The organism is Peribacillus sp. YIM B13472 (assembly GCF_042788005.1).
Lineage (GTDB): Bacteria > Bacillota > Bacilli > Bacillales > DSM-1321 > Peribacillus > Peribacillus simplex_E.
Genome location: NZ_JBHZPG010000015.1, coordinates 57,180 through 109,722, shown reverse-complemented (window position 1 = coordinate 109,722; position 52,543 = coordinate 57,180). Strand labels below are relative to the sequence as shown.

Annotated in this window: 43 protein-coding genes (1 of these 43 running past the window's edge); 29 read left to right on the top strand and 14 right to left on the bottom strand. The window is 42.8% G+C overall.

What is annotated here, in order from left to right:
* Positions 1-152: 152 nt before the first annotated feature.
* Positions 153-584: a helical membrane plugin domain-containing protein gene (locus ACFX4I_RS13765; protein WP_377421272.1), complete on the bottom strand. Its 432-nt coding sequence runs from the start codon at positions 582-584 to the stop codon at positions 153-155.
* A gap of 317 nt (positions 585-901) precedes the next feature.
* Here ACFX4I_RS13765 and ACFX4I_RS13760 point away from each other — a divergent pair, with 317 nt between their 5' ends.
* A complete protein-coding gene (locus tag ACFX4I_RS13760; protein WP_230301071.1) occupies positions 902-1,072 on the top strand; it encodes a hypothetical protein in 171 nt (56 codons plus the stop codon).
* Between the two features lie 343 nt (positions 1,073-1,415).
* Positions 1,416-1,931 carry a hypothetical protein gene (locus tag ACFX4I_RS13755; protein WP_377421270.1) on the top strand — a complete coding sequence of 172 codons (516 nt, stop codon included), beginning with the start codon at positions 1,416-1,418 and terminating at the stop codon, positions 1,929-1,931.
* A 259-nt stretch (positions 1,932-2,190) separates the two neighbouring features.
* On the opposite strand, the gene ACFX4I_RS13750 is transcribed toward ACFX4I_RS13755, so the two are convergent.
* Positions 2,191-2,775 carry a DJ-1/PfpI family protein gene (locus tag ACFX4I_RS13750; RefSeq protein ID WP_230301069.1) on the bottom strand — a complete coding sequence of 195 codons (585 nt, stop codon included), beginning with the start codon at positions 2,773-2,775 and terminating at the stop codon, positions 2,191-2,193.
* A 149-nt stretch (positions 2,776-2,924) separates the two neighbouring features.
* Between ACFX4I_RS13750 and ACFX4I_RS13745 the strand changes: the two genes are divergently transcribed.
* From ACFX4I_RS13745 to ACFX4I_RS13715, 7 genes are all read left to right on the top strand, one after another.
* Positions 2,925-3,356 carry an Lrp/AsnC family transcriptional regulator gene (locus ACFX4I_RS13745; protein WP_230301068.1) on the top strand — a complete coding sequence of 144 codons (432 nt, stop codon included), beginning with the start codon at positions 2,925-2,927 and terminating at the stop codon, positions 3,354-3,356.
* Positions 3,357-3,485: 129 nt separating this feature from the next.
* Positions 3,486-4,313 (top strand): STAS domain-containing protein, encoded by an 828-nt coding sequence (locus ACFX4I_RS13740; protein WP_377421268.1) that lies wholly within the window; start codon positions 3,486-3,488, stop codon positions 4,311-4,313.
* A gap of 902 nt (positions 4,314-5,215) precedes the next feature.
* Positions 5,216-5,905, top strand: coding sequence for a WxL domain-containing protein (locus tag ACFX4I_RS13735; protein ID WP_377421266.1), 690 nt, complete (start codon positions 5,216-5,218; stop codon positions 5,903-5,905).
* Between the two features lie 25 nt (positions 5,906-5,930).
* Positions 5,931-6,626 carry a WxL domain-containing protein gene (locus tag ACFX4I_RS13730; protein WP_377421264.1) on the top strand — a complete coding sequence of 232 codons (696 nt, stop codon included), beginning with the start codon at positions 5,931-5,933 and terminating at the stop codon, positions 6,624-6,626.
* A 92-nt stretch (positions 6,627-6,718) separates the two neighbouring features.
* The gene (locus ACFX4I_RS13725) at positions 6,719-7,744 is read left to right on the top strand and encodes a WxLIP family cell surface protein (protein WP_377421262.1); all 1,026 of its coding nucleotides are present in this window, start codon (positions 6,719-6,721) and stop codon (positions 7,742-7,744) included.
* Entirely contained in the window at positions 7,731-10,070 is a 2,340-nt protein-coding gene (locus ACFX4I_RS13720) for an L-type lectin-domain containing protein (RefSeq protein ID WP_377421260.1), read from the top strand. Before ACFX4I_RS13725 ends, ACFX4I_RS13720 begins: the two co-directional genes overlap by 14 nt.
* Before the next feature lie 917 nt (positions 10,071-10,987).
* Positions 10,988-12,490 (top strand): BglG family transcription antiterminator, encoded by a 1,503-nt coding sequence (locus ACFX4I_RS13715; protein WP_377421258.1) that lies wholly within the window; start codon positions 10,988-10,990, stop codon positions 12,488-12,490.
* Positions 12,491-12,620: 130 nt separating this feature from the next.
* Here the strand turns inward: ACFX4I_RS13715 and ACFX4I_RS13710 are convergent, their stop codons facing one another.
* Complete coding sequence (locus ACFX4I_RS13710) at positions 12,621-13,145, bottom strand: GNAT family N-acetyltransferase (protein WP_377421256.1); 525 nt, start codon at positions 13,143-13,145, stop codon at positions 12,621-12,623.
* A 157-nt stretch (positions 13,146-13,302) separates the two neighbouring features.
* Between ACFX4I_RS13710 and ACFX4I_RS13705 the strand changes: the two genes are divergently transcribed.
* Together ACFX4I_RS13705 and ACFX4I_RS13700 are read left to right on the top strand one after the other, a co-directional pair.
* The gene (locus ACFX4I_RS13705) at positions 13,303-13,449 is read left to right on the top strand and encodes a hypothetical protein (protein ID WP_141236089.1); all 147 of its coding nucleotides are present in this window, start codon (positions 13,303-13,305) and stop codon (positions 13,447-13,449) included.
* A 121-nt stretch (positions 13,450-13,570) separates the two neighbouring features.
* Positions 13,571-14,536 (top strand): quinone oxidoreductase family protein, encoded by a 966-nt coding sequence (locus ACFX4I_RS13700; RefSeq protein ID WP_309518426.1) that lies wholly within the window; start codon positions 13,571-13,573, stop codon positions 14,534-14,536.
* Between the two features lie 619 nt (positions 14,537-15,155).
* On the opposite strand, the gene ACFX4I_RS13695 is transcribed toward ACFX4I_RS13700, so the two are convergent.
* On the bottom strand, positions 15,156-16,547 hold the full coding sequence (locus ACFX4I_RS13695) for a hypothetical protein (protein WP_230301060.1): 1,392 nt from the start codon (positions 16,545-16,547) through the stop codon (positions 15,156-15,158).
* A 232-nt stretch (positions 16,548-16,779) separates the two neighbouring features.
* Here ACFX4I_RS13695 and ACFX4I_RS13690 point away from each other — a divergent pair, with 232 nt between their 5' ends.
* Positions 16,780-18,540: a hypothetical protein gene (locus tag ACFX4I_RS13690; RefSeq protein WP_377421254.1), complete on the top strand. Its 1,761-nt coding sequence runs from the start codon at positions 16,780-16,782 to the stop codon at positions 18,538-18,540.
* A gap of 95 nt (positions 18,541-18,635) precedes the next feature.
* Here ACFX4I_RS13690 and ACFX4I_RS13685 read toward each other — a convergent pair whose 3' ends face one another.
* Entirely contained in the window at positions 18,636-19,331 is a 696-nt protein-coding gene (locus tag ACFX4I_RS13685) for an FHA domain-containing protein (RefSeq protein ID WP_377421252.1), read from the bottom strand.
* Positions 19,332-20,481: 1,150 nt separating this feature from the next.
* Entirely contained in the window at positions 20,482-20,922 is a 441-nt protein-coding gene (locus ACFX4I_RS13680) for an SRPBCC family protein (protein ID WP_053347531.1), read from the bottom strand.
* A 552-nt stretch (positions 20,923-21,474) separates the two neighbouring features.
* Here ACFX4I_RS13680 and ACFX4I_RS13675 point away from each other — a divergent pair.
* Positions 21,475-22,932 carry a protein adenylyltransferase SelO gene (locus ACFX4I_RS13675; RefSeq protein WP_377421250.1) on the top strand — a complete coding sequence of 486 codons (1,458 nt, stop codon included), beginning with the start codon at positions 21,475-21,477 and terminating at the stop codon, positions 22,930-22,932.
* Positions 22,933-23,023: 91 nt separating this feature from the next.
* Here the strand turns inward: ACFX4I_RS13675 and ACFX4I_RS13670 are convergent, their stop codons facing one another.
* Positions 23,024-23,452, bottom strand: coding sequence for a MarR family winged helix-turn-helix transcriptional regulator (locus ACFX4I_RS13670; protein ID WP_377421248.1), 429 nt, complete (start codon positions 23,450-23,452; stop codon positions 23,024-23,026).
* Positions 23,453-23,572: 120 nt separating this feature from the next.
* Here ACFX4I_RS13670 and ACFX4I_RS13665 point away from each other — a divergent pair, with 120 nt between their 5' ends.
* The gene (locus ACFX4I_RS13665; protein ID WP_377421246.1) at positions 23,573-24,160 is read left to right on the top strand and encodes an NAD(P)H-dependent oxidoreductase; all 588 of its coding nucleotides are present in this window, start codon (positions 23,573-23,575) and stop codon (positions 24,158-24,160) included.
* A gap of 59 nt (positions 24,161-24,219) precedes the next feature.
* Here the strand turns inward: ACFX4I_RS13665 and ACFX4I_RS13660 are convergent, their stop codons facing one another.
* The 7 genes from ACFX4I_RS13660 to nikC form a co-directional block, all read right to left on the bottom strand.
* On the bottom strand, positions 24,220-25,545 hold the full coding sequence (locus ACFX4I_RS13660; RefSeq protein WP_377421244.1) for a transporter: 1,326 nt from the start codon (positions 25,543-25,545) through the stop codon (positions 24,220-24,222).
* 3 nt (positions 25,546-25,548) lie between these two features.
* A complete protein-coding gene (locus ACFX4I_RS13655; protein ID WP_230301053.1) occupies positions 25,549-26,247 on the bottom strand; it encodes a response regulator transcription factor in 699 nt (232 codons plus the stop codon).
* The gene (locus ACFX4I_RS13650; protein WP_377421242.1) at positions 26,244-27,011 is read right to left on the bottom strand and encodes a sensor histidine kinase; all 768 of its coding nucleotides are present in this window, start codon (positions 27,009-27,011) and stop codon (positions 26,244-26,246) included. Before ACFX4I_RS13650 ends, ACFX4I_RS13655 begins: the two co-directional genes overlap by 4 nt.
* 88 nt (positions 27,012-27,099) lie before the next feature.
* On the bottom strand, positions 27,100-28,089 hold the full coding sequence (locus tag ACFX4I_RS13645; protein WP_283932160.1) for an ABC transporter ATP-binding protein: 990 nt from the start codon (positions 28,087-28,089) through the stop codon (positions 27,100-27,102).
* Positions 28,089-29,108: an ABC transporter ATP-binding protein gene (locus ACFX4I_RS13640; protein WP_377421240.1), complete on the bottom strand. Its 1,020-nt coding sequence runs from the start codon at positions 29,106-29,108 to the stop codon at positions 28,089-28,091. The genes ACFX4I_RS13645 and ACFX4I_RS13640 overlap by 1 nt, the downstream gene beginning before the upstream one ends.
* 12 nt (positions 29,109-29,120) lie before the next feature.
* Positions 29,121-30,041 carry a nickel ABC transporter permease gene (nikB, locus tag ACFX4I_RS13635; protein ID WP_101224404.1) on the bottom strand — a complete coding sequence of 307 codons (921 nt, stop codon included), beginning with the start codon at positions 30,039-30,041 and terminating at the stop codon, positions 29,121-29,123.
* A gap of 12 nt (positions 30,042-30,053) precedes the next feature.
* A complete protein-coding gene (gene nikC, locus ACFX4I_RS13630) occupies positions 30,054-30,938 on the bottom strand; it encodes a nickel transporter permease (protein ID WP_309519089.1) in 885 nt (294 codons plus the stop codon).
* A 228-nt stretch (positions 30,939-31,166) separates the two neighbouring features.
* On the opposite strand from nikC, the gene ACFX4I_RS13625 reads away from it, so the two are divergent.
* The 15 genes from ACFX4I_RS13625 to ACFX4I_RS13555 all read left to right on the top strand — a co-directional run.
* The gene (locus ACFX4I_RS13625; protein ID WP_377421238.1) at positions 31,167-32,723 is read left to right on the top strand and encodes a glutathione ABC transporter substrate-binding protein; all 1,557 of its coding nucleotides are present in this window, start codon (positions 31,167-31,169) and stop codon (positions 32,721-32,723) included.
* Positions 32,724-32,788: 65 nt separating this feature from the next.
* Complete coding sequence (locus ACFX4I_RS13620; RefSeq protein WP_230301050.1) at positions 32,789-34,303, top strand: amidohydrolase family protein; 1,515 nt, start codon at positions 32,789-32,791, stop codon at positions 34,301-34,303.
* Positions 34,300-35,799, top strand: coding sequence for an amidohydrolase family protein (locus ACFX4I_RS13615; protein WP_377421236.1), 1,500 nt, complete (start codon positions 34,300-34,302; stop codon positions 35,797-35,799). The genes ACFX4I_RS13620 and ACFX4I_RS13615 overlap by 4 nt, the downstream gene beginning before the upstream one ends.
* A 100-nt stretch (positions 35,800-35,899) precedes the next feature.
* Positions 35,900-37,465 (top strand): glutathione ABC transporter substrate-binding protein, encoded by a 1,566-nt coding sequence (locus tag ACFX4I_RS13610; protein WP_377421234.1) that lies wholly within the window; start codon positions 35,900-35,902, stop codon positions 37,463-37,465.
* Between the two features lie 294 nt (positions 37,466-37,759).
* Entirely contained in the window at positions 37,760-39,007 is a 1,248-nt protein-coding gene (locus ACFX4I_RS13605; protein ID WP_377421232.1) for an amidohydrolase family protein, read from the top strand.
* Between the two features lie 24 nt (positions 39,008-39,031).
* The gene (locus tag ACFX4I_RS13600; RefSeq protein WP_377421230.1) at positions 39,032-40,282 is read left to right on the top strand and encodes an amidohydrolase family protein; all 1,251 of its coding nucleotides are present in this window, start codon (positions 39,032-39,034) and stop codon (positions 40,280-40,282) included.
* Between the two features lie 28 nt (positions 40,283-40,310).
* Positions 40,311-41,558 carry an amidohydrolase gene (locus ACFX4I_RS13595; protein WP_377421228.1) on the top strand — a complete coding sequence of 416 codons (1,248 nt, stop codon included), beginning with the start codon at positions 40,311-40,313 and terminating at the stop codon, positions 41,556-41,558.
* A gap of 449 nt (positions 41,559-42,007) precedes the next feature.
* On the top strand, positions 42,008-43,303 hold the full coding sequence (locus tag ACFX4I_RS13590; RefSeq protein WP_377421226.1) for a uracil/xanthine transporter: 1,296 nt from the start codon (positions 42,008-42,010) through the stop codon (positions 43,301-43,303).
* 319 nt (positions 43,304-43,622) lie between these two features.
* Positions 43,623-43,880: a heterocycloanthracin/sonorensin family bacteriocin gene (locus ACFX4I_RS13585; RefSeq protein ID WP_377421224.1), complete on the top strand. Its 258-nt coding sequence runs from the start codon at positions 43,623-43,625 to the stop codon at positions 43,878-43,880.
* Between the two features lie 149 nt (positions 43,881-44,029).
* Positions 44,030-45,979, top strand: a complete 1,950-nt coding sequence (locus tag ACFX4I_RS13580; protein WP_377421222.1) for a putative thiazole-containing bacteriocin maturation protein — start codon at positions 44,030-44,032, stop codon at positions 45,977-45,979.
* Complete coding sequence (locus tag ACFX4I_RS13575; protein ID WP_377421220.1) at positions 45,976-47,919, top strand: TOMM precursor leader peptide-binding protein; 1,944 nt, start codon at positions 45,976-45,978, stop codon at positions 47,917-47,919. Before ACFX4I_RS13580 ends, ACFX4I_RS13575 begins: the two co-directional genes overlap by 4 nt.
* A gap of 23 nt (positions 47,920-47,942) precedes the next feature.
* A complete protein-coding gene (locus ACFX4I_RS13570; protein ID WP_377421218.1) occupies positions 47,943-49,511 on the top strand; it encodes a SagB family peptide dehydrogenase in 1,569 nt (522 codons plus the stop codon).
* A gap of 203 nt (positions 49,512-49,714) precedes the next feature.
* Positions 49,715-51,145 carry a MocR-like pyridoxine biosynthesis transcription factor PdxR gene (pdxR, locus tag ACFX4I_RS13565; RefSeq protein WP_377421216.1) on the top strand — a complete coding sequence of 477 codons (1,431 nt, stop codon included), beginning with the start codon at positions 49,715-49,717 and terminating at the stop codon, positions 51,143-51,145.
* Between the two features lie 688 nt (positions 51,146-51,833).
* Positions 51,834-52,028 (top strand): M48 family metalloprotease, encoded by a 195-nt coding sequence (locus ACFX4I_RS13560; RefSeq protein WP_098373426.1) that lies wholly within the window; start codon positions 51,834-51,836, stop codon positions 52,026-52,028.
* Between the two features lie 298 nt (positions 52,029-52,326).
* On the top strand, positions 52,327-52,543 hold the 5' end (the start) of the coding sequence (locus tag ACFX4I_RS13555) for a YfmQ family protein (RefSeq protein ID WP_377421214.1). The gene runs 239 nt beyond the window's last position; 217 of the gene's 456 nt are visible here — the first part of the coding sequence; the start codon lies at positions 52,327-52,329; its stop codon lies off the right edge, out of view.

Below are 52,543 nucleotides of genomic sequence, written 5' to 3'. Positions count from 1 at the left end.
AATTGGTTCACCACTGTAACCTGTACTTCATCTTTATTGTAATATTCACGTACGGATAAGGCAGATAGCAATCCTGCGTAACCTGCACCTAAGATGACGATTTGTTTTGACATAGTTAATCCCCCGTCCTTACTGATTGAAAGTTTATCAAATTATTTTTGGTTTTTACGTTCTGAAGAGACTTCAAGAAAAGCTTGGGCGAAACGGAAAAGTTTTTGTGCTTGAGGGTCTTTCATCATTCTTAACAGACCAAAAAGACCGATCACGTCATGATTCACTTCAGCACGATCCTTAGCTTCGATGGCATTAGCCGCAAGCCCTTTTACAGAATCGACTACAGGTGTCGCGATCTCCGAAATGGCGCTGACCGTATCATTTTTCAAAACATCATCCGTCGCAACCGATTGAGCGAAATCATAAGACTTTGTTAAAATATTCACTAATTCAGTTAGTTTTGGTAACTGCTCAACTAAAGTGTTCAATGATTCCTGAACCTCAGGCTTTAATAATTGGTCCAGTACATCTAATTGTTTTTGGCGGGCATCAAGTTGTTCAGTTTGTGATTGGGTAATCGTTTCTGACATATCCAATTCTCCTTTGCAATAAGCATTTTGTTGATGTAAATAGAAAAAATTGTAAAGTATTACACAATGTGCGGCAAGAAAAAATACTAACAAAAATGTAATAAAAGCTAAACTATAGTATATCCCTTTAGTTCCATGAAAACAGCTGATTTTTAAAAAAAGATTCATAAAATAATCTTTTCCTGCTTATTTAAGTACAGATTCGAATGTAAGATTCCATACTTTACCTAAAATGGACTTTGAGGGTGTCTATCATCATCGCCTGTCATACATATTTCCATCTTGATTTGCCATCCTAAATGATGGGGGTGAAAAATGTGACTGATTCAGAATCTAAACTTACAGAAGAGAATGATGATAAGAAGCTTCATAAACTGGTTGGCGGTATGGAATATACTAAAGCACAACTATCGGAAGGCATGAATGGAATATCTGAAGTTTACCTCAAAAACAGTGAGGAAGGGACATCGGAAACACCTGATAAATAATCATGTTGTGTAAGCGTGGCGAAACAGTTATGGTTACTTAATTTTACTTATTTTTGTAAACTTCTTAACCTTATAATTTTTTGACTATTCTAAAAACACCCTTGGCTTTATGGTGGATTGACGTAAGATAAAGGATATAGCCATAGTGAACAGGTAGTTTTATCTAGCAAATACTACTCTGCCATCGCCTTAAATGGACTTGGTGCTTTAAAAGATGAATTCTATAAATAACTGTCGAATCTAATAGACTTCGCCGGCCAGCGAAGCTAAACCTAGATCAAAAACCAGTTATATCAATGATTTTTTATTGATATGACTGGTTTTTTTTATTTCATCATTCATCTTGTTCCTTTTTTGGCCTAAGAATATCCAGCGGCTCCCTTCTTCCCCGCATGGAGCATGGCTGAATCCAGGCAAGGCAGACGAACGCTATTTAGGTGCGATTTTCTCAAATGTGAAGGTGCAGCAAGGAGATTCCTTTGTACGCCCATCCGCTGGGGGCGGGGGACTGGGAGATCCGCTTGAAAGAAGTCCCGAAGATGTTTTGGAAGATGTTATCGATGAATATGTTTCAATTGAGCGAGCCAAAAAAGATTATGGAGTCGTGATCAAGGAAATCGATAAAGATCTCGATTTATTCGAAATAGATTTTGAAGCAACGGAACAAGCTAGGTCGTATATCAGGAACAACCGTAAACAATGGCTTGAGGAAAACATACAAACCGTGGAAGATAAATTCGCCAATGGCGAGCTGGATAGTCTCGATGTCATTCGCCAGTATGGTGCCATCATCGATTATGCAACGAATAAAGTCCTGCCAGAATCAACAAAACAAATTGGCCTATTGGAAGTAACGTGAAAAAGGTTCCGATTTCATTCGGAACCCATGACTGTAGATGAACTCGAAGAAAAACGAGTTTGCCTGCAGTTTTTTAAGTTGAAAAAAGTTTCAGTTGATTGGAGCGGGTGTTCGAGACTCCTGCTTAGAAAAGCGTGTCCAAGGGAGACCCCGCAGGCGCAAGCCGAGGAGGCTCCACGACCGCCCGAGGAAAGCGAGTTTCTTGAGCGGAAATCAACATCCCAATAACATCCAAATCGTGTAGGTTTCGAAGACATTCTTAATGGAAGCCCATCAATTCCTTCACATGTTTACAATTATCTTTGGAAGTGAGCATTTCCAAGAGCGTAAAGGCAACATCGAATGCTGTGGAAGGATTGTAGGATGTAATGATATTGTCCGTGACGACAATCGGTTCATTAACGACAACCGCACCAAAATCTTTTAGCTGCCCCTGTCTCTTACTGGTTGGATGGTTGTATGTAGTGGCCTTTCTTCCATTCAATATCCCGCTTTTACCTAATGGGAGAGAACCGACACAAATGGTTGCTATGATTTTGTTCTTATCATGAAAATGCTTGATCACATCAAGAAACCTCTGATCATAGGCATCCTCATAGAAACCGGCTTCTTCAAAACCTCCTGGAATGGCCAAAGCATCGTAGTCATCAAGATTCACTTGATCGATGGTCAATTCGGGCTGCACGATGAAATTCCAGGTGCATTTTAATTGTTCATGAAGTCCCGCCGTAACCAGATCAGTCGTACCATCACCCTCTAATTTATTCCAGCCCAATACATCTGTAAACACACTTGCTTCAACCGCTTCGAATCCATTGGATAGCAGCATCAATACTTTTTTCATCGTGAATCCCCCTTATTTATATTTGTATTTATTATATAAAAAGCGAATTCCCTAATACATACGATAAATTACGTAATCATTTCTTTTCTGTTTATTTTATAATGTATTTAGGGTGATTTTATTAATAATAAAAAGTGGGAGTGATTGAATTGGATCGAACGGATAGAAAGATACTTTCCTTGCTGGAGAATAATGGGCGCATGTCCATGAAAGAACTGGCACATGAAGTTTCCTTAACGGCTCCGGCAACGAAAGAACGTGTGAATAAATTAGAGGAAAGCGGAGTGATAAAAGGATATAAAACTGAAATATCACTTGAAAAACTTGATAGGAGCATAACGGCATTCATATTATTCGAAACGGATAGATGCAAAGACTTTTATCAATTTAGCTTGAACCATCCGGAAGTACTGGAATGCCACCGGTTAGCCGGTCAATACAGTTATTTGATTAAAATAAGTACATTTTCCATGGAAACGCTGGAAGACTTCGTCGATGAAGCCATTAAATATGGGAAATCGTCCACCCATCTGATATTTTCTTCCGCATCGAAAAATGTTTTTTCAGGCGAGGAGATGTAACCGGTTTATACACATTTACTATCCATCTTTTTAATATAGGAGCAATTAGCAGGAAAGAAATCCATCCGTATAGAAAGTAAATAGTAACAAAAATCACAGTTGGATATTTCAAAAAGGGAGTGGGGAAGAGTGAGTTTTGTTTATGAGGAAGAAAAGATAATGGAATTCCTTTTGAAGAATAAAAGTGAGTTTGAAGAATATCTTTTATCAGAAGCGGTCAATGTCAGGGATAAAATCGAAGAAATTCTGCTGATAGGAAATGTCGACCTTTTGAATAATGCACATAAACTCATCCGTTATATAGTGGAACAGAATGAAACGGATCTGATTGCCTTTGCTGAAAAAGAGGGAGTTACGTGGGCAACCCACTCCTTGACGCTTTCATTCAAGCTGGAATGGATTCAGGCCCTCCGCAGAACGCTTTGGACATTTCTTTATAAGTTCGAAAGTGCAAAAGTAGTGTTTAATGAATCCAAAACCTTTTTTGAATTAGAGAAAAAAGTGAATGAAAAGGTTGATGTATTTCTTAAATCCTTTTTCGTCAGTTACTCCGATTACAAAGACAAATTGATTCTGGCTCAGCAAAACTTGGTGGAAAATCTATCCGTCCCGATCATTCCAATCACTTCCACTACCTGCGTCCTTCCGTTAATTGGGACAATCGATAATTCACGTATACAGATAATCGAGGAAAAAGTATTGCAGGAGATAGGTAAACTGCGGATACAGACCTTGATCTTGGATTTATCCGGTATCATCGATATGGAAGTTGAAATCATTAATGATTTTTTGAAAATCCTCGATGGAACGGCAATGATGGGGTGTAAAGCTGTAGTGACTGGATTACGCCCAGAGGTTGTTACAAAAATGATTCGTTCAGGGATCCAGCTCGATAATAAAGCAGAGACAAAGGGTACGCTGCAGCAGGCCTTGAAGGACTATCTTGTAGTCAACTAATCGTGAAGTGAAGTCGCCATGTTGTGGTGACTTTTTTTTGTAGGTAATTTGGAATATTAAGGAAATTGTTTTGCTATTTTTTTCGACTCGAATAAGTAGATGTGTATAGAAATTGACGTACAACGATACATTTATTCATTATAAGTACAAACTTTTACTGATTCTCGAAATGTAGGTATGTAGGAAAATAGGGAGATCACAGTAGATCAAGATCAAAGGATCGTTTGTAGGTGTGAAAAATTCCTAATGAAGGTTAGCCTGAAGCAGGTTAACCTTTTTATTAATCGTTAAGTAGCGGCCGCCTATCCGCAAACACCCTCATTCGTATATGGTTTAAGATCCATTTCTGAATCTCCATCTTCTAAAAAAAAACTTTGTGCCGACTTCTTCCCCTTTCATTCCAACCAATAACACCTTTCTATAATTATAGCGAACTTTCTTTCTCACTTGATGCATAAAAAAACAACTTGTAAGTCACTAAAGAAAAGCAAAATCATGAGTTTCTTAAATGGAGTTTCTTAAATGGAAAAGCAAAATTCATTATTGAAACAATGTTTTAATTTTTAACTTATATAATGGTTTTCATGAAGTTGAACCAAATACATGCAACCTTTCGTGTTCCTTTCCCTATCTCGATAACTTGATAACTTAGGAAACTCATTTTTAGTGAAAGTCGCAAATATTCTAGTGATTGGCATTTTGTATGTATTAAAGGTATTGGGTAGTCTCAGATATTGATGCGGCAGCCTATCAACCTACAACAGGAGGAATGGAGATGGTGAAAATATAAGAGGTATGTTCATCGTTTTAAGGGGTTTCTAGAGGGATTCAAGAAAGGTATTGTTGCAACTTCATTTAGTAGGCATTTAAATCTTCATAAAAATTAAGGAGGAATTGAAAAAATGAATGTAAAAAAGGTTCTATTTAAAGGACTGGCAGCGACAGCCTTGCTGGTATTCGTGACACCTACATTTGCAAGCGCGGTTGATCCAACTGAAGTATTAGGAAGTGAAGACGGTAAAGGAGCCACTTCACATGGCCATATCACAATAATGCCAGCAGATGAAACAACAGGTCCAACTGACCCGATCGTTCCTAGTGAACCGGATGGGGGAACAGGAAATACAGGGGCGCTGACAATTGATAATGTCTCGCCTTTAGAATTTAATACCCACCAATTATCCGGTGGAGCTGTGGAATATTCAACAACTACAATAAAACCAAACGTTCAAATAACGGATATTCGTGGTACTGGTGCTGGCTGGACATTACAGGTCTCAACTTCACCATTCAAGGATCTAACTGATGAAACGATGATTCTAAAAGGTGCCACTGTTACACTTCCAATCGGGACTGCAGTTACAACGCCAGGAAATGTTTCACCTGCACCAGAATTAAGGGAAGTACAATTAGGTACTGATTCTGAAGTAACTGCACCACAAATCCTTATGTCTGCTCAAGACTCAAAAGGAATGGGAACGTGGGTAGATCAATTTGATCCTAGCAACTTGAAAATAAATGTTCCTGCAGGAAACTTAGCTGGAGAGTATGTCTCAACATTAACTTGGAGTCTATTGGATGCACCACAATAATATAAAAAACCATGAGGTGAGGAAGATGAAAGTAATTACCCTGTCAGTGGCAGGAAGTATGATTCTGGCTGGATTGATCTTTTCGGCAAATTCAGCGGAAGCAGCTGTCGTGAATAGCGCTATTTCCAAAAATTATATTGATTTTATTCCGGATGAGGGTATTACCAAGCCGGTAGATCCGGTTAATCCAGATGAACCGGATCCACCGAGTCCGATTGATCCTATAGATCCAGACAATGGCGGAACGGGAAATAGTGGATCTTTAACTTTGGACTATGTCTCCAACATCCAATTTGGAACCCAAAAAATTATGAGTGGGAACACTACATATAACGCAAATAATAAAGACCCATATGTACAAGTTTCAGATAAACGCGGAACGGGCGAAGGATGGGTTTTGACAGCAAAGGCTTCTGAATTAAAAAATAGCACTGGGGAGTCTTTACAGGGGGCTGAGTTAACATTCAAAAATGGACAAGTAAAATCACAATCATCAAATGTTTCTGAACCGCCAACGGCTTATGACGTTACATTTGATAATAGTGATTCAAAAAAATTCATGGAGGCACCTTTAGAAACTGGCCGCGGAACATGGCTGGACGTATTTTCAGGTTCTGACGGCGATAATAGTAATGTGCAACTAAAAGTTTTGGCTGGCTCAGCTGAAGCCGAAAGTTACAGTGGTACTGTAACATGGGAATTAACCAACGCACCTAGCTAAATACTCAAATAGGGCTTGGCTTTATAAGAAATTATGTAAGCCAAGTTCCATTAATATAGATCACATCATGTTGAAACTAGAGGGGGATATAGATGAAAAAAGGGCTATTTATTTTGATTGTGTCCTTATTGATTGGGTTAGGAATCATTTCCCAGAATGAAACAGCCTTTGCTGGGACCATGGAATATTCAATCAAAGCCAATATTCCAAAAAACCAAATCAATAAGAAGTTGACTTACTTTGACTTGTATATGAAACCGGGGGCCGAACAAACGATATCTTTAACAGTGAAGAATAACTCGAGTGAAAAAATCGACTTAATGATTGAACCGAATACAGCCGTAACCAATCAAAATGGAGTGATTGATTACAGTAAAAATAATCAAAAAAAAGATCGTTCATTAAAGTATGCATTTTCTGATCTCATTTCCCCAAAACAAAAAGTAACGTTAAAAGGAAATCAAACGAAAAAAGTGCCTTTTACGATTCAAATGCCAGATGAACCATTTGATGGAGTGATTTTGGGTGGATTCTATGTGTACGAAATAAATCAAGGCGCCAAAAAACAAGAAGATGATAATGTTCAAATCAACAATGAATTTTCGTATGTGATTGGCGTCAAATTGACCGAAACGGATAAAAGGGTAAAACCCAATCTAAAGTTAAATAAAGTTCAAGCAGGATTGATGAACTATCGCACAGTGGTGACTGCGAATCTGCAAAACACGGAAGCTATGATTGTCAATAACTTGGAAGTGAATGCTCGAATTACGAAAGAAGGAAACAGGAAGATGCTTCACTCTTCAGAGAAGAATAACGTATCCATGGCACCGAATTCTAATTTCGATTTTCCTATTAGCTGGGATAATCAAGCGTTAGAGCCTGGCAAATATCATATATATATAACGGCAAAAGACGGAGATCAAACCTGGAAATTTGACAAAATGTTTGAGATTAAAGGTGATGATTCAAAGAAATTAAATAAAGAAGCAGTTGAATTGGAAAAAGACTATACACTTATTTTTGTAGGGATCGGCGTGCTAATTGCGGTATTAATCATACTGGTCATTATTCTACTAAGAAGGAAAAAAAGCGGGGAAAAGCATGAAGAAGAGTAAAATATTCACTAGAATCACTTTCTCATTTCTCATTATTATGGGCTTGATGTTCTCAAGTCTTCAATGGCTGGATCCAGTGGAATCCATTAAAGTGGAGGCAGCCGGTCCAATAGAAGATAATCCTCCATCCGGTATTATATTGGATGGCCTATTTACCACTCCATCAACAGGATCAAATAGCTCCATCATTAACAGTCATCTGGTTTCAGTAACCCCTGGAACCACAAATCAAATGGGGGCAATTTGGTCGATCGACGATCTTAAAATGGATTTAACCAAAGATTTTACAGCCTCTATGTATTTGTATTTTGGGAATAATGGGGCTAATGCGGCAGATGGTATGGCATTTGTGATGCATAATGATTCAAGAGGTGTAAATGCTATAGCAAAATCTGGGGCAAGTTTGGGGGTTTGGGCAGACGAAGGCTATAATGGATCGAAAACATCTGGCATTCAAAAAAGTTTTGCTGTTGAGTTTGATACCTATAAAAATGATGGTGGAAGCAGCTATTTTGATACTAATGTTAACGATGACCATGTTGCATGGGGGTATCCAGGGAAAGCCGATACTTATATAGATTATACCACTGGTGTTTGGCCGGTACAAAGTAATAGGAGAACCATGAAACATAATAACGTAGATGGTAATACTGGCGTTCAGTATCCCGGTCTGTTATCAAATGGTACATGGCGTAAATTCGAAGTGAGATGGGATGCTGCAAGCCAAGCACTCACGTATCAATTAGAAGGAGTAAATGCGGTTACTGTTGCTGTAAATGTACAAGATGTTTTTGGCTCTACAAAAGTTTATTGGGGATTCACTGGTTCAACAGGTCCTACTTTCAAGCAAACCAATCGTGTCGCTTTTGATGAAATACCGGATTTAGTAAATGCAGAAGTTGAGCAAACGATAACGAGACAGGATGATTCTGTTGTTGGAGAGGGCTCTTCAGTTTTTAAAGGTGATGTATTAACCTATACGCTTTATGCGAAATATAACGGTGGTTTACAAAATTGGAAAAATATCATCTTGAACACGGTCTTGAATGATCATGTTACGTTTATCCCAGGCTCCATGACATTGACAACCTCTGGTGAGACTGCAGCATTAGATGATAATTCGTGGTCAGGGCAATCGCTGGCACTTAGTATTCCAAATATGGATTCCACTCAAAATGCAGCGACGGTCACTTTTCAAGTGAAAGTAAATGCAACAACGGAAGCTGCCTCAGTTACTGAAACAGCAAGGTTTAATGGAGATAACATGGTGATTGATACCAATTCAATTGATTATGTCATCCAGCCTAATCAAGCACCAGAAGTAGCAATAAATGATGCTGGCCCTGTTTACGTATCCAAAGGTGAAGATTATGAGGTGAAAGGAACCTGGAATGACAGTGATGATTCCAAAGGCACTTTTTACTATGAATTGAATTCCGAGGAGATCAATTCTGAAGAAAAAGAGAAAGATGTGTCTTCCGAAAGTGCCGACTGGAGTTTTCTCCTTGCAAAAGACCAATTAAAAATGGGGGAAAACACTTTTGAAGTGTATGTAACGGATGAAAATGGAGGAAAGTCCAATGTAGCAACACTGCAAATCATTGTTGTAGAACCGCCATCACTTACACTTGTTGATGCTGATAAGGAAATACCAATTGATTTAGGAAGTGGCTACAAAATAAAAGGGACATGGAGTGATGCAGATAGTGACAAAGTGGACCTATACTATGTGTTGGATAAAGGTGAGCCAATTAAATTTGCCTCTGGTGCAGCAAATGTTGCTGATAAAGGGGAAGAAGTCAGCTACGAGCATACCATTCCAGCAGATGAATTATCAGTAGGGACACATACTGTATATGTTTACAGTTTGGATGATACTGGCAGACGATCAAACGTGGAAAAACTCACCTTGAACGTCATTGGACAAGTTAGTTTCACCAATGTTGCTGCGCATGTTAGTTTTGTAAGCATGGAAATTCCTAATCAACCGACATTTGCAAAACGAAATGCCGATTGGGATATTCGCGTGAAGGATACTCGTGGTACCGGTAGTTCGTGGCGGCTGACGGCTACTTTAAGTGAAGATTTTTCTGATGGAGCCGGTCATTATTTATTAGATGCCTTAACTTTTGTTGATAAATTTGGAAGAGAAGAAAAAATGGCACTAGGAGTTGCCATGAATGTTTTTGAACATACAACCAAAAGTATAGATGAGATATCGATAAATTGGCTAGAAAATCAGGGAATATTGTTAAAAATGGAACCTTTTGTCTATATAGGTGATTATCAGGGGAAGATTAAATGGGATTTAGTGGATGCGCCATAAAAAAAAGCCTATGGCTAATCATTTTTTAGATGATCGAATAAAACCAAATCAAACATGTTCTTCTCCTTTTTTAAAGTGACGATAAGTCAATTTAAATTGAACAAGCCGAAGCTGAAAGAACATTGGCTATCGTTTGAATGGACGACTTTACAAGACTCAAGGGATGTCCTATTGGGCATGTATTTGCGTCAGGCATGCCCAATACGTAGCTAGCTAAACAGCCTATCCGTTAACCCATCCGTGCTTATGATTGGTGTCTAATTAAAATGGGGCAAGTGTACCTGAATTATTTAAAACAAAAAATGTAAAATGCTCGGTTTCGCTTTTTCTTTTACACTGGCTCTTAATAGACAGCTCATTTTCGTTTTAACAAGTTGGTAAGCCATTCGATGTATACTGGCTTCCTCTAAACGTGAATGAGGCCTTTTTTTGTATATTCCTTTTCTAACGAAGTGAGTACAGGCAAACTGTATAGCCCTTATGATCGTTGTGGAAGCCGTAGACCCTTCAAAATAGGTCAATATCGGTTTCCTTTTTCTTACATATAGATCCTTACTGCGCTTCTCTAAAACGTTCATAGCACTTAGTTCCGGAGAAAGGTTTCCACTGAATAAAAGTCTCCTTCTTTATGATCTTTATACATTTAATCCAATTATTTAGATCCGAGTTTGGAATAGAGGATTCTTTTTCTTCTTGCACTACAAATTTAGCAGCAGAAAATCATTTTAATGACCTTATTGGGTAGGTTCAAAAGCGGTATATAACAATTCATATTTGAACTAGTGTTCCAAGAAAGAAAAGGTGCAGATAAAAATGGGATTATTCAGGGAGTTTACTTAAGTATTTAATGGGTATAAGGTAAATGCATTTAGGGCTAAGGTCTTATTTTAAGTGGACAAGTAAGAAGAGGTGATAGTATGAATCGATTTTATAAACGTTATTCAGACGTGATTTTTCACTTATTTAAAGATAATAAATGGAGTAATTTGACTGAATTATCCGATAAAACAGGGTATTCAAAAAGTACAATCCGACGTGATTTAAAATTCCTGGAGACTTTAATCCCCGAGGGATGGGGTTTTGAGAAAAGTGAAAGTCTTGGAATATGTCTTATTAAACCTGAAAATGGTACTCTAGAAAGTTTATTGGTGCAAATAAGAGAGAAGAATTCCTATTTTCACATATTAAAGTTAATCCTTTTGAATGATGGTGTTGATATTTCACAGATTTCTCAAGAGGTGCATATTAGTCGTTCCACCGCATATCGTCACCTTGAAAAATTACAGGAGGTAGTACGGGAAACAGGTGTTGACTTATCTGCTAGCCCATTCAAATTAGTAGGAGATGAAAAAAAAATCCGACGCTTTATCATGCGAAATTTGGATTTTGCGACATTGGAAACCTTTCCCGATAAAGATTCTCTCGATGAAAAGGAATTTCAAACAACTTTACTTCAATTGTTTTCAAAACATTCGATGTCATTTCGGACTGGTGCCTTACACCGACTTACAATGATTTTATATATATCTAACCTTCGTGTTTCCATGGGTTATTTCGTTTCATATCCAAAATCAGTCTTAATTAATTATGAAGGCAGTAAGTATTTTGAATTCTCCAAAGAACTAGGACATTACATGGAAAGATGCCCCACACGAGATATCCAGCTTCAGGAAATATTTTACTTAGCGATTTATCTCATGAGTGAGGAAAAACCACTTAATAGATCACAACATCTTCGATACCTTCGAAACAGAATGAAAAGTAAACGAGGGTTTCCGTTGACTCAATTTTTAGACTCCCTTTCAGAATATGTTTGTTTTAATCTATCACAAGATGATATCTTCTTATTTCATTTATACCAAACATTAAAGAGAATATCACTTGAAACAGAATTTGAAATGGAGACTGTAAGGAATTGCATGTTGCAATATCTTCCATATTTCGAATATAATCCAATTTTTCAGACCATTGAGGAGCTGGCTACTAAATCTTTCTTGACAGTTCCGCTTAAAATTAAGAAGCTGGATGTTTTGGAAATATTCTCGCTCCTTCAGGCAGCCATTTTACGAAATAAGAATCAACACACAATAATAGTTGCTTTAGTATGTCGTACATATACCGAAAAAGATTATATAAGGGAAGTGTTAAAGTATCACTACGGAAATCAGGTGAGGATTTCAACATTCGATCCCTCCAGCAGAGAGTTGATTTACAAGTATGAAGAGATTGATTTAATCATTTCGACGGAAGAAGACACTGGTGTATTTCAGAAAATTCCGGTAATTAAGGTATCCTCTTTTCCAACTCCTTCGGAATTAATGCAAATTAAACAATTTTTTGAAGATCATTTTTTTGACCAATTCAGTATGGACCCGGGATTGATTTATCCATATCAAAAAATGAATGCCGTTGTTAAATGATTCACTATCCAGAAAAAACAGATTCGACTTTATTTTGCACAAACGAATGCTACCAATGGCAGGAAAACGTTGGTAAAGGGAAGAACCTAAGAATATCCGTTTCTGGGGTATTCCCTCTTTACCAGGGGTTTCACTTCAGCAAGGAATACACATATGTATCATGAGGGATACCGTTTTGATAAATATAACTCCTTAATATTCCTTCCTGGATGAAGCCCAGCTTAAGCAAGAGCTCACTTGATGGCTGGTTTTCCAGAAAAACGACCGCGCCGATGCGGGTTAAATCAAGGTCGTTGAAACCGTAAGCGATAATTTCTTTTAGAGCTTCTGACGCAAATCCTTTACGCCAATGTGCTGGATGGATTTCATAACCGATTTCCGCCCGTCTGTATTTGGGACTGTGGGCATGAAAACCAATGGTACCAATCAATTCCTGTGTATCTTTTCTTTCAATTCCCCATCGGATAGCTCGTTTTTCAAGATAGCTTTTCGCAAAAGATGCTATGATATCCTTCGCCTGTTCGACATTTTCCAATGAATCCTGGCCATAAAAGCAGGTGACTTCATCTTTTGATAAGCATTGGAAAACAGCTTCCGCATCACTTTCACGAATTTCCCGAAAGCGTAACCTTTCCGTATTCAATACAGGAAACATTTTTTTCCCTCCTCATACATCAGTTTTACATCTATTCGGTCTCCGCGGTGGTTTTTCCTTTATTATGAAGTGCCTATTTTTCCGGTATTTTCGGTGGTAATCGGACAAGCTAACATTAGTTCATCATAAATAGCTTTGAATGAAGGGGAGATAAATCATGGGAAAAAAACATCGTAACCGTATCGCTTCACCGAAAAAGAATAACCATATTCCGAAAGCGGATATCATTGCAGAACATGAAGCACACGGTAAGGAATATTCTGCGAATAAACGAAAGAACGGTCCTGGTTCCAATATAGATTGAGTAAACTAACTTAGTGACCGCTCTTGCCTTTAAAGGGCAGGGCGGTTATTTGTGTTTCTTGCCACCAAAGGGTTCATCCTATATCTTAAAGAATGAAGAAGCATTGAAGGGAGTTAGGATGATGAAAGCACTAGTCTTTGATGATTTCGGCGGGCCGGAAGTTCTGTCTGTAAGGGAAATTGCAGAACCTGAACATTCAAGATCAGCCGTGATCGTTCGAATGAAAGCAATCGGATTGAATTTTGCTGATGTATATAGAAGGAAAGGGAATTATCATTTGGTAGGTGATCCCCCATTCATTCTAGGTTATGAGGGAGCAGGGGTCATCGAATATGTTGGGGAAGATGTCCATCATGTGAAAGTCGGTGATCGTGTCGGGTTCGCTGATGTTCCCCATGCCAATGCGGAGCTGGTTTCAGTTCCAGCTGATAAACTGTTACCTCTGCCTGAGGGCATTTCCTTTGAAACGGCCGCATCCGTTTTACTTCAAGGATTGACTGCTCAATATTTAACTCATGACAGTCATCAAGTTAAAGCAGGAGAAGCCATTCTGGTCCATGCCGCTGCTGGTGGAGTCGGTCAATTACTGACACAGATGATCAAGATGAAGGGCGGTCAGGTCATTGGCTTGACCTCATCAAATGATAAAGCGGCTGTTGCCAAACAAATGGGTGCGGCTCATGTTTTCCTTTACGGATCGGATTGGGTGGATTCCATCAAGGCTGTAACCGGCGGTAAAGGCGTTGATGTCGTTTATGAATCAGTGGGACAAACCTTGATGGATAGTTTCGAGGCGACCAAGACTGGAGGAACTGTTGTATTTTTTGGGATGGCAGGCGGTGATCCAGAGAAAATCGATCCAAGAATGTTAATGGATACATCGAAAGCATTAATAGGTGGAGACCTTTGGAACGTCCTGACTACCCATGAAGAACGGACAAGAAGAACAGCAGAGCTGTTCCAATGGATTCTGTCAGGGGAAATCCTCATCAAAGAACCGACTCTTTTCTCTTTGGAAAATGGGGAGGATGCACATAGACTTCTTGAAAGCCGGAAAAGTTCGGGGAAAATATTATTAATGCCATAACAAGTCATGAGGGCTTTCCATTCTAAATGGGGGGCCTTTTTATTTTAGGCTGTTTTAACATACTTTGTTGCTATTTACCAGGTAGTGAGTTGTGGTTGATTTCCCCTCCAGATGCTCGCTTTCCGCGGGGCGGGCGGTGAGCCTCCTCGGCGTAAACGCCTGTGGGGTCTCACCTGTCCCGCTGCTCCCGCAGGAGTCTCGCACTTCCGCTCCAATCAACCTTAAATAGTTTCGTTTTAAAAACAACAATCTTTACGAAAAGAGCCTTATTTTAAAATAGCCTGCTGCACTCAACACCTTATTCATACTGATGATCAGAAACTTTTTCAGTTCCTTTATATAGGCCCATTCTTAGACCCTTTGATAACTTATATATTTAAGCCCTTGCCATTAGAGGGGCTAAGGCCTGTTGTCAAAACAATCTGCTGACCAAGTTCCCTTATCCACAAGACCATTATGCAACACACGAATTCAGAGGAGAAATCCACAGAGGGCCATCCCAAAACCACAATCGTCATTCTGCAATTCACAGTCGGCTTTCGTTACAAGCAAAAAAAAGAGAACGGATCCGTTCTCTTGGAAAACAAATGACATATTAAAAGGCTTAAACCGTCTGATTTTAAGAGGAAATGGAGAGAAAGTCGAGACGCTCCTTTTGGATTGCAAAATAGGATTGGAGGGTTTCCTTTTTCTTAGTGAGAGGGAAGTTCCGGACAGCCGGGGCAACTGCATGATTGCCGAATTTAAGAAGCAAGGTCAACAGCCTGTCCAACTGGTCATATGTATCGTTTCTAATGCGCACCATATATTCGGCCGCGGCCTGCTTATCAGCATCGGTACTTTTCCTTTTTCCTTCTGCCCGGAATTCTTCTGTCACTGTCTTTACACGGGAAATGAGCCATGTTTCGCACCAGTCGTTCAGCACATGACGGATGAAGTCTGCTTGATGGTACTTTTGGAGAATGGGCTTGATATGTTCAGCCATTTCCAAATCATTCACTTCCCGGCAGAGAGCTTTCTCGGAGATGTTTCTATGAAAATGAACGCGTTCCAACAGGCTTTTGATAGATTCTGCCTGGTGGGCAAACTTGACCATCTGTTCCAATGTTTCATTGTAAATGATCTTGCTTAAATAAGCAGAGGCTTGTTTTGGGGCAAGAAGTAAGTGCTCATTGGCAGGAATCGCCTGGCCAAATTTCTTAAGAGAATGAGAATAGACGAAACGGGCTAACTTCTGCAGTTCCTTTTGGATATCATTGGAGATGTTTGTCGTTTCCTGCAGAAATGAACGGAAAATATATTTGCCTACCCGTTCCAATTCCCTGCATACAGAATCATTGATATGCCCAAGGTAGCCAGAGTTAAAAATCGTTCTCCGCAACCATGTCCGTTCCGCCCTATTTTCCTTATACTGCTCCAAGACGCCTTCGGTAAAGGTGAATACCAGAACTTCTTTCTTTGAAAAAGCCCTGCTTGCAAAAGAAATCGTCACTAAATGGCCTAATGCGTCATGGATGGCATCGACTGCATCCAATAAGCGCTTCCTCGTGAATGGCGAGTTGGAATCAGGAACGATTTCATTATAATCGAATAGAACTTCTTCAGACTTCAAAACAGACATTCGGAAAGCGCCCATAAGCAGCAGCCGTTTTCCATGAATCGTTAAGGTTTTGAAGGCATCGCAATAAAAGAAACGGTATTTCTTGCAATAACGGTCCGTCTTCCTGTTATAGCCAAGATTACTTGCAGGGCCAAGGTTAAACTTATATAAAATATCTTCACCTTGATGAACAGGCACAAACACTTTTTTTAGTGATCCTTGTGGTGCGGTGAATTTATTGATGATCTGCCTTAAGTACTTTTCTGTCGTTCCGACTCCTCGGGCCATCATATGAAGCGGGCTCTGGATGACCCCGTCCCAATCACTGTGGAGCAAGGCGTACAAACACGTATCGAATTCAGTGGAAGATACATTTCTTAATAGGTATTGGTAAGTTTCTTCATAAATCATAAGGCTTCGCCCCCTTTGGCATCCATCCTTTTCTAGAGTCTATATAAACATTGAATCGGAAAAAGTAGCATCGGTGGAGCAAATAGTTTTGACGTAATTTCGCTAGATTTAAAAAATAGTAAATTAGTTGCACGAAAGTGGTAAAATGGGTAAATAGGAACATACATGACAAGGAGAGATTTTTCAAACCATGATACTTTCACTACTCGGTTTCATCTTAAAAGGAATTTTAATGAAAATACCATTTGCCATATTGGGACTTTCCTTGATTCCGCAGAGATGGACAAACGCCATCACCAAAAAAGATATACCTTTTTTCATTGAACAAGTGCTGAGACTTTTAGTTTCTGCTGCCATACTGTTTTTCGTTATCGATATCATGCTGCTGGATCTCACTGCCGCTGCATTCTTTTCAAGTTTTGCCATTATTCTGGGGCTCATTCTCATCATCGATTCAAGCATGTATATGTACAGTGCCAGTGAATCTTCAAGCACCCGACGGAATCGGAGGGGAAATGAAGCGGCAAAGCAGCCAAAAACACCTTGGAACGTACACTTCAACAGTTTGATGGGTGTCGTTTTGATTGCCGCATGGATCATCATGCTGTTCTACCCGCTCACTTTTGCCGCAGATCTGCATGGATTGGCGAAGGTCGATAAGAAAAAAGAGCTGGAAGAAGTTCAAGATATAAAAACCATGCCGCTCGTTACAGTGAAAATGGCTGACGCAAAAGGCGATGCAGCGATTAATAAAATAGAAAATGCATCATATTTCACTGAAGGCGAATACCGTCTGACCAATATCAATGATGAATTGGCTTATACATCCCCCATTGAAATGGACGGGTTTTTAAAAGCCGGGAAAGCGGAATACACGCCAGGTTATAATCTGATTTCCGCCGTATCGACGGATAAAGGGGCAAGTACTGTCAAAGGGAAGATGCTGTATGCTCCATCACAGTACCTTGATCATGATTTGGAAAGGACCATCCGCAAGGCATATCCGAATAAAATCATCCATGATTCATATTTGGAACCGAATGAAGATGGAAAGCCCTTTTTCGTAGCTTCAGTCGGACATTATTTGAAATACCGCAGCGGTCCCGTGGTGGACGGGGTGGTATTGGTGAATCCGGAAACGGGTGACACGAAATACTATCCAAAAGGAAAAGAACCTAAATGGGTAGATCGGACATTCACATTGGAAACAGCCCTGGAATATTGGACTTACTGGGGAAAATATATTCACGGGTGGAAAAACCAGTCCCTGATTGGACCGAAGAAAGATGTCCTGATTCCTAATGAGGATAATATGCAGGTTACGTTTAACGAAAAAGGCGAATTGATTTATGTAGTGGACTTTACCCGGGCTAAATCAAAAGGCAACTCCAAAACCCTTGTAGGTTATGGTGTTTTCAATGCCAAAACCGGTGAAATGACGTACTACAAAGGCGTCACGTCCGTTCTGACCGGAAAGGAAGCAAAATCCAACGCCAATGCGAGTGAGTTTTTGTCCAAATATCCAGGCTGGAAAGCCACTAATGGAATTTTCTATACGATTTACGGTGCTCCCACATATGTGATTCCGGTTACAAAGGGCAGCAAGTTCCAAGGTGTGGCGATCGTTTATGCCAATAGCGATAATCCCCAAGTGGTCTTTGGGAAAACGAAAGACGAAGCTTTCCGCAATTATAAAAAGCTGATTGCCTCATTAGGGAAAGTAAGCGGTGTGACGCCTCAAAAAGGATTTGAGATGAAAGAAATAAAGGGGAAGGTAAAGAGGATCAATGATGCCAATCTCTCGAATGGATACGTATTCCATTTGATCGTTGAAGGCAATGCCAAGAGGTTCTCGGTGGACCCAGGAGTCAATGCGCTATCTGATATTGTGTTGACGAATGTAGGAGACCGGGTTGTGCTGAAGGTGATGGATATGGAAGAAGACATCGTTCCAGTTGATGAATTCACTAATCTTGATTTGCCAAAGAAATGATAATGGACCGTGGACATATACACTTGCCAGCTCCAATATAAACATGAAAAAAGCATTGTTTTCAACAATGCTTTTTTCATGTTTTCGAATGATTGTCATGATAAGTCCGATAAATTGAATGAATGGATGGATTTCATATAATATCCCTTTTGAATGACGGCCTTTATCGCAAAGTGCCCATTTAACCGTTTCCGCACGCGGTACAGAAGTGAAGCGATTTCCTCTGCCGTCACAATTTGCTCGGGATCTCCGACTCGCTCTGGCCAGACTTGCTGGACAATTTCTTCCTTTGAAATAAGATTGTCCAAATTTTCATATAGCAGCTTAAAGCAATTGAATTCCTTGGTCGGCATTTTAATGGGTGCTTCTTCATTGATGATCACGGTCTGAAGGTGCTCATTGATAGCGACGGTTTGCAGGAATTCCGGGTTCACGGGCGTGAAATCCATTGTTAAATCGTTGTCGATGGAGATCATGAATTCAATCAATCCATTGACCAAAGTAATCGAATCCCCGGGTTCAATGTGACAGGGATTGCCCGGTACAAGCGGCATCTGGTTCACGGAGGTGCCGTGTTTACTTGCCAAATCCTCAATGAGGAGCTGCCCTTCCTCCATATAAATCCGGCAATGTTCCCTGGAAACAAAGTCATTGTAAAGCCTGAAATCAGCATTGGAGTGCTGGCTTGCCCGGCCGATCAGCAGGCTTTTCCCTTCATATACATAGGCGAATTCCTCGGTTTGGCCTTTGTGCATGGTCCTCAATACAACCTTGAAAGTTTTATAGATCATTCACTTCATACCCCTTAAAAAATCTGAAAATTTAAATTATTTTCATGAATTTATCATTTTGGCTACATGGCTGTTTAGTGGGTTCAATTTTATAATTATAAATTATCAGTCGCTTACTTACTAACGAAAAATGAAAAAAATCCAAATTAGGCACACAGCCATTATAACAAAGAGGAACAAAGGATGAAGAAGAAACTCTATTTTTGCTGATGTTCGCTGACTGTGAGAGAAGTGCTTCCTCAAAGCCGGCCAGGCAGCACCGGAAGAAGTTTGCGATGAAAATGTACCTTACGCTTGTGGAAAAGGAGTTGACCAAAGGTGAGTATGTGGAGAGATAGGATAAATGCCTTCAGCATCCTGCTGATGATCATTAGTATGATCGTATATATTATTTTTCCCCAGCCCTTTACCCTCATTCTGTACTGTATATTTGGCATTGCCTTTATCAGCCTGACTTTACTGAATTAAGCATATCCTTGAATGGAAGAGGGATTCGGGAGACAAAGTAGGAAGAAAGAAGACAGGAAAAAGGTGGGGAGGCATTCTGAAAACATGAATCCTCCACACGATTAGCATGTTTCTGTTCACCTGTTTGGGAAAATCATAGATGATATAAAAAGCCTGCCGAATCAATGGCAGGCTTCAGACTGTAGATAAATTCGAAGAAAGCGAGTTTACCTGCAGTTTTTTTAAATAAAAAACGTGCCAGTTGATTTCAGAAATCTTCTCCCTCTCCGCCGACTGTCTGCCAAGATTCTTCAAAGCAAGCGTCTGTGGGGTCTCGTTTAGGCAGTTATTCGGCAGGAGTGTTAATTTCTTCAATCCAATGAGGGTTTTATTTATATAAAAAAGTAAAAAACATGAAGGATAACCAAGTCTACTTTAAAATCATGGTTCGGGATGGGAGTTATTCTTTTTAGATAAGTATGAGATTTTCAAACAAGCTTGATAATTTTTGTGATCCTTATGCCATAGCACCCGATCTGGAATATTGAAAAAAAGAGGCCATCCTTTTTTGGACAGCCCCCTTTCCGCTAATTATAAAATTTCTAGTAGAAATCTATATCATTACATTGGTCACTTCAGAATGTTACCATCTATACTTCAGAGAAGGTATCTCCAAAATGAATTGGCTTTCAATCTTTGAAAACTAGGAGAATACTGCAATTTTACGTGCGATAGATTCTGTTAAACGAGATGCTACTTTTGGAACAGCCCATTTAATAATTGGCGTTAACACTGCACCGGATAATCCGCCTGCATGGATTTCCACTGTACAAGTCATTATTGTTTTACCATTAACATCTTCTGCAGTAAAGTGACCGCTTCCTGTAAAATTATCTGATAAACCTTTTAGTTCAAACTTAATATTTGAAGGTTCATTCCATTCGGTAATATCTACCTGCGCTTGTATTGTTTTTTTAATGCCTTTCACACTACCCTCAAATGTCCAAATAGATTGCTTGTCATTTATGATTTCATGTTCTTTATAGGCTGGTACTGTCGTTGCCCATTTTTCGAGATCACTGACATAATCCCAAACTGCTTGTACATCCACTGGAACTACTACAGTATGCGTTCCCGTTGCCATTACGATCCCCACCTTCATTATGTATGAATTGTAACTTTACATTTATACAAAATAATTATTACATAAAAAAGCATAAACTTACATCACTAATTATACCTAGCTTTCCTTCTTCCAATCCCCCAATTATTTTTAGAATCAAAATTTTCCAATCGGTCATTTGTAGTACGAAAAAAGGATAGGAAAAGCAGTATCTCTGCTTATCTATCCTTTTATATTCCTTGAATATAATGTATGACATTATATTTAAACATTTAGTTTTAGGATGTTCTGACTATTTTCTTGACTTTTAATATAACATTAAGGGTGACTGCTTTTTTTCATTCTAAGAGACCGATGAGGATATTGGCGCTTTACACAATCGTTTTATGAAATCCTGGGAGTTGTCATGGATTTAACGCTACTTTAAAAGAGCCATTTTAATGCAGAGACGGTATAATTAATTGGCAGAAGTAGACATTAATATGGACTGCAACTGAGTTTTATCACGTGTATTAACTGAATCTTGAGCGAAAGAATCTTTATAAAAAAGTCAAAATAAGAAAAGGAGAAACCATGACTAATGAAACAGGATGGAATTTAGACAATAGCTACGCACGTCTACCGGAAAAGTTTTTCACGAGCACGAACCCGACTCCTGTACGTTCACCGGAGTTGGTCATTCTCAATGAGAGTTTGGCGGATTCTCTTGGTTTGGACGTGAAGTCGCTGCAAAGCGAGGATGGTGTGGCGGTGTTTGCCGGAAACGAGATCCCGGAAGGTGCTTCGCCTCTTGCCCAAGCATATGCTGGGCATCAATTCGGTCATTTTAACATGTTAGGGGACGGCCGGGCGGTATTGCTTGGCGAGCAGGTGTTGCCAGAAGGCGGGAGGGTCGATATCCAGCTGAAGGGTCCAGGAAGAACGCCATATTCCCGCGGTGGCGATGGCCGGGCTGCACTTGGACCGATGCTGCGCGAATACATCATCAGCGAGGCGATGCACGGGCTCGGCATTCCTACCACCCGAAGTCTGGCAGTGGTGACGACCGGTGAAACGGTGATCCGTGAAACAGGGCTGCCCGGTGCCATCATGACCCGTGTGGCTTCGAGTCATCTTCGTGTCGGAACTTTTCAATTTGCTGCAAAATGGGGCACGATCGAGGAACTACGGACACTTGCCGATTATGCCATTGAGCGTCATTTTCCAGACATTGAAGCAGATGAAAGCCGTTATCTTTCACTGCTGCAGGAAGTGGTCAAGCGTCAGGCTGAGCTCATTGCCCAATGGCAGCTGGTCGGCTTCATTCATGGAGTGATGAACACCGACAATATGACGATCAGCGGGGAAACCATCGATTATGGCCCTTGCGCCTTCATGGATGCCTATGACCCTGCAACCGTATTCAGTTCAATTGATAGGCAAGGCCGCTATGCCTATGGAAACCAGCCGGTAATTGGGGGCTGGAATCTTGCACGGTTCGCTGAATCCCTATTGCCGCTGTTGCATGATGACGAGGATCAGGCCGTTACACTGGCCCAAGATAAGATTTCCGTTTTTAATGATCTGTATCACTCCAATTGGTTAGCGGGAATGAGGGAGAAACTGGGGATATTCAACGAAGAGACTCAGGATGAAGCCCTTATTAATGGCATCCTCAGTATGATGAAGAAGCATGGTGCCGACTATACCAATACTTTCCGAGCTCTGACCTTTGATAAAATGGAGGATACGGTCCTTTTCGGGACACCGGAATTCGCCCAGTGGCAGGAGCTTTGGCAGGCGAGGCTAGGGAGGCAGAAGGAATCGAAAGAGTCTTCGAATCAGTTGATGCAGAACAGCAATCCTGCAGTGATTCCGCGGAACCACCGGGTGGAAGAGGCGTTGGAGGCGGCAGTGGAACAAGAGGACTACAGCGTGATGGAACGGCTGTTGGATGTTCTTGCAAATCCTTATGCACACTGCGAAAAACAAGCAGAATACGCCGCACTGCCTGAGTCAACAAAACCTTACCGGACTTTTTGCGGTACCTGATCATAAAACATGCATGGAGATAATATAAGAGCTCCCGCGATTGAAGTCGATTCTTCGTCAACTTCAATTGCGGGAGCCCTTTTTGTGTTCATCAGTAAAAAAGTTTTGTTTGAAGAATGTCCAGGGCACGGTCAATCTCCGCTAAATCTTCCTTTGATGCATGTTGCAGCCGGCTTTGGAAACGGGATTCCACGATTGCAAAAGCCTCTTTCATCATCATTTCCCCTTCTTTGGAGAGGCGGATGTATTGTTTCCGTCTATCTCCCGAATCACTTATTTTTTCAATTAAATTCTTTTCGCTTAATTTTTTCAGTTCACGGCTCGTGTTAGGCATGGAGATATGATGACAGTCACTGATTTCACTTGGTGTGACAGGCTGACTGACGGTTATATATTCAAGAATTTTATATTGTACCGGCGTGATGGAATCGGATTTGGCGTTTTGTGTCAATTCGTGTGTCACTTGATGTACGGAAGTTGTAAATGTGACCATTTTTTCAAAAAGCGCTTTTTTGTCCATAACTTTCACCTCTTACTGAGAAGATATCAAAAATATTATCAAAATACAATTATCATTTGACAATAAAAAAGATGGTGTTATATGATTGTTATCAAATGATAAGTAAATAGGGGGTGCGTCATGAACATGCTGGTCATCTACACATATCCAAATCATAAAAGCCTAAGCCATGCTTTTTTAGAAAAAGTCGTCAAAGGAAGTAAGGAGAACCCGAACATAAAGGGGCTGCAGGTCTTGGATTTATATGAAGAGGGCTTCAATCCGCTCTTGGAGTTCAATGAGCATAAACGAAGGCGTGATATGCATCGTGATCCTCAGTTTGAAAAATATAGAAAACAAATTATTTGGGCCGACAAGATTGTCTTTGTCTATCCGATCTGGTGGGGGAGGCCACCGGCCATGCTGATGGGATACATCGATCAATTATTTTCTGCGAATTTTGCCTACAGGGATAAAAAGGGCTTGTTCCCGGAAGGCCTTCTGAAAGGAAAGTCGGTCGTATGTGTGTCCACGATGAAGGGACCTGCAAAGTATCCGCTTCTCTGGTTGAATGATGCGCATAAAATATTGATGAAAAGAGCACTATTCAATTTTGTCGGGATCAAGAAGGTGAAGTTTTTCGAATTCGGTAATATGGAAAGCCCAAAGGGGAAACAAACGCAAAAGCTAGAAAAGGTTTATCGGTATTTCAGGAAGGTGGCTAGCTAAGTTTTTACGAGATTAAAGAAGAAACCCCATTCATGCATAATGAATGGGGTTGGCCGTATTCATCGTTTTGTTTTCACGATCCTCCATTTGTTCTTGATGAGCGTAAGGAGCGTACAAATCACTAGGATCGTCAATGAAGCCAATCCGCTGAACCATATGCTTTGGAATTCACTTACATAAGGCTTGATGATGTATGAAGTCAAAATGGCCAGGACCGCGCTTATCGGTATGTAATCAGGGACTTTCCCTTTGCTGAATACGATAACCAGGATTGGGGCCAGCAATGCCGAATATATATTGCCTGAATAAAATAAGAGCTCTAATAGGTTTGGGGAATAGAAGAGTGTAGCAACGAAAACCAATCCTCCAATACAGATTGAAAGCAGGCAGGCCATCCTTATTTTTTGCTGGTCGCTTTTTTTTGTTTGCAATGGTTCAAGAATATTGGCTACGATCAGGCTTACCAATGAATGCAGGCAGGCACCGAATGTTGAGGTGATTGCACTGAAAGCGCAGAGCACAAAAAGGATGAAAAAGAATGGTGTCGTTATTTTGTTTGCCAATCCAGCCAGGATCGAGTGTATATCAGTGAAGCCGCCCGTAAAGATAACCATGATGAACAGGGATGAAAAGGAGAGCGGGAATATGATCCAGATAAGGCCGGACAAAGAGAATGTTAAGGGAACCTTTTTCATTTCCATCATGAATAATCGCTGCCATGATGTCAGGTCAAAGAAAAACTGGCCGAACCCGACAAGAAGTCCTGCAAAAAGAAAACTCCATAGATCATACTTATTGATTACGAGCATGTATGGATGGTATAAACGAATCCCATCATAAACGGGCTGAATCCCTTCTTTGACGAAAAAGTATAAAGGAATCAAGATAACTGCGGCAAACATGGATATGACCTGAAAAGCGGCGAATCCATGAATGAGCTTTAACCCGCCGAATCCAGCATAAAGGACACAGAAAGCGAAAAAAAAGAACAGCCCGACATAAAGCGGCGTATCGAAAAGAAACTGACATAGGGTGGACGCGGCCATTCCCTGAATGAATAAAATGTGTAAGCTGGTTATGACCAGAATCACGATCAATATCCAATATCCGAGGGGATGGAGCCGGGCTTTTAAATAGTCCCCGATGGTCAAGCCCACGGGGAAATCCTGCCGGACCCTCTTTCCGATGAAGCTGAACATGAACAGGGCGATAGCTCCCATCAGGGCGTATCCGATCCCGCCGAAAACTCCATACTTCACCATCGATTCGGGGGAGGATAATATCGTGGTTCCTGTCACCCAGCGTGCCAGGAGGGAGATGATCCCTAATCCCATCCCGATTTGAATGGGGCCTTGTACGTATTCTTGAAATGTACGTGATCGCAATGTTCATTTTCCTTTCTCGCGGAACTCCTTGGGCGTAATTCCCTCTATCTTCCGGAATAAAGTGCTGAAATAATGCTGGCTATTGAAACCCGAGTTTTCAGCGACGTCTGATATGCTCCAGCTGGTGTTATTGGTTAAGGCCCTTTTAGCGGCCTTTATTCTATAGTGCATTAAATATTCCGAAAAGGAAGTGCCGACTTCTTCATGGAATTTCCTGCTTAAATAAGTCGGATTGGTATGCACTTCGCGAGCGATGTCCGAAAGGGAAAGTTTTTCGGCATAATTTTCATGAATGAATGAAAGCGAATGGTGAATAAGGGTTGAATAGTTATGAGAAGATTCCCTTTTGTCATACTTGGCCAGGACTTTATGCAAATCACTTTCTATGACAGGTTTCGTTAAATAATCAACCACGCCTATCCTTATGGATTGCTGGGCATAATCGAAGCTTTGATGCGCGGTCACCATGATGATTTCGACTTCTTTGTTAAGCGCCCTTAGGTCTTCACCAAATTCAAGACCCGATCGCCCCGGCAGATTAATATCCAGGAAAGCGAGGTTGATATTATGATTTTGGTTGAGGGTCAGTGCCTGACAGGCATCAGCAGCTTTGTGAAACTTCCAAAAAGGGTATATGGACTGAATCATATATTCCATTTGTTCAAGGACCAATGGTTCGTCATCAACTAATAATACATTCATTCCGGCTCCGCCTCCTCCAATTTCTTATCAAAAACCAGTGGCCATGATACCTCTACCTTAGTTCCCGATTCATTAGATGCTATATTCAATTGTGCACGGTCATTAAAATACAAATATAAACGTTTTTGGATATTATCCAGGCCATGGCCGCCTTCGTCCGTAACGGAAGATTCATTTCCCATTAATCCATTATCCGCCACTACCAGATATACCATCTGCGAATCCAGATAGAACCGGATATGCAGCAGGGCTTCACCCACTTTTTTTTCCAAACCGTGTTTAAACGAATTCTCCACCAATGTCTGGAGAATGAAGGGTGGGACCAGTGCGATTGATAATGGTTCCGGGCATTCCATGTCAATCTTGAGCCGATCACCGAAGCGAAGGGTCTGGATGTCGAGATAATGCTGGGTATACTGGATTTCCTGGGAAAGGGGGATCAACGGTTCTGATGCTTTATATTTGAATTTCAGGAATTGTGAAAATGCCTCTAAGGCACGTATCAATTCAGCCGTCCTGTTCAGGCGGGCCAAGCCCAGTATGACATTCAGTGTATTGAACAAAAAGTGTGGCTGGATTTGCTGGTTCAATTTATTATACTGTGCTTCTTGCAGTGCTTGCTCCAGGCGGATCTCTTTGTTTTTATTTTCAAGAAGGTCGATCCTTTTCTCGAATATGAATAGAAATAAAAGAGCGATAGCTCCCATGATGGGAGCTAAAATGAAGAGCATGATAATTAATGTGAATCCTTCGTAACTTAGCATGGAGAACCTCTGCTGGTTATATTTTTAAATAACTTGAATTATTCTGTTTATTAGTATCATACTAAAGACCCCTTCAGAAATCTACAGGTTATGACACAATGTGACAAGCCACTTGATGATTTTGTGCCGATCTTTTTAGTTCAGGCAGCTGTGTTTTGCAAATATCCTGTACAAAAGGGCACCGTGTATGGAAGCGGCAGCCGCTTGGAGGATCGATGGGTGAGGGGACATCACCCGTCAATAGGATCCGTTCTCTTTCATGCACAGGATTCGGTACTGGGATGGCCGATAGCAATGCCCTTGTATATGGATGCTGCGGCTGTTCGAAAATGGACTTTTTATCGGCTATTTCGACTATCTTTCCGAGATACATGACCATTACCCGATCCGAGATATGCCTGACCACGCCTAAATCATGTGAGATGAAAAGAAAGGTAAGGTCGAACTGGCGCTGTAAGGATTTTAATAAATTCAGCACTTGCGCTTGAATGGAGACATCCAGTGCAGATACAGCTTCGTCACATATGATCAATTTTGGGTCCACTGCAAGAGCCCGCGCAATGCCGATCCGCTGTCTCTGGCCGCCGCTGAATTCATGCGGGTATCTTTCCATGGATTCCGGTCTCAGCCCGACATGTCCCAATAATTCTTCAATCCGGCTCTTTCGGTTTTCTTTAGGTACTACATTTTGGATGGCCAATGCTTCTCCGAGAATTTGGCCGATCGTCTGTCTCGGATTAAGGGAGGCAAATGGATCTTGAAAAATGACTTGCAGATCCTTCCTGGTGCGCCTCATTTCTTTTTTCCCCAAGCTGAGTAAATCCTTATCCTGAAAGTGAATGCTCCCGCTTGTTGGTTCATCCAATCGAAGGATGGCCCTTCCGGTAGTCGATTTTCCGCAGCCGGATTCGCCGACGATGCTTAAGGTCTCGCCCTGATGGATATCGAAGGTAATGTCATCAACGGCTTTTACATGATTGATGGTTCTTCCGAAAAATCCGCCCTTGATCGGAAAGTATTGTTTCAATTGATCCACTTTAAGCAGAACCTTTTTCTCTGCAGCTGGTACACCCATCATTAAATTCCCACCTTCTCTTGGTCATATTCCTTCTCCCATTGGGGGGTGAACATCCAGCAGCTGACCTCGGTGCTTGGACCGATAGCCTGGAGATCCGGTACTGCCTGTTCACAAATGCCCCTCGCATGTGCGCAGCGGGGAGCGAAGCTGCAGCCCTTGGGCATGTTGTAAGGGCTTGGAACGGTCCCGGGGATTGTAGTCAGTTCTTCCTGGTCCATGTCCAGACGCGGAAGGGAGTTCAATAAGCCAATGGTGTAGGGATGTTTTGGGTTTGTGAATATTTCCTTGGCCAAAGTGTATTCGACGATTTTTCCTGCGTACATGACGGCAACCCGGTCACAGGTTTCATATACGACACCCAAATCATGAGTGATCAAAATGACAGCCGTCCCGAAATCCTTTTGCAGCGTCTTGATCAGTTCGAGGATTTGGGCTTGGATCGTCACATCCAGTGCTGTTGTAGGTTCATCCGCTATTAAAACTTCAGGGTGGCAGGCAAGTGCCATGGCAATCATGACCCTTTGCCTCATTCCGCCGCTTAGCTCATGCGGCTCCTGTTTTGCCCTTTTTTCGGGTGAGGGGATGCCGACGAGCCGAAGCATGTCGACCGCTTTATTCCATGCTTCCTTTTTTCCCAGTTTTTGATGGAGCCGGATCGCTTCTGCAATTTGTTCGCCCGCTGGATATACGGGATTCAATGATGTCATCGGCTCCTGAAATATCATCGAAATTTCATTCCCGCGTATGGACCGCATCTGTTTTTCAGACTTCGTAAGCAAATCCTCCCCTTTAAAAAGGATGCTGCCACCGGCAATCTTGCCGGGTGGCGATGGAATGAGCCTTAACAATGATAGTGATGTTATGCTTTTCCCGCTTCCCGACTCTCCGACGATTCCGAGCGTTTCCCCTTTATTGAGGGAGAAACTAATTCCATTGACTGCCTTACTCGTTCCTTCATCAGTGAAAAAGTGGGTCTGCAGGTTTTTTACCTCCAGTATTTTATCATCATCCTGTTTCATCATCATACCTCCTTAGTTCAAGTCTATTCTTTTGTTAAAGTATCGATAGAGGACATCCACTGCTAAATTCATGAATACGAAGATAACGGAAGCGATGAGGACCCCGCCTTGGACCATCGGCAAATCCCTCGTTCTGATTGCATCGACTATCAATCTCCCAAGTCCATTGATGGCAAAAACGGACTCTGTCAATACCGTACCGCCAAGGAGTGCACCGAACTGGAGGCCAACTACGGTAATGACGGGGATAAGCGCATTTTTCAGACCGTGTTTATAAATGATGATATATTCTTTTAATCCCTTGGCTCTCGCGGTCCGGATGTAGTCCTGGCGAACGACTTCAAGCATGCTCGACCTGGTCATCCTTGCTACAATGGCCGCACCGCCAGCCCCAAGGGTTATGGCTGGGAGAACCATGTGGCTGAAAGTTCCCCAACCTGAAACTGGAAACAAATGAAGGTTCACGGAAAAGAAGTAGATAAGCATGAGGCCCAGCCAAAAACTAGGTAACGAGATTCCCAGTAAAGCAACGATCATGATGGAAATGTCAGCTGCCGAATATTGCTTGGTAGCCGAGATGATTCCTGCGATCATTCCAAGCACGACGGTTATGAAAATGCTGGCAAGTGCCAGTTCAAGGGTGATGGGCAAGCGGACCATGATTTCGTCCAAAACAGGGCGACTGCTGCGGAGTGATTCCCCGAAGTCACCTTGAACGGCATGAAGGACATAGTCAACGTACTGATAGAGGATTGGACGATCCAAGCCAAGCTCATGCCGCAGCGATTCAATTGTTTCTTTAGTTGCTCCTTCACCTGCAAGCAGTGTTGCCGGGTCTCCCGGGACCATTTGCATGATGAGGAAAACAACAAGACTTACTCCCAGTAAAACCGGTATGGTTTGAAGTACCCGTCGGATAATAAATACGAACATTTTCTCTCCTCCTTATTTTTTCATTCTTGGATCCAGGGCATCTCTAAGTCCATCCCCGAAGATGTTGAAACCAAGTACCAGTGTAGATATCGCTATCCCCGGAAACAAAGCGATGTGTGGGGCGCTGAACAAATAATCCCGACCGCTGCTCAGCATCGCTCCCCATTCTGGCGAGGGCGGCTGGGCTCCCAGTCCCAGAAATGATAATCCGGCTGCTGACAGAATGGCCGTTGCCAGACGTAATGTGGCTTGAACGATGACAGGTGATAGAATATTCGGAAAAATATGCTTGCATATGATCCTGAAGTCAGTGGCTCCCAATGCACGAATGGCATCGATATATTCCAGCTTCCTTACTGACAATGTGGAACCGCGTACAATTCGGGCAAACATAGGTATGGAGAAGACGCCGACCGCTACCATTACATTGATTAAACTTGGACCAAGTGCACTGATGATGGCAAGAGCAAGCAATATTCCCGGGAAAGCCAGCAGAACATCGACAATCCTCATAATGACGGTATCGATCCATTTTCCGTAATAACCAGCTGTTAACCCGAGGAGTATGCCAATGAACGCCCCGAAGAATACAGAGACAAACCCGACCGTTAATGAAAGCCTTGTCCCATATAATAGCCTGCTTAAAATATCCCTTCCCTTATCATCCGTACCCATCAAATGTTCGGCTGACGGAGGCTGGAGTTTGTTGACTAAATCAATTTCATAGGGATCCTGCGGTGAGATCAAAGGTGCAAAGATAGCCAATAGAATATAAAAAAGTACGATGTACCCGCCTATCAATGCCAATTTATTTCGCTTGAATTTTTTATAAAAGGCTTTCCAGTGTCTTAGTTTCGGAGATTTTCTTTCGTTTACATTCAATTCGGTATTATTCATTACGACCTCTGGCTTCATTGGACTTCCTCCTTTTCTTTCATTCAATTTATTCAAAAAAGGTATTGAAGTAAATATGATGCGGAAAAGCAGTAAAGATAATTAAAAAATGAGTAAAGATTCTGAAAATATAAAATCCGGTTTTTTTTTATAATTTACAGTAAGCCCGATGTACTCATAGCTGAAAGTTACTTGGAGAAACAAAGGCAGGATGAAAAGGGAGGAAATAGAATGAGAAAAGGTATGATTGGGTTGCTTTTTGCCTCTTTATTAGGCATCTCATCCGTTTTATCAGGGTGTGCAACAGAACAAACCGGCAGCAAGGAAACAGAGGAAAAAGCGAAAGAAGGAGGAACGCTGATCGTCGCGCGATTATCTGACGCGACCACCTTGGACCCTCATTTCATAACAGACATTCCATCTGCAAACGTCATTTATGAAAAGGTTTATCAAACATTGGTCGTTCCTGACAAAAACATGAATCCTAAACCGCTGCTCGCAAAAGAGTGGAAACAACTGGATGATGTCACTTGGGAGTTTAAATTGCAGAAGGGAGTCAAATTCCATGATGGAGCTCCATTCAATGCCGAAGCGGTGAAAACCAATTTCGAAAGGATACTGGACCCGGCAACAGCTTCGCCGCAGGCTGGTAAATTGGAAATGATCAAAGAAATTAAAGTCGTTGACGAAACGACCGTACAATTCAAGCTGAAATATCCTTATGCTCCGTTGTTATCGATTTTAGTGAGTAATGAAGGAAGCATCATCAGCCCTAAAGCGATTAAGGAAAATAGTGACAAATTGGCTCAAAATCCTGTTGGGACAGGGCCATTTGTTTTTAAATCGTGGAAGCCTGGTGAAGAAATCACACTTTCGAAAAACAAGGACTATTGGGGGGATAAGCCTAAGATCGATGGCGTGGTATTCAAGGTTGTCCCTGAAGATGCCACGAGGATTGCGATGATTGAAACGGGTGAAGCACATGTGACTGATCAAGTGCCAGTGACGGAGATTGATAGGATCGAAGCGTCGGGCACGATGGATTTATATCGCACGGAGGGACTTGCCGTTGAATACTTAAGCTTCAATGTTAAGAAAAAACCTTTTGATGATGTACGGGTCCGTAAGGCGGTCGCTCATGCCATCGAGGTCGATTCCATTATCAAAGGGGTTTATAACGACGTCGGTACGAGGGCAAATTCAACAATGAGCCCAAAGGTGTTTGGTTATGATCCGGATATAAAAGGCTACGACTACGATATTAATGAATCGAAGAAGCTCTTGACTGAAGCGGGGGTCAAGGATGGTTTGGAGTTTACACTGACGACGAGTGATCGTAAGGAAAGGATCAATATGGCCGAGGTGATTCAATCCCAATTAAAAGGAATTGGAATCAAGGTCAAGATTCAAGTCCTTGAGTATGGGGCTTACATTGACGCGACAGCCAAGGGTGAGCACCAGGTAGCTATAGGCGGCTGGGGCAATGCTACCGGGGATGGGGATTATAATCAATTCAATCTTTTCAATAGCAAATCCCAAGGCGCTGCGGGAAATAGTTCATTCTACAGCAACTCGGAAGTGGATAAATTGATTGAAAATGCACGTGAAGAATCGGATGGCGATAAACGTAAGGAACTATATTCCAAGGCACAAGCAATTGAAAGGGAAGAAGTTCCATATGTTCCTATCCGTAACTATGAACACTTGGCCGTATATGGCGGGACGGTTAAAGGACTTTGGCTGAATCCCGCAAATTATTTAATGCTTGATGACGTAACCGTGAAGTAGGAATTCATCACAAAAGGAAGGCAGCATAAGGATGTTATGCTGTCTTCTCAATTAGGAGGGGAAATATGATAGATTTACTGCTAATCCATGGGACCGTGATAACCATGGATCAAAACCGGAGAATTCTGCCGGATGGCGCCGTCGCCATACATCAAGGAAGGATTTTAGCCGTTGATTCAAGCGAAAAACTAAAATTGAAGTATGAGGCTGTAAAAGTCATCGATTGCAGCCATCAATGCATATTGCCGGGATTGATAGATGTTCATGGGCATGGGGGACATTCCATGTTCAAAACGATCGCAATGGAGAATATTGACTTTTGGATGCCCATCATGACGAATGCGTACAAGCATTTTGTTACAGATGACTTTTGGTATTACGAAGGAAAGCTATCCTCTCTTGAGAGATTAAAGGCGGGCGTGACAACTGGGGTGAGCGTGTTAGGCTCCATGCCGCGGTCCGATGAACCGATTTTTGCCATCAATCATGCAAAAGCATACGCTGAAGTGGGGATCAGGGAAGTGGTATGCACGGGTCCTTGCAACCCTCCGTGGCCCCATTCATTCAGCCGGTGGATTGACGGAAAGAGAGTGGAAAAGGAAGTTTCGTATGAAGAAGTGTTACAGGGGGCGGAAGCTGTAATCGAGGCGCTGAACCATGCGAATGAAGACCGTACGAGAGCCTTCATTACACCATTTGTCATCGTGACATCCGTGGATCCCTCCAATCCCACATCTCCTGACAGGCTTTATGGGCTGACTGATCATGATCTTTATCAAGCGAAGAAAATAAGGGAGATTGCCAGGAAATATAACACACGCATTCACTCTGATGCCTTTGGCGGGATGATTCATTTAGCGGTACAGGATAAGGAAAATGCCCTATTGGGTCCAGATGTCCATTTACAGCACTGTCGGGGCATTTCCTTCGATGAGGCAAGAATACTGGCAGAAACAGGTACCAACGTCAGTGCATCACCTGGGTTTGGCCAGGTTCATGCCCGAACCCCTATAACTGAATTATTGGAGATGGGTGCAACTGTGGCAATCTCCACGGATGGGACTTCCCCTTCCACAAGTTTCGATATGTTTCAGGCAATGAGGAAAACACAGTTTGTTCACCAGGCAGCGCTTAGGGACTACTATTATTTACCACCAGGCAAGCTGTTGGAAATGATCACGATAGATGCTGCGAAATGCATTGGCTGGGATGATGAAATAGGCTCCCTTGAGATCGGGAAAAAAGCGGATGTCATTACGGTCAATCTGCATCAGCCTCATCTGACCCCTGAATTCATGCATGTACACCGGCTTGTATTTCAAGCAGTGGCGAATGATGTGGAGCATGTCATTGTGGATGGGAAATTGATCATGGAAGGGAGGAATGTACGGACGGTCCATGAAAGTACAGTGCTTGATGAAGCGAATGAGGAGGCCTTTTCAACGATAAAGCGTGCGGGGCTCGAAAAGTATATGCAACCGACGAAATATTTCTGGGGCCATGCCAGGGCATATGTAGATGAAAAGCGATATGACGAAGGAGAAGACGCTGCCGCGATGGTGAAAGGGGGAATAAGATGAAAACCATGCTTAAAGGAAGATATGTAATTGGATATGATGGATGCGATCATGTCATTTTGGAAAACGCGGAAATCATTTATGAAAAAGACACGATTCTGTATGTCGGAAAAAATTATCCAGAAGAAGTGGACGAGGTAATGGATGCCGGTAACGCCATTATCAGTCCCGGGTTCATAGATTTAAATGCATTAGGGGACATTGACCATGATATTTTACATTTTGAAGCCGATGCCGACAGACAGAAAAACCTTCTCTGGTCAGAGAATTATATAAAAAGCGGACATCCTGAATTAATGACCGAGGAAGAAGAAGCTTTTAAATCACTATATGCTTATTCACAACTCATTCTTCATGGCGTGACGACGGCGATGCCCATTACTTCCGTTTTTTATAAAAGCTGGGCTGAAACCTATGATGAATTGGCAGTTGCGGCAGAACATGCAGCTGGATTGGGATTAAGGATTTACCTTGGCCCGAGTTTCCAATCAGGAATGAGAGTCGTCCAGCCTAACGGGAATATTAAACTGCATTGGGATGAAAAAGCCGGGGAAGCGGGATTACGGAAAACGGTCGAGTTTGTAGAAAAATTCGATGGAGCATATGAAGGCATGGTCAGAGGGATGCTTGCCCCAGAACGTATAGAGTCCCAAACGGCAGATCAATTAAAACAGATTAAATATTACAGCGAAAAATTGGACGTACCGATAAAGCTGCATGCTGCACAAGGAAGTTTTGAATTCAACACCATCTGGAAAGCCCATCAAGTTACACCGATCAGATATTTGTACGATCTTGGCTTTCTCGGTCCAAGAACAGGGATCCCGCATGCCCACTTTGTTTCAGGATATAGTAAAGCGGAATATGGACAGGGTGATGACTTGGCGCTGCTTGCTGAAACGAATACAACGGTGATTCATTGCCCTCTGATCATCGGAAGGCATGGGGAGGCGCTGGAATCTTTTGCTAAATATAAACGGGCTGGGATCAATATAGCCCTTGGAACGGACACATTCCCTCCTGATATGTTCCAGAACGTCAGGACAGGCAGCATGCTCTCACGGATGGTGGAAGGAGAAACGGAAGGCTCTGTCTATGCCGATTTCTTTCGGTCAGCCACACTTGATGCGGCCGCCTTTCTTGGCAGGAACGATTTAGGACGCATCGCAGCGGGGGCCAAGGCGGATATCATCGCGATTGACTTGGACAGTTTTCATATGGGGGTAATCGATGATCCCATTCGAAGCATGTTCGTAAGCGGGTCTGGAAGGGACGTTAAATTATCCATCATAAATGGAAAAGTAGTCATGAAGAATCAAATAATCCCCAATCTGGATTTAACGGAAATCAAGTATAAGGGACAACAATATTTTAAGAAGATGAGAAGAGGATATATGGAAAGGGATTATCAGGAGCTTCCCGAGAAAGAATTGTTTAAGCCATCATTCAAGGTCGTGGAATCGATAAGCGATACGGAAGCAATTTATGACAACAAGTAAAGAAAATGAAAAACATAGTAAAGATATTCGAAAAAAGTAGTCAGAATATTTCCTATAATTAGATAAATGTTCAAAAAATGAAATTGGGAGGTAGAAGACCATGGGGTTAAAACGTGGGACAGGTAGGCTTTTTCTAGTCATGATCATGGCAATCATCATTACGGGCTGTTCTTCTAACAATGACGTAAACACAACGGCAAGTGATCCGAACCGGGCATCAAACGAAGGGGGTACATTGGTCATTGCCCGCTTATCCGACGCTGAGAATTTGGATCAGCAGTTCATGTCCACGATTAACGCCGCTAGCGTCACTCACCATAAAGTCTATGAAGGTCTTGTACAACGGGATGAGAATAGTGAGATACAGCCAATGCTAGCAGAAAAATGGAAGCAAATAAATGACACGACCTGGGAATTCAAGCTTAGGGAAGATGTAAAGTTTCATGATGGCACGCCATTTAATGCAGACGCAGTAAAAAAGACGTTTGATCGACTATTGAATCCGTTGGTCGCTTCTCCCAGGGCGGTAGTGTTCGAAATGGTAAAAGAGGTGAAACCGGTTGATGAATTTACCGTGCAATTCATTTTAAAGGAACCATTTTCCCCTCTCCTTTCCATATTGGCGAATCACGAAGGCGGAATCATCAGTCCGAAAACGATTGAAAAGTATGGCAAAAAGATTATCCAGGAACCGAATGGAACCGGTCCTTTCGTTTTTGATTCATGGTCCCCAGGCCAGGAAATCACATTGACGAAAAACGACAGCTATTGGGGGGACGAGCCAAAAGTGGACAAGGTCATCTTCAAGGTCGTCCCGGAAGACTCCACGAGGATATCGATGATTGAAACCGGTGAAGCGCAAATCGCTGAGCCTCTTCCTGTAGCTGTCATGGACCAGGTTGAATCTTCACCGGCAATGGATGTTTACCGCAGTGAAGGGTATGGTACCGAATATTTAGGGTTCAATGTCAATAAAGAACCGTTCAATGATGTAAGGGTCCGTAAAGCCATCGCCCATGCCATTGAAATGGACTCGATCATCAAGGGTGTCTTTAATAATGTGGGAGTGAAGGCGAACTCCTTGATGGGCTCTAAAGTATTCGGTTACAACGAAGATCTCGAAGCCTATGATTACAACCTGAAGGAAGCGAAGAAACTGATGGCCGAAGCTGGATATTCAGAAGGCTTGGATGCAACCATCCTGACAATGGACAGTAAAGAAAGAGTTAACTTGGCCGAGGTCCTGCAATCCCAACTAAAAGGTATCGGGATCAATTTGAAGGTACAGGTGATGGAGTACGGTTCGTTCGTGGAACAAGTGAATAATGGGCAATCGGAAATGTTCATCATCAGTTGGAGAAACGCGACCGGGGATGCTGATTATAATCAATATAATCTATTTCATACGGAATCACAGGGAGCGGCAGGAAATACATTCTTTTACAGCAATCAAAAGGTTGATCGTTTAATAGATGCCGCCAGGAAGGAAAAAGAAGAAGGGAAACGCAAAGAACTATACGCAGAGGCACAGGAAATCGAGATGGGTGACACCCCGTATATTCCTGTAAGAGTCATAGAAAATGTTGCTGCAGTCGCTAAAGAAGTAAAAGGATTTTCAATCAGCCCTTCAGGCTATCTGGAAATAAATGAAGTAACGATAAAGTGATGGGGAGATAAGAAGAAAGGGTTCATCCATTAGGGTGAGCCTTTTCGTTTGTAGACGAAAGGGAGCGGATTTCTGAAATCAGCTGGAACGTTTTTTAAAAAATTTCAGGCAGAATGAGTTTTCATAGAGTTGTCTACAGTCTGAAAGGATTCATCCATTAAGGGGAGCTTTTTTTCTTTGCCGCAATAAGTAAAAATAACATAAAAATGAGTAAAAATTCTGAAATTATTTGTTGATTTTTAGAACTATAATGAAAGTGATGCATATTCAATCTGGAGTGGAAGGGTGAGTTTAATGTCTCAATCGTATTGGTTGACGAATGTACGCTTGGAAAATGGGTTTACTTATAATGAAAATGAAACGATCACCGGCACTGAAACCGGAAATTACCACATCAAGATTGAAAACGGAAAAATATCCTCCATTTTATTGGCGAAGGAAGCGATAACGGATCAGGATCCACAGCATGATGTTCACGGTCTCCTGATGGTCCCCTCGTTTAAGGAAATGCATATCCACATTGATAAAACCTATTATGGCGGTCCGTGGAAGGCTTGCATGCCTGCCATTAATGGCGTGAAAACCCGGATAGAAGAAGAGCAGGTCTTACTGCCAGAATTATTGCCTACCGCTAAAGTAAGAGCGGAAAAAATGCTCGATTTATTATTGGACTTCGGATCTACCCATATACGCACACATTGCAACATTGACCCCGTTATAGGTCTGAAAAACTTAGAAGCCACTATTCAGGCACTGGAAGGATATAAGGATAAATTGACGTATGAAATCGTCGCATTCCCACAGCATGGACTATTACGCAGCAATTCCGTCGGTTTGATAAGGGAGGCCATGAAGAATGGCGCGAATCTGGTAGGAGGCGTGGATCCCGCCACCATTGATGAAAATATAGAGCGATCACTTGAAACGATCATGGATATCGCGGTTGAATACAATTCGGATATCGATGTCCATTTACATGATCCGGATCACCTTGGACTCTTCACCATGCAGCGCCTCGCTTCACTGACGGAAGATGCAGGCTGGCAAGGAAGGGTAACGGTAAGCCACGCAAGCGGTTTGGCAGATCTTTCAGTCCCGGAGGCAACGGGCATAGCCGAAAGGTTTTCGGAAACAGGAATATCGATTACATCCACAGTGCCGATCTTCAGAACGATCCCCATCCCCCTGCTCCATGAAAAAGGGGTGAAAGTCGAATTGGGTAATGACAGCATCACTGATCATTGGACACCCTTTGGCATCGGGGACAATCTGGAGAAGGCCGGCCGCCTTGCCGAGAGGTTTCGCATGATTGAAGAACGTTCCTTAGCGCAAAGCCTGCAATTCATAACAGGAGGGAAGACCCCATTAAACCAAGACGGGGTCAAGGCATGGCCTAATGTCGGTGATGAGGCGAATATCGTGTTGCTTGAAGCGAGTTGTTCTGCGGAAGCGGTGGCTAGAAGGGCAAAGCGTGCCGCTGTCATCTTCAGGGGCAATGTTGTTAGCGGATCTATTTCATCTTTTGAGACGACAGGTGTTTAATCTTCTTTTAAAGAGAGTGATTTGATGAATGAAGCATACTGGCTTACAAACGTTACACTTGATAGTGGTTTTGTTTTTGAGAATGAACGAATTGATAGGACGAAGACAGCTGCATACAACATGTATATAAAAAATGGGATCATAAAGGAATTGCAATTGGCTTCAAGTATGCCTTTGAAAACGGATGATCCTGTTCACGACGCGGGAAAGCTGCTTGCACTTCCTCCTTTTAAGGAGATGCATAACCATCTTGACAAGACTTATTTAGGACTGCCATGGAAATCATGCACTCCGGTTCCGAATTTAATCGAACGCTTAAAGTTAGAAGCAAAAGAGCTTGCTGAACTGGCTGAAACCGGTCGGCTCCGGGCTGAACGGATGCTTCAACTATTGTTAAGCGGCGGGGCGACGCATGTAAGGACGCATGTTAACATCGATCCATACATCGGTATGAAGAACTTGGAAGAGATTCAAAGTGCATTATATCGTTTCAAAGGGAAAATGACATACGAGATCGTGGCTTTCCCGCAGCATGGACTGCTAAGAACGAATTCAAAAGGGTTGATGAGACAAGCGATGAAAGAAGGGGCGTCCTTAGTGGGCGGCCTGGATCCTGGCGGCGTGGATAATAATATAGAAGCTTCCCTATTTGAAATGGTCGATTTGGCCGTTGAATTTGATGCAGATATTGATATTCATATACATGATCCCGGTCATCTAGGTTTATATACGATCAAGAAACTGGCTTCTTTGATCGATGAAGCAGGGTGGAAAAACAGAGCGGCCATCAGTCATGCTTTTGCACTTGGTGATGTTTCAATAGGAGAATCAAATGAACTGGCCAGTGAATTATCAAACCAGGGGGTAGCCATCATGTCTACAGTTCCGATCAACAGGGTCATTCCCCCGATTGATTCACTGCATGAAAAAGGTGTCCATGTTGCTCTCGGATGCGATGGCTTTTATGACTCCTGGTCCCCGTTCGGTACAGGAGATATGCTGGAAAAGGCAGGACGATTGGCCGAGAGGTACAACTGGAAGGACGAGTATGCATTGTCCCAATCGCTCCAATTCATTACGGGAGGGGTCAAGACACTGGACCCTGAAGGAAATCGTTTATGGCCGAAAGTGGGAAATGACGCAAGCATGGTTTTTGTGGATGCATCATGTGCTAGCGAGGCAGTTGCCAGGAGATCGAAGCGTGCTGCGGTTATGGTCAATGGAAATCTGGTTTACGGCGGACTCGATCGCGAATCTGCCTTGAAGTCGAATTGAAGGACTATTTCAAGAGGGGATGAAGGGCATGAATACAATCTATTGGTTAAAGAATGTTCGTTTGGAATGTGGTTACCGGAAAGAGAATGAAAGAGTTACAGGAACGATGACCGGTCTATTTCATCTGTTGATGGAGGATGGAAGGATCACGAAGATTGTCAAAGACGGGGAAGCCATACATGAAGATTTACCGGTGGAAGATGCAAAAGGATTGCTGGCGTTACCATCCTTCATCGAAAAGCATGTTCATCTTGATAAGACACTGATGGGGGATATTTGGAGAGCGTGCACTCCTTCTTCAAGTGTCATTGAACGCTTTGAAAATGAGAAGAGGGTTCTACCTTCCATTGCAACAAGCACATGTAAACGTGCTGAATCTTTACTGGAAATCCTTTTAGCTTCTGGCTCCACACATGTACGGACTCATGTTGATATCTACCCGGAAGTGGGATTGCAAAACTTAGAGCAGGTACAACAGGCGCATGCTGGCTATTCTAATAGACTCAGTTCAGAAATCGTCGCATTTGCGCAGCATGGATTATTGCGGTCCGGTTCTGTCAAGCTTGTCAGGGAGGCATTGCGAAACGGAGCAGGAATCGTCGGGGCGGTGGATCCAGCCACAGTCGATAACAATATTGAGGCATCGCTGGTTCAATTGATGGATTTAGCAGTGGAAGCGAACGCTGATGTGGACTTGCATTTGCATGATCCAGGCCATCTGGGCACGTTCACCATGAAACGTTTGGCAGCACTGACCAAGCAGGCGGGCTGGGAAGGCAGGGTAGCATTAAGCCATGCTTTCGGTATCGGGGACGTATCCAAGGAAGAAGCCTATGATCTAGCTGACATTCTTAGGGATGCGGGGATTTCCATCGTCACCAGTGTCCCTATTAACAGGCAGATGCCCCCTGTCGAATTATTACATGAAAGAGGGGTTGAAGTATCAGTAGGAAATGATAATATCTTTGATGTATGGTCCCCTCTTGGGAATGGTGACATCTTGGAGAGAGCAGGAAGGCTCGCAGAACGTTTCAAATGGATTGATGAAGTCTCACTTTCCCGAACACTCGGGTATATAACCGGCGGAAAAACCCCATTGGACGAAAAGGGTAACCACGTATGGCCGAAAGCGGGAGATGCCGCAAGTCTGGTGTTAATTGACGCAAGCTGTTCTGCAGAGGCAGTTGCCAGGCGTTCTGAACGTAAAGCGGTCATTTACAAGGGAAACTTAGTTTCCGGTTCACTATATAAACAAAAGCAGTCAATTGAACGGTAAGACTAATCGAAAAAGGATTTCTGGATACTTCCGGATTTCCTTTTTCGTTTTGGGTATGGAACGGCTTCCGCTTCCGTGTACTTTTACTTACTTATGTTATATGCTGTGAAGTGATTTTTTTCTATATTGGTTAGCCCTCCCAAGTCATTATCGTTATTCCACCGATATATTTTAAACGGACTGGCTTCTGCTTGTCCATTTGCCTTGCAGCCTTAGTCAAGCCAACAAATTAGCAGGGAGCCGCAGTCTTTGTTACTATTAATGGTAACGTTATCATTTCGCATGCGTCTGCAAAGGTCATATGACATATCATGTGTCAAGCAATGGCAGCAGACCATCCGGGGACCGCGTTTATTAGCATGGTGCTGTCTTATCGCCTTTTTCAAGCGAAGGGCAATTGAAATTCACCATGAGCTGCAAAAGAATCATGTTCAAAGGAGATGGAATCTATGAAAAGTTGGAGATCTTCTGTGACTCTATTTTCTTCTTTTCAATGGTTGTTTTTTATTTTTGCAAATACGGTAGTAGTGCCCATATCGATTGGCGCAGCTTTTGATCTTCCTCCCAATGTTACGGAAATGACCATGAGAAGCTCGCTCATTTTCACCGGGATCGCTTGCGTGTTTCAGGGGTGGAAGGGTCATAAGTATCCACTTATGGAAGGTCACTCCGGTCTATTGTGGGGAGTGATGTTGAATTTAGGGTTATCAGCACCATCCATAGGGCTCGGTTATGCAGAGATAGGAGGGGGAATTGCTACTGGCCTCATTGCAGCTGGTGTCGTGACCCTCATTATTTCTGCCTTCAACCTGATCTCTTATGTCCAGAAGATTTTCACTCCCATGGTCATGACGGTTTATTTATTCCTTCTGACGTTCCAGCTCATCTTTGTGTTTTTTAAGGGGATGCTCGGGATTACGGAGAATGGGGAAATTAACATCCCGGTCAGTTTCCTATCAGTGGGGATTGTACTTTTAGTAAGTATATTAAAGATAAAAGGACCAAGGACCATAAGCAATTTCTCCATATTGATCGGGATTATTGTGGGATGGATTTTTTACGGGCTGCTATTTCCGGACACCGGGGGAGAAATGGGATCGACGGATGCGGCTTTTTCATTTTTTCCATTAGGTGCACCAAACCTGGAATTCGGGATAATAGCGATTTCCTTTTTTGCAGGATTACTGAATTTGTGCAACACGTTCGCTTCCATTCAAGCCGCATCGGAATTAATCGGTGATGAAGCTGAACACAAGCAGTATCGAAATTCTTTATTCATGACTGGCGGTTTTACCATTTTCGCCCCGTTGCTTGGCCTTGTTCCGTATACACCTTTTACTTCATCCATCGGATTTTTGCAGAGCACTCAAATCTATGAGCGGAGGCCCTTCTTACTTGGAGGCATGTTATTGACCATAATTGGGCTCATTCCTCCTTTCATCTCTTTCCTGGCCACCATGCCGATAACAGTCGGGAATGCAGTATTGTTCGTTGCTTACCTTCAGCTGTTCGGTACGGCTTTCAACAGCGTCAAGGGTCAGCATTTCACTTCAGACACGATATTCAGGCTTGCCGTACCAGTATTGATTGGAGTGAGCTTGATGAACATCCTGCCTAGTGCATTTTCGAACGTTCCCACGCTTTTACTGCCATTTTTGACGAATGGGCTCATAATGGGCGTATTGATATCAATCGTACTGGAAAAATCGGTGAACTGGAATCGTTATGAACAATTGCAGAACTAATGCGACTTCGAAAGTAATGGCTATACATAAAGGATCCTTCCATTGAAATAGGGAAAATGAAAATGCCAAGTGCTTGTAAGAAATTAATTTAAGAGGCGATCAAGAAAACCGGAAGGGTGTTAACCTTCTGGTTTTCTTTTTTTCATTGATCATTCAGGCGTTCATCGTAAACGGTTATTGCTGAAATTAGGCGCTTTAATCAGTGGCAATACCCATTCCCCTGACATATTTTGTTGGAGGGTGTTAATTCCCTGACCATTTCGTTCCGATTTCCTGTTCTAAGCACTACCTTATAAATAATAAACGGAGGTTATATAAAATGTATGAATTTCAAAATCAATTGCAAAACCTGAATGTCGATGATTTCCAGGTAACTCAGCCAGTTCCTTGGGAACAAAACCAGTACAATCTGGATGATTCGTCCCGGCAATTCATTGGTGTGGGTGGTTGCGTTGGTTGTTTTGGCTGTTTCTTGTGCTTCGGTTGCTTTGGTTGCGGCGGTCGCTGCGGCGGTCGCTGTGGCGGATGCGGACGCTGCGGAGGGTGCGGCGGACGTTGCGGACGTTGCGGCCATTAAGGTTTCAGGTCTTCTAAAGAAAAGTCCCTGCATGTGCAGGGACTTTTCTTATAGCATTAGACATAAGGGACAAATTGTCGTACATAGGATTAAAGTGAAGTGCTGTGCTAAAAGCAGTACTTAGAATGCATCGGGTTAGGAGGAGCGGAATGGTGAAATTGACCCCTTCCATGCGTTTGAAAGTGAAAAGGGATACGTTTTTTCTCCCTGAACCAAACATAGGTGTGTATTTCAGGAATAACATAAGTTCGTTCCGTATGGAGGGCAGCTCGATCGTCCAGTGGATTGAAAAGTTATTACCGATGTTCAACGGGAACCATACATTAAGCGAGTTGACGGATGGATTGCCTGGCCCATACCGGAACAGGGTGATGGAAATTGCCGAAGTTTTGTACGGTAATGGGTTTGTACGGGATGTAAGTCAGGACAGTCCCCATCAATTAAGGAAGCAAGAACTTGAAAGGTATGCTTCACAAATCGAGTTCCTGGAAAGCTGTGGCGATTCCGGGGCTTACCGTTTTGAAACTTATCGAAAGAAAAAGGCATTGGCTATAGGCTCTGGCCCATTGTTCCTTTCATTGGTGTCCTCGCTGATTGAATCCGGATTGCCCGCATTCCATATCTTCATTACGGACACGGTACCGACTAATAGAAAAAGATTGAATGAAATCGTGGCACATGCGCGAAAGACGGACGACGAGGTTGCCATAGGGGAGGTCGTGCTTGAAAAGGGAGAAGAGATTGAATGGCAAGAGATCGTGAGGCCTTTTGACTCAATATTATATGTGTCACAAGAGGGTGATATAGAGGAGTTAAGGGAACTTCATTCGGTTTGCAGGCAAGGGAAAAAGATCCTGTTTCCTGCGTTGATCATCAATCAAGTAGGCATGGCTGGTCCGCTTGTCCATCCGGATTCCAATGGTTGTTGGGAGTCGGCTTGGCATCGTTTACATCAAGCTGAGCTGGAAAAGAATCAGGCACCATCTTCCTTTTCCGCCACAGCCGGGGCGATGTTAGCCAATATAATGGTATTCGAATGGTTTAAAGACGCTACAGGCGTTACGACTGCAGAACAAGCCAGTCAATTTTATCTGTTGGATATGGATACAATGGAGGGAAAATGGCATCCGTTCATTCCCCACCCGGGAGTGACGGGAAAAGGGACTGCTGCATGGATTGAAGATTTTGATCAGCGGCTCGAACAGAAATCGGACCCGAGTGACCCGGGGAAGATGTTTATGTATTTCAGCCGGTTGACATCCTCGGAATCCGGGATCTTTCATCGTTGGGATGAGGGAGATTTAAAACAGCTGCCGTTGGCCCAATGCCGAGTTCAGGTTGTTGATCCGCTGTCGTCCGGTCCGGCCGAACTGCTGCTCGAAATTATCCGTGCAGATCTGACGCATGAGGAAGCGAGGAGGGAATCCGGTCTTGCAGGAGTTGAAGCATATGTATCCCGAACACTCAGCCAGCTCGCTCCGACTCTTCCGCCGCTTCAGGGGGCAGTCGATATAAAGGAATCGGTTTGTGTCGGAGCAGGGGAAACATTTGCTGAATGTGTTTGCCGTGGACTGCAAAGCTGTTTGGATAAAGAGTTTGACAATAAGCGGTTCAACCAGGAGAAACTCGTGCCGGTGCAGTTGGCTCAAGTGGAAGATGAGCGCTGCACGTATTATCTACAAGCGCTGACCCGGCTGCAAGGAGAACCGATCATCGCGTTGGGTGAGGAAGTATCCGGTTTCCCGGTAGTTTGGGCAGGAACGAGCGACGGCTGGTCCGGAGCTGTCGGTTTGAATGTAACGATCGCATTACGGAATGCCTTGCAAAAGGCCGTCATGAAAGTCCAAAACCAGACGGTTTGCTTAACAGCTCCAGGTATAGTGGCATCGCCTGTTCTTGAGGAAGAAAGGATGCCCCTGAATCTTGTGATTCCTTCATGCGCGGTGAAAGGGAATCCCGAACGAGTACAGTCGGCCATTCAAGTTTTGAAGAAGAACAGAAAGCGAATCTGTGTTTTCGAATTAAATCTGGAACCTTTCTTGAAGGAAGAAATGGCAGGAGTGTTTGGGGTGTTTTTGCGAGAGGAGGAATCAGGGTGAAAACTGACGTATTGGTTGTCGGGGAAGGAGTGTTGGCCGACCATGTTCATGGGGACCTGTCCGGCCAATATCAGGTGAATCGCCAAACCGATTTCGAGGCAGGAATACCGCAAACGACGGCTATGGTCCTTCTGCTGCAAGATGCCTGGAATCCAGCTATCCATTTAAAGGCGGAAGAGGTGATAAGGCAAGCGGGCATTCCATGGCTGCGGGGGTTCGTATCATTTGGAGAGGGAGTGATAGGTCCGTTGGTGCGCCCGGATGTTCCTGGCTGCTCACAGTGTGCGGACCAAAGGTATCTCATGGCCGGGCGTGATCGAAAAGAAATGTGGGGAATCCGCAAACAGCTGGAGGAAAATGGGGGGATAGATCGTGATGCGGCTGCATCACGCACAGGTCTTTTACAGATGGCCCACTTGATTTGTGCGGAGGTAAGGAAGGCGATGAAAGGAGAACGCGCCCGTTCGGAAGGGCGTGTCTCAATCATCAGCTTGAAAACGCTGAATGGTTCGTGGCACTCTTTTTTACCAGATCCATTGTGTCCGGTTTGCTCAACATTACCTGATGACTCCAAGGAGCGTGCTAGGATTTCGTTGCAGCCAAGTCCAAAAATCAGTCCCGACAGTTACCGTACCCGTTCAATGGAGGAGCTGAATGAAGTTCTGGCCAAGGATTACTTGGACCATCGCACAGGTTTCTTGAATAATAAAATGATAGACCTTGTGCCGCCATTTGCCGATGTAAGTGTTAATTTGCCTTTATTCATAGGAGATGAGGGGGCGGCAGGCCGTACTCTCTCATATGCAATCAGTGAGATGACTGCCATATTGGAGGGATTGGAAAGGTATTGCGGAATGGAGCCCCGCGGTAAACAGACAGTCATACATGACAGCTACAACAACCTTAAAGATTTTGCGCTCGATCCGATCAGGATAGGGGTACACTCGAAGGAAAATTATGCACAGCGGGATTTCCCGTTTCAACCGTTTAATCCTGACCGCTCGATAGATTGGGTGTGGGGCCACTCATTTTTGCAAGAGCGGCCGATCTTGGTCCCGGAATTGCTTTCCTATTACAGCTTGGGCTGCGGTCATGGGTTTGTCTATGAAACTTCCAATGGCTGTGCTTTAGGGGGAAGTTTGGAGGAGGCCATTTTCTACGGCATCATGGAAGTGGTCGAACGTGATTCGTTTCTTCTGACCTGGTATGCGCAGCTGCCCCTCACACGCCTTGACCCTTATTCTGCAAATGACAAAGAACTTGAGCTGATGATTGACAGGGCGAGGGCGGCAGCGGGATATGATATCCATTTGTTTAATTCGACCATGGAACATGGTATCCCGAGCGTATGGGCGTTGGCGAAAAACAGGAAACAAAAAGGATTGAATATCATATGTGCGGCAGGGGCCCATCTGGACCCGGTCCGGGCCGTGAAAAGCGCGGTCTTCGAGTTGGCTGGCATGATGCTGACACTTGACGATAAATTGGAAGAGAATCAGGATGAGGTTGAGAAAATGCTGCATGATTCCTCACTGGTACGGAAAATGGATGATCATGGCATGCTGTACGGTTTACCGCAAGCCGAAGAGCGACTGCAGTTTCTGCTGGATGATGACCGCCCGATGCGAACATTAGCTGAAGAATTCGGGGAAAAGGTGAACCATCCGGACTTGACGGAAGATTTACAGGAAATCCTTCAGGAGTTTCGCCGATTGCAACTCGAGGTGATTGTGGTGGATCAGACGACACCGGAAATTGCACGGAATGGATTACATTGCGTGAAAGTGCTGATACCGGGGATGCTGCCGATGACATTCGGCCATCATCTTACCCGCATAACGGGGCTTGAGAGAATACTGAGGGTTCCGATGGAACTTGGATATGCTGAACGGCCGCTTGAATTCGAACAGCTCAATCCGCATCCGCATCCTTTTCCATAAGCGGTGATTTAGGAGGTTGGAGGATGAGTCTAGAGGCATTTTTGCACAATTTGCATTTTGATATCGAAAAGGCAAGTCCGCCGGATTGGGAAGTGGATTGGGATGATGCACCGCTGACGTATAAGCTTTACCGTGACTTGCCTGTTTTTCCGCTATCACTGGAGGTGCCGCTGACGCTCGAGGGGTGCGACGGGCCTTCAAAACAGGACCTCAAAGGAATTGGTCATTTCCTCTGGTATGCATATGGCCTGACCCAAGTCAGTCAGGTACCGAGTTCCTCGGAATCTGAGGAACTCATGCAGTCATTCCGGCGTTTTCCGCCATCAGGAGGAGCTTTGTATCCAAGCGAATTGTACGTGTACTTGAAGATGGAAGGATTACCTGCTGGTGTATACCATTATGATGCGGCACACCACCGGCTGGTTTTGCTGCGGGAAGGGAATTTTGATTCATATATAACAAAAGCTCTTGGTGAAACCTTTGATATGTCCGCATGCTTTGGCACAGTTTTTGTATCGACGATGTTTTGGAAAAACTTCTACAAATATAATAACTTTTCATACCGTCTGCAAGGTCTGGATGCAGGCGTGCTTCTTGGACAGTTGCTCGAAGTGGCGAAACGGTTTGGAATCGCCGCTGGGGTGTGCTTTCAATTCCTTGATCGGGCCATCAATCATCTGCTCGGGCTTTCGGAAGAGGAAGAGAGCACGTATGCGGTGATCCCCTTATCGGCAGAACCTTCTTTTAGCTTTAGAGAAGAAAGGAGTATGGACCGGCCTGTCACTTCAACGGAATTATTGCTGGAATTGACGGATATACAGCCTGAACACTATATGCGGTCGCAAAGAATCAGGGAATTTCCGATGCTAACTAAAATGAATGAAGCATCCATGATCGAATCCACCCAATCATTCAGACGGATCAATCCAAAGAATGGGGCGAAATCCGAAGGACATATTGTAGCCCTTCCTATCGTGAAGCGGCTGTCCTATGACTTGGCATCAGTTTGCCGGAAGCGATTTTCACCTGAAATGGACTTCGTACTCGGTAAAGTCAGTCAATCGCAGCTGGCTGCTCTCCTGCAGGAGGCAGCCGCTTCGTTCTCCTATCGAAATGACTTGGATGGAAAAAACGAGAACCACGAAAATCGCGTTTCAATATATGCTTGTTTGTATAATGTGGAAGACATTCAAGATGGTGCATACCATTACGACAGCACGACACATTCATTACAACAGATACAATCAGGAGATCAGCGGCTCCGATTGCAATACGGAATGTCCCTCGATATCATGAATTTTCAGCAAGTGCCGATCTGCATACATGTAGTTGGTGAGCGGGACTATTCCAAAACGCAACTTGGATATAGAGGATACCGCATCCAGCAGATGGAGGCGGGGATGCTCGTTCAGAAATTACTGCTGGCTTCGTCAGCCCTTGGAATGAACGGGCACCCGCTGCTCGGCTTTGATGTGAATATGTGTGATGAACTTTACAGGATAGGCAGTCCGCAAAGGAAAACGTGCCTGATCCAAATCCCGATCGGAAACTATCGGGATCGCCCTTGGCTGAAGGGGGGTCTGCATGGTTGAAAAAGATGAAACGAAAGCCTCCATTTCATTTGGAATGGGGGCTTTCGTTTTTATTTTGTAGTACAGCTTCTATCCTAAAAGTGCAATAATCTCGGCTGAAGATTATACTAAAATAAAAGGTTTTACTGCTTTAGGGAATGAATAAGTATATAAAGTTAATAATTTAGTATGCTTTTAACTAAACATTTTAAAGGATGTAGCTTATGGAATGGAAAACTGACAGAAAATCCAAGAAGCCTTTATATAAACAAATAGCTGCTTACATCGAGAGTGGCATTGCTGATGGAACATTTTTATTGGATAAGCCGCTACCGTCTGAACGCTTCTTGGCAAGTGAACTGGGAGTTAACAGAAGCACCGTTGTAGCGGCTTATGATGAATTGGAAGCAAATGGACTGGTTGAACGAATAAAAGGAAGCGGAACGATGATCAGCAAGGATATCTGGGGAATTACACGAAAACGTATACCTAGTTGGAATAGATATATCGAAGCGGGTTCTTTTTTGCCCAATATGCCAGTAACCCAAAGAATACGTAAAGAGACGGAAGCGCATAACCTTATTAACTTAGCTAGCGGGGAGCTTTCAGAAGACTTATTTCCAGTCCAATCCTTACGTGAAATCATTTCTAATAGGTCCTTCATTGGTAGTTTGGGTTATGATCACCCCCAGGGCAATGCGGTTTTGAGGGAAACGATAACCAATCATGTTAAACAGTATAGGAGAATTGACACGCATCCATCTTCCATACTCATTACTTCTGGTGCACAGCAAGCCCTACATCTGGTGGTCCAATGCTTGTTAAAGCCAGGAGATGCCGTTGTATTGGAAAATCCATCATATAGTTACAACCTTCCCATCTTTCAATCCGCGGGGCTAAGGATTTTTCCTTTACCAGTTGATAAAGATGGCATCAACCCGGAGGATTTACTGGAACTCCATAAAAAACATCGGATCAGGATGATTTTTTTGAACCCTGTATTTCAAAATCCTACAGGAACTGTCCTTCATATCAACCGTCGTAAAAGGATTCTTGAACTTTCATCCGAATATGGAATACCGGTCATAGAAGACGATCCTTATAGTTTAACTTCCTTTGCCGGTGAAGAAATTTCCACTCTTAAATCGATGGACAACAACGGAAATGTTTTATATATAAGCTCTTTGTCAAAAATTGTTGCTTCCGGTTTAAGAATTGGGTGGATTATCGGACCGAAATCCGTTATAGAGAGACTATCTGATGCTAAGCAGCAGGTTGACTTCGGCCATGGCTCATTCACTCAATGGATAGCAAATGATTTTTTGGATTCAGAGTATTTCCCTGCCCATATTGCTTACTTAAGGAGGCAACTGGAAAAAAGAAGGGATGCAATAGTTTCGAGTCTTCAAGAATTCCTGCATAAAGAAGTTGATTATTATTCGCCAAATGGTGGAATTCATTTGTGGTGTAAGCTGAAAGTGCCTTTGAACGAAATAAAGTTACTGGAGGAATCCATCAAAAGGGGAGTCATATTCGTTCCCGGTTCAACATTAGGCACAAATAAGGAATATGTACGCTTTACTTTTGCAAGGGAAAATGAGGATTCCATTCACGAAGGCATCAAAAGGTTTGCAGAGGCTGTAAAAAGTTTATAATGATATTCTCAGACTGTAGACAAACTTGATGAAAATCGAGTTTGTCTACAGTTTTTGTATAATCTAGATGTTGGTTTCCACTCCAGGCACTCGCTTTCCGCGGGCCTCCTCGGCTTACGCCTGCGGGGTCTCCCGTAGACGCGCTTTTCTAAGCAGGAGTCTCGCACCTTCCGCTCCAATCAACTTTTCTTTAAAATCTCTTTCCGCCGACTGTCTGCCAAGCCGCATCAAAGCAATCGCCTGTGGGGTCTCCCGTAGACGCGCTTTTCTAAGCAGGAGTCTCGTACCTTCCGCTCCAATTAACTATTTAAAATTATAATAGTGACAAAGTCATGATTCTTTTTTTGTCTTTTTCGAGGAAGCAAGTTAGATCAGGAGTTGCCACAAGACGTGGTATCTTAGCCATTCCTTCAGAGAAGCTTTGCACTTTTCTATGTATATTAACGGAAGAATTCAGCAAGTGGATGGTGGAATTTTCACTTGATTGGATGGTCCTAAAATTGGTTGTTCTTTTATTATAGAGAAGTAGGGTTTTCTAATATATTTACGAAGAGCGATCTACCTGGACAATTTAATTTTGACATGCCAATTAGGAACGATCTTTTATGTATTTACACTACGATATACGATGAGAATCGGAAAAATTTGAAATGGTTTAAGGAAATAGATAATGGGGAGGCGTTGAATCATGACGATAAGCGTAATATTAGTAGTAGCCATTAGTTTAGTTGCCCTGGTTGGCACCCTTTCGTTAGCGGGGAAGAGTGATAGTGATTATTCGGCAGCAACGAGAGGGAATTTGTTGAACCTTAGTTATATTTATATTGGTCTTGCCCTAATATTAACTGTGGGCATCATCTACTTCGTAATAAAATTAGCCTAAGATATCACGTAAATGATTATTATAATAGCATATCAAATTGCATAGAAATATAGGCTTAATTGTATAAAGCTCATGTTTTGTACGAGTGATTTACAAGACATACTCTATTTGTGGGGAATTGTGAATTTTTTCACATATGTGGCGAAAATGTGAACGAAAATAATCCGATTGATACGTGAAAAAACCACCATTGCAAGCTGAGTGAACAAGAAACACGGTAATAGAACGGACTTCAAAGAAAAACTGACCGCCTCTTTCCATTAAACATTAAATTATAACGTAGCGGAGATGATGAAATATGACAGTGCCTGTATTGATTTTGACAATTATCTTAAGTTTGCTTAAATTATTAGTTACCTGCCTTCCAACCGATGCAGTGAATTGGATTCTGAGTAAATTCAAAATACATTCAGAAATTAGTGGCGCGGATGCAATCGTAACCTTTGATGGAAAACGTTTGGAAGGTGAAGACAAAATTCAAGTAATTAATTATTTTAACGAAGCTAAGTTCTTGA

Bases quoted from the DNA above. Each gene is read 5' to 3' on its own strand.
- ACFX4I_RS13715 (WP_377421258.1), top strand. From the start codon at position 10,988: ATGAATCGATTTTATAAACGTTATTCAGACGTGATTTTTCACTTATTT.
- nikB (WP_101224404.1), bottom strand. From the start codon at position 30,041: ATGTTCGTATTTATTATCCGACGGGTACTTCAAACCATACCGGTTTTA.
- ACFX4I_RS13720 (WP_377421260.1), top strand. From the start codon at position 7,731: ATGAAGAAGAGTAAAATATTCACTAGAATCACTTTCTCATTTCTCATT.
- ACFX4I_RS13730 (WP_377421264.1), top strand. From the start codon at position 5,931: ATGAAAGTAATTACCCTGTCAGTGGCAGGAAGTATGATTCTGGCTGGA.
- ACFX4I_RS13690 (WP_377421254.1), top strand. From the start codon at position 16,780: ATGAAAATACCATTTGCCATATTGGGACTTTCCTTGATTCCGCAGAGA.
- pdxR (WP_377421216.1), top strand. From the start codon at position 49,715: ATGGAATGGAAAACTGACAGAAAATCCAAGAAGCCTTTATATAAACAA.
- ACFX4I_RS13765 (WP_377421272.1), bottom strand. From the start codon at position 584: ATGTCAGAAACGATTACCCAATCACAAACTGAACAACTTGATGCCCGC.
- ACFX4I_RS13605 (WP_377421232.1), top strand. From the start codon at position 37,760: ATGTCTCAATCGTATTGGTTGACGAATGTACGCTTGGAAAATGGGTTT.
- ACFX4I_RS13710 (WP_377421256.1), bottom strand. From the start codon at position 13,145: ATGTTTCCTGTATTGAATACGGAAAGGTTACGCTTTCGGGAAATTCGT.
- ACFX4I_RS13685 (WP_377421252.1), bottom strand. From the start codon at position 19,331: ATGATCTATAAAACTTTCAAGGTTGTATTGAGGACCATGCACAAAGGC.
- nikC (WP_309519089.1), bottom strand. From the start codon at position 30,938: ATGAATAATACCGAATTGAATGTAAACGAAAGAAAATCTCCGAAACTA.
- ACFX4I_RS13680 (WP_053347531.1), bottom strand. From the start codon at position 20,922: ATGGCAACGGGAACGCATACTGTAGTAGTTCCAGTGGATGTACAAGCA.
- ACFX4I_RS13650 (WP_377421242.1), bottom strand. From the start codon at position 27,011: ATGCTAAGTTACGAAGGATTCACATTAATTATCATGCTCTTCATTTTA.
- ACFX4I_RS13750 (WP_230301069.1), bottom strand. From the start codon at position 2,775: ATGAAAAAAGTATTGATGCTGCTATCCAATGGATTCGAAGCGGTTGAA.
- ACFX4I_RS13645 (WP_283932160.1), bottom strand. From the start codon at position 28,089: ATGATGGGTGTACCAGCTGCAGAGAAAAAGGTTCTGCTTAAAGTGGAT.
- ACFX4I_RS13640 (WP_377421240.1), bottom strand. From the start codon at position 29,108: ATGAAACAGGATGATGATAAAATACTGGAGGTAAAAAACCTGCAGACC.
- ACFX4I_RS13585 (WP_377421224.1), top strand. From the start codon at position 43,623: ATGTATGAATTTCAAAATCAATTGCAAAACCTGAATGTCGATGATTTC.
- ACFX4I_RS13620 (WP_230301050.1), top strand. From the start codon at position 32,789: ATGATAGATTTACTGCTAATCCATGGGACCGTGATAACCATGGATCAA.
- ACFX4I_RS13560 (WP_098373426.1), top strand. From the start codon at position 51,834: ATGACGATAAGCGTAATATTAGTAGTAGCCATTAGTTTAGTTGCCCTG.
- ACFX4I_RS13675 (WP_377421250.1), top strand. From the start codon at position 21,475: ATGACTAATGAAACAGGATGGAATTTAGACAATAGCTACGCACGTCTA.
- ACFX4I_RS13665 (WP_377421246.1), top strand. From the start codon at position 23,573: ATGAACATGCTGGTCATCTACACATATCCAAATCATAAAAGCCTAAGC.
- ACFX4I_RS13595 (WP_377421228.1), top strand. From the start codon at position 40,311: ATGAATACAATCTATTGGTTAAAGAATGTTCGTTTGGAATGTGGTTAC.
- ACFX4I_RS13610 (WP_377421234.1), top strand. From the start codon at position 35,900: ATGGGGTTAAAACGTGGGACAGGTAGGCTTTTTCTAGTCATGATCATG.
- ACFX4I_RS13655 (WP_230301053.1), bottom strand. From the start codon at position 26,247: ATGAATGTATTATTAGTTGATGACGAACCATTGGTCCTTGAACAAATG.
- ACFX4I_RS13725 (WP_377421262.1), top strand. From the start codon at position 6,719: ATGAAAAAAGGGCTATTTATTTTGATTGTGTCCTTATTGATTGGGTTA.
- ACFX4I_RS13735 (WP_377421266.1), top strand. From the start codon at position 5,216: ATGAATGTAAAAAAGGTTCTATTTAAAGGACTGGCAGCGACAGCCTTG.
- ACFX4I_RS13670 (WP_377421248.1), bottom strand. From the start codon at position 23,452: ATGGACAAAAAAGCGCTTTTTGAAAAAATGGTCACATTTACAACTTCC.
- ACFX4I_RS13700 (WP_309518426.1), top strand. From the start codon at position 13,571: ATGAAAGCACTAGTCTTTGATGATTTCGGCGGGCCGGAAGTTCTGTCT.
- ACFX4I_RS13590 (WP_377421226.1), top strand. From the start codon at position 42,008: ATGAAAAGTTGGAGATCTTCTGTGACTCTATTTTCTTCTTTTCAATGG.
- ACFX4I_RS13705 (WP_141236089.1), top strand. From the start codon at position 13,303: ATGGGAAAAAAACATCGTAACCGTATCGCTTCACCGAAAAAGAATAAC.
- ACFX4I_RS13695 (WP_230301060.1), bottom strand. From the start codon at position 16,547: ATGATTTATGAAGAAACTTACCAATACCTATTAAGAAATGTATCTTCC.
- ACFX4I_RS13570 (WP_377421218.1), top strand. From the start codon at position 47,943: ATGAGTCTAGAGGCATTTTTGCACAATTTGCATTTTGATATCGAAAAG.
- ACFX4I_RS13625 (WP_377421238.1), top strand. From the start codon at position 31,167: ATGAGAAAAGGTATGATTGGGTTGCTTTTTGCCTCTTTATTAGGCATC.
- ACFX4I_RS13580 (WP_377421222.1), top strand. From the start codon at position 44,030: ATGGTGAAATTGACCCCTTCCATGCGTTTGAAAGTGAAAAGGGATACG.
- ACFX4I_RS13615 (WP_377421236.1), top strand. From the start codon at position 34,300: ATGAAAACCATGCTTAAAGGAAGATATGTAATTGGATATGATGGATGC.
- ACFX4I_RS13600 (WP_377421230.1), top strand. From the start codon at position 39,032: ATGAATGAAGCATACTGGCTTACAAACGTTACACTTGATAGTGGTTTT.